The sequence below is a fragment of the Streptococcus lactarius genome (assembly GCF_016642265.1).
Taxonomy (GTDB): Bacteria; Bacillota; Bacilli; order Lactobacillales; family Streptococcaceae; genus Streptococcus; species Streptococcus lactarius.
Genome location: NZ_MRXX01000003.1, coordinates 96099 through 149313, shown reverse-complemented (window position 1 = coordinate 149313; position 53215 = coordinate 96099). Strand labels below are relative to the sequence as shown.

Genomic DNA, 53215 nt, shown 5'->3' with positions numbered 1-53215 from the left:
GAATGACCGATTTCTGTCCTACTATCCAATGATTAATCAAAATGATAGAGTTGTGGGTACTGATCGCACTCTGGATTTTTGGGGTGGCAGATGGCCCGACCAAAATAGATCATGGCTTGATGGGCCGCTAGCCATTCGTTTTTGGGCAGAATATCCATAACCCGCTTTTCCACTTCCAAGGGAGTCGCTGATTTCTTGACAATGTCATGGTGCTTGCAGATCCGTTCCACATGGGTGTCAACAGCAAAGGCTGGAATTCCAAAGCCTACACTCAATACGACATTAGCCGTCTTGCGTCCCACTCCTGCCAGGCTTTCTAACTCTTCACGTGTCTGAGGGACTTGCCCATCAAAGTTGTCTAGCAGTTGTTGGGCACATTTTTTAAGAAACTTAGCCTTATTGCGATAGAGGCCTAATTTAGAAATATGCTTGGCAATGTCTGCTTCACTAGCTGCTGCCATGGCTTGTGGGGTTGGAAATGCCGCAAACAGACCAGGTGTCGCTTTGTTAACAGCCGCATCAGTCGTCTGGGCAGAGAGCATGACGGCCACTAGTAATTCAAAATGATTGCGAAAATCCAGACTCGGTTTTGCATCCGGAAAAAGGGCGATAATTTCTTCAATCACATGGCGCGCCCGTTTCTTTGATAACACCATAACTTCTCCTTTACGTTACTAGTCCTTATTATAGCATGAAAGCCCCCTAATTCTGAAAGAATCAGCTTCAAAAAAGCGGGACAAAATGAATTGTAAAAGAATTCATCTAATCCCACTTCTATCTATTGTTTGTTTTATACCAATCTCTTCAAAAAGGTAATTAATGTTTGCGCTGAGCGTTCGCCAGCCTCTACGATAAATTCATCAAACGAGATATTGGCTGCGTGATCTGCCGTATCGCTCATGGCGCGAATGACCATGAAGGGACGGCCAGCTGAATGAGCGGCCTGAGCAATGGCTGCTCCTTCCATCTCAACTGCCAATACTTCTGGGAACTGCTCCCGAATCGCTGCGACCTTTTCTTCGCTCGCGATAAAGCTATCCCCAGTTGCAATCAGGCCGACATGTGTGGTTGTAGCTTCTTCTTCCAAAACTTTTTTCATTTCTGATACGAAATAACGGCTAGATTCAAAGTAAAGTGGTTGACCTGCCATCTGACCATACTTGTAGCCAAAAGCCGTCACATCCACATCGTGATAGGCCAATTTGTCCGCAAGGACGATATCCCCAACGGCCATTCCCGGTGCTACAGCACCTGCAGAACCCGTATTGATAATGGCTTCCACTTTGAAATCATTGGCTAGGACCGCTACACTCATAGCAGACATCACTTTCCCGATGCCACTTTCCACCAGAACCACTTCATGGCGACCAATCGATCCCGTATAGTAGACCTTCCCAAGACGCAGATGCTTTTCCCCATTTTCAAGGGCTTCAACCAAGATCTTCAACTCCTGTGGCATGGCTGCGATAATTCCAATTTTCATATTCGTTTTCTCCTTGTGACGACCTTACAATAGCCAAATAGCCAAAATCAAGACAATGAGGAGCGCAATAATCCAAAATAAAATGGTATTGAGTTTGGATTGAAGCACACTTTCTTTTTGCTCTTCAATGCGACGGCTCTTTGTAACCGTTGGTTCCACTTGGATCTGCAAGGTATCTTGCGAATAACTGGCCCTTGGGCGTTCCACACGTTTTTCTCTCACGGGACGTTCATAGCCAAATCCTCTATGGTCTGTCCGAATGATTTTTGTCTCTTCCTCATCGACCATTCTTGGCCCTCTGACATCCTCACCACGTCGTGCCCGCTCGATCATTTCATCAGTTAATAAAGGTTTTCCCATCGGATCCTCCTCTATTTATTGGTTAATTCCCAGTATTGGATCGCCATAATCGTCTTGGCATCACAGATTTCGCCAGACTGGATCAAATCTTTGGCTTCCGTCAAAGTCACTTCTAAGAGTTCCAAGGTTTCATCTGCATCTTGCGGACGAGGATTTTCCACCTTTTTCAAGTTGGTCGCAACATAGAGTTTGATCCGCTCGTTGCAAAATCCAATGGCAGAATAAAAATCATACAATAACTCTAGATCCGCTGTGTAGCCAATTTCTTCTTCCAATTCGCGTAGAGCAGCCGCTTGAGGATCCGCATTTTCACCCTTTTCCAACTTCCCTGCAGGAATCTCTACTGAAGTCCTCTCGATCGCCTTGCGGTACTGCTTGACCAAGATCGTCTTGCCCTCATCTGTGATCGGTAAAACCGCTACTGCTCCATTATGAAAAATTAAATCACGCTGAGCTTGACCTTTTCCAGCGGGTAGTTCTACTTGATCAGTCACCACTTGGAAAATAGGTCCCTGATAAATTTCCTTGCGCTCAATGGTTTTTTCTTCAAATTGCATGAGATTCTCCTATTTATTTTTAGGATGGTGTGGCAAGCGAAGAGCATACTCTTCTTTATTCACTTGACGGCCACGACCGATCGCAATCGCATCTGCTGGCACATCTTTGGTAATGGTGGATCCAGCCCCGACTAGGGAATTATCTCCGAGCTCGACGGGTGCAATGATGGTCGAATTTGAACCAACAAAGACATTGTTGCCAATTGTTGTTTTAAACTTGTGTTGGCCATCATAATTCACCGTGATAGTTCCAGCACCAAAGTTGACGTTGCTGCCAACTTGGCAGTTGCCAATGTAAGTCAAATGACCAGCTTTGGTATTTTCGCCAATAGACGAACCTTTGACTTCGACAAAGTTTCCAATATGGACATCTTTGGCCAAGCTAGATCCTGGACGAACATGAGCATATGGTCCTACCGTTACGCCATCGGCTACCGTACTCTCTTCAATCATAGAGTTAGTAATAACGGCACCTGCACCAATTTCACTGTCCACAATATAGGTTCCATTAGTTAAGACGGTCTCAGCCCCAATTTTTGTGTGCCCTTTTAGGGTAACATTGGCTTCGATTTGCACTTCTGGTGCGATTTCGACATCGATATCGATATAGGTCGCATCAGGATTGACGAAGCTCACTCCATTGACCATATGAGCTTGGTTAATGCGACGACGCATGATGCCTTCTGCTGTCGCAAGGGCCACGCGGTCGTTAACCCCGAGACTTTCATCAAAGTCTTTGAGCGTATAGGCTCCAACTTTCTCTCCTGCTTCTCGGAAAATCCCGATCACATCTGTGATATAGTATTCACCTTGGGCATTGTTGGTATTGATATTCTTCAAAGCTTCAAAGAGGCGCGCATTGTCAAAGACATAAGTCCCTGTATTGATTTCTTTGATTTGTTTTTCAAAATCTGTCGCATCTTTTTGCTCGACGATGCGAAGCACTTCCGCATTGTCATTACGGACAATCCGACCATAGCCAAATGGATTAGCTGCTTCGGCTGTCAAAATCGTTGCCACATTCTTGTGGTTGATATGGAAGTCGATCAAGTGTTTGAGACTGTCACCCGTAATCAAAGGAGTATCTCCTGCAATGACGAGGGTATGCCCTTCAAGGCCTTTCAAGACTGGCTCTGCCATCATTACCGCATGACCAGTTCCCAATTGTTCGGTTTGTTTGACAAACTCTGTTTGTCCCGCTAAGACTTGCTCTACCAATTCCGCCTTGTGGCCCACAACCGTTACCGTCTTCTCAGGTGAGATGGCTCCAACACTACGGAAGACATGCTCCAACATAGAGATCCCTGCAACCTTGTGAAGAACCTTGGGCAGATCTGATTTCATACGGGTACCTTTCCCCGCTGCTAAAATAATGGCATAATTTGGCATAACATTTCTCTTTTCTGTACAATATCGTACTTATTATACCATTTTTCACCCCTTTTGGAAAATAAGACCCGAACCAAAAAAACCTCCTATAAGGAAAGCTCGAATGTAGACAAACTATTTTTTAGTAAAATAAGTAACGTTACTCTACAAATAAGTAATAATAGTTTTAATTTTAAAAATAGCATAAAAATCTAGTTATCCGCATAAAAACTGGACTTATCACACTTTATCAAGGTCAAAACCACTCAATTTACTACTAATTTACTACTTATGAATGAGCTTTGATACGACGATTTATCCTTGAAAAGTGAAGATATAAAGATACTTCCAATAAAATTTGAATATTTAATAGGTAGACACTTCAAAAAATGAGGTGTCTATTTTTTTACCCGATTTTGAAAGGAAGTGAACTTATGAAAATAAAAAATCAAGAATCAAAAGGTCGTTCCCCACTCTTTAAGACCATCAAACATTCATTCAGCCAATAAAAAAGAAAGGATAGGTAAAAATATGGAACTTAAATTTGTGATTCCCAACATGGAAAAAACATTCGGCAATTTAGAATTTGCTGGCGAGGATAAAGTCGTTCAGCGAAGAATCAACGGACGGCTAACTGTCTTATCAAGAAGCTATAATCTCTATTCTGATGTTCAAAGAGCAGATGATATTGTGGTGGTGCTTCCTGCTGAAGCTGGCGAAAAACATTTCGGCTTTGAGGAACGTGTGAAGTTAGTCAATCCACGTATTACCGCAGAGGGCTACAAAATCGGCACTCGTGGTTTTACAAATTACCTTTTACATGCTGACGACATGATAAAAGAATAAAGAAAGAGAGGAAAAATGATGAGATTAGCAAATGGCATTGTATTAGATAAAGACACGACTTTTGGAGAATTGAAATTCTCTGCTCTACGTCGTGAAGTGAGAATCCAAAATGAAGACGGGTCGGTTTCAGATGAAATCAAGGAACGTACCTATGACTTAAAATCCAAAGGACAAGGACGCATGATTCAAGTAAGTATTCCTGCCAGCGTGCCTTTGAAAGAGTTTGATTATAACGCACGGGTGGAACTTATCAATCCCATTGCGGACACCGTTGCTACTGCCACCTATCAAGGAGCAGATGTTGACTGGTATATCAAGGCAGACGATATTGTGCTGACAAAGGATTCTAGTTCATTCAAAGCTCAACCACAAGCAAAGAAAGAACCGACACAAGACAAATAGTCGCTAGGTAGAAAGGAGACTTTTTCGCATGAAACAGCGTGGTAAAAGGATTCGCCCATCTGGTAAAGATTTAGTCTTTCATTTTACGATAGCGTCACTCCTGCCTGTTTTCCTGCTGGTTGTCGGACTGTTTCATGTGAAGACAATCCAGCAGATCAACTGGCAGGATTTTAACCTATCACAAGCAGATAAGATTGACATTCCCTATTTAATTATCAGTTTCAGTGTCGCAATTCTTATCTGCTTGCTGGTAGCGTTTGTATTCAAACGGGTTCGCTATGATACGGTTAAACAACTTTACCACCGTCAAAAACTGGCAAAGATGATACTTGAAAACAAGTGGTATGAATCTGAACAGGTCAAAACAGAGGGTTTCTTTAAAGATAGTGCTGGTCGTACAAAGGAAAAGATAACCTACTTCCCTAAAATGTATTATCGACTTAAAAATGGCTTGATACAGATACGGGTGGAAATCACGCTGGGAAAATATCAAGACCAACTCTTACACTTGGAAAAGAAATTAGAGAGTGGCTTGTACTGTGAGCTGACGGATAAAGAGTTAAAGGATTCCTATGTGGAATATACTTTGCTCTATGACACCATAGCCAGTCGTATTTCTATTGATGAAGTAGAAGCTAAAGATGGTAAACTTCGCTTAATGAAAAACGTATGGTGGGAATATGATAAGCTCCCTCATATGTTGATTGCTGGTGGTACAGGTGGCGGTAAAACTTACTTTATACTGACACTGATTGAAGCCTTGCTTCATACAGATTCAAAACTGTATATTCTTGACCCGAAAAATGCTGATCTTGCGGACTTAGGTTCTGTGATGGCAAATGTCTACTATAGAAAAGAAGACTTGCTTTCTTGCATTGAAACATTCTATGAAGAAATGATGAAACGTAGTGAGGAAATGAAGCAGATGAAGAACTATAAGACTGGCAAAAATTATGCTTACTTAGGTCTCCCGGCACACTTCTTAATCTTTGATGAATACGTCGCTTTCATGGAAATGCTGGGAACAAAAGAAAACACCGCAGTTATGAATAAGCTGAAACAGATTGTCATGTTAGGTCGTCAAGCTGGCTTCTTTCTAATACTGGCTTGTCAACGTCCAGACGCAAAATATTTAGGCGACGGAATCCGTGATCAGTTTAATTTCAGAGTGGCTTTAGGTCGTATGTCTGAAATGGGCTATGGCATGATGTTTGGCAGTGACGTACAAAAGGATTTCTTCTTAAAGCGAATCAAAGGTCGTGGCTATGTTGATGTAGGAACAAGTGTCATATCAGAGTTTTATACTCCCCTTGTACCAAAAGGATATGATTTCTTGGAGGAAATTAAAAAGTTATCCAACAGCAGACAGTCCACGCAGGCGACGTGCGAAGCGGAAGTCGCAGGTGTGGACTGATCTTGCTGGCTGGTGTGGCAATAGCCACGCCAGCACTTAACCCCCCGTATCTAACAGGGGGGTACAAATCGACAGGAAACAGTCAAAAAAACATTAGAAAATCCTTTGGTTACAAGGGATTTACAAAATTTCAGCGTATGTCAAATGGGCTTTAAAAGTTGACATACGCCTTTTTGATTGGAGGGATTTTTACTGAATGAACAAACTTGGTTACAGCATTTAAAAGAAAAACGCTTGGCTTATGGACTATCTCAAAACCGTTTAGCTGTTGCGACTGGTATTACAAGGCAGTATCTAAGCGATATTGAAACAGGAAAAGTCAAGCCATCAGAGGATTTACAGCAGTCCCTTTGGGAAGCTCTGGAACGCTTCAATCCCGACGCTCCCCTTGAAATGCTGTTTGATTATGTAAGAATTCGCTTTCCGACAACAGACGTACAGCAGGTGGTCGAAAACATCTTACAACTGAAACTGTCCTATTTTCTTCATGAGGACTATGGTTTCTATTCTTATTCAGAGCATTATGCTTTAGGCGACATATTCGTCCTTTGCTCCCATGAACTGGACAAAGGAGTTCTGGTGGAATTGAAAGGTCGTGGGTGCAGACAATTTGAAAGCTATCTTCTGGCACAACAAAGAAGCTGGTATGAGTTCTTTATGGACGTTTTGGTGGCTGGCGGTGTGATGAAACGCCTTGACCTTGCCATTAACGATAAGACAGGGATTTTAAATATCCCTGTACTCACTGAAAAGTGCCAACAGGAAGAATGTATCTCCGTCTTCCGCAGTTTTAAAAGCTATCGCAGTGGCGAACTGGTACGCAAAGAGGAAAAGGAATGTATGGGAAACACCCTCTATATCGGTTCATTACAAAGTGAAGTTTATTTCTGTATCTATGAAAAGGACTACGAGCAGTACAAGAAAAATGATATTCCCATTGAAGACGCAGAAGTAAAAAACCGTTTTGAGATTCGATTGAAAAATGAGCGTGCCTATTATGCAGTCCGTGATTTACTTGTCTATGACAATCCAGAGCATACCGCCTTTAAAATTATCAATCGGTATATCCGTTTTGTAGATAAAGACGATTCCAAACCTCGTTCTGATTGGAAACTGAATGAAGAATGGGCTTGGTTTATTGGGAACAATCGTGAACGATTAAAACTAACCACAAAACCAGAGCCTTACTCCTTCCAAAGGACGCTGAACTGGCTATCTCATCAAGTTGCCCCGACCTTAAAGGTTGCGATTAAACTTGATGAAATCAACCAGACGCAGGTTGTAAAAGACATTCTCGACCATGCGAAACTGACAGACCGACACAAGCAGATTTTGAAGCAACAGTCAGTAAAAGAACAGGACGTGATAACAACAAAAAAATAACTCAAATACAAATTCATTGAATATAGAGAGGAGAACATTTTTATGAATTTTGGACAAAACCTTTATAACTGGTTTCTATCAAACGCTCAATCACTGGTGCTTTTAGCAATCGTTGTGTTTGGCTTGTATCTTGGCTTCAAGCGTGAGTTTAGCAAACTGATTGGCTTTTTAATTATTGCGATTATTGCGGTTGGCTTAGTCTTCAACGCTGCTGGAGTAAAAGACATTTTACTAGAGCTATTCAATCGCATTATTGGTGCTTAAATAAAACCGTTCTTTTGTGGAATATAAGTGGTTTTCTTATGTTCCGCAAAGGAATGGTACACCAAACGAAGTGCGGTAGGGATTTTTGAATCTCTACAAAGAAAGGACGTGAATATATGGACGATATGCAAGTCTATATTGCGAATTTAGGCAAATACAATGAGGGCGAATTGGTCGGTGCGTGGTTTACCTTTCCCATTGACTTTGAGGAAGTCAAAGAGAAAATCGGCTTGAATGATGAATATGAGGAATACGCCATTCATGACTACGAGTTACCCTTTACGGTTGACGAATACACTTCCATTGGCGAACTCAATCGACTATGGGAAATGGTATCGGAATTACCCGAAGAATTACAATCGGAGCTATCTGCTCTGCTCACTCATTTTTCAAGCATTGAAGAACTAAGCGAACATCAAGAGGATATTATCATTCATTCCGATTGTGATGATATGTATGACGTGGCACGCTACTACATTGAAGAAACGGGTGCTTTAGGCGAAGTACCAGCTAGTCTTCAAAACTATATTGATTATCAAGCCTATGGTCGGGATTTAGACCTTTCAGGAACGTTTATCTCAACCAATCATGGGATTTTTGAAATCGTCTATTAAATCTGTCGGTACATTACTACTGGCAGATTTTCTATTTTACGGGGTGGCTCAATCAGCTACCCCTATTTTTTATGAAAGGATTGATTACATGAAGAAAATACGAAGCTATACCAGTATCTGGTCTGTGGAAAAGGTACTGTATTCTATCAATGATTTTAGACTTCCGTTTCCCATAACCTTTACGCAAATGACATGGTTTGTCGTGTCACTCTTTGCAGTGATGATACTTGGCAACTTGCCCCCTCTTTCCATGATAGAGGGAGCATTTCTCAAATACTTTGGGATTCCTGTGGCTTTCACATGGTTTATGTCTACAAAAACTTTTGATGGTAAAAAGCCTTATGGATTTTTGAAGTCTGTCATTGCTTATGCACTGCGACCAAAGCTGACCTATGCAGGAAAAAAAGTAACGCTTGGCAGAAACCAGCCACAAGAAGCCATTACAGCAGTTAGGAGTGAATTTTATGGCATATCCAATTAAATACATTGAAAACAATCTCGTCTGGAATAAAGACGGGGAATGTTATGCTTACTATGAGCTTGTTCCTTACAATTACTCATTTCTAAGTCCAGAACAGAAAATACAAGTGCATGATTCTTTCAGACAGCTTATCGCACAAAATCGTGATGGCAAAATTCATGCTTTACAAATCAGTACAGAATCCAGCATACGTTCTGCACAAGAGCGTTCCAAAAATGAAGTCACTGGCAAGCTCAAAGCGGTTGCCTATGACAAAATCGACCAACAGACAGACGCTTTAATATCCATGATTGGCGAAAATCAAGTGAACTACCGTTTCTTTATCGGCTTTAAGTTGCTTCTCAACGATCAGGAGTTTTCTATGAAAAGTCTTACCGTTGAAGCAAAAAATGCTTTGTCTGATTTTGTCTATGATGTGAACCATAAGCTGATGGGCGATTTTGTTAGTATGAGTAATGATGAAATCCTGCGTTTTCAGAAGATGGAAAAGCTCTTAGAAAATAAAATCTCTCGTCGTTTCAAAATCCGCAGGTTAGATAAGGACGACTTCGGCTATCTGATTGAACACCTTTACGGACAGACAGGCACTGCCTATGAAGAGTATGAGTACCATCTATCAAAGAAAAAGCTGGATAATGAAACGCTGATTAAATACTATGACTTGATTAAGCCTACTCGCTGTTTGGTGGAAGAAAAACAGCGATATTTGAAAATCCAGCAGGAAGATGAAACCGTCTATGTAGCTTACTTTACCATTAACAGCATTGTCGGAGAACTGGACTTCCCGTCCTCTGAAATCTTCTACTACCAGCAACAGCAATTTACATTCCCGATTGATACGTCAATGAATGTGGAAATTGTAGCGAATCGTAAAGCCCTATCTACTGTCCGCAATAAAAAGAAAGAACTGAAAGACTTGGATAACCACGCTTGGCAAAGTGATAATGAAACCAGCTCCAATGTGGCGGAAGCTCTGGAAAGTGTGAATGAGCTGGAAACCAATTTAGACCAAAGCAAGGAATCTATGTACAAGCTGTCTTATGTGGTAAGGGTATCAGCAAATGATCTTGACGAACTCAAACGTCGTTGTAATGAAGTGAAAGATTTTTATGACGATTTAAGCGTAAAACTGGTACGACCATTTGGGGATATGCTCGGCTTACATGAAGAATTTTTACCTGCCAGCAAGCGTTATATGAATGATTATATTCAATACGTGACCTCTGATTTCCTCGCTGGTTTAGGTTTTGGTGCTACTCAAATGCTGGGGGAAAATGAGGGGATTTATGTTGGCTACAGCTTAGATACTGGACGCAATGTCTATCTGAAACCTGCTCTTGCCAGTCAAGGGGTTAAGGGTTCAGTAACCAATGCGTTAGCGTCGGCTTTTGTTGGTTCGCTGGGTGGTGGTAAATCCTTTGCGAATAACCTTATCGTCTATTATGCGGTGCTTTATGGGGCACAAGCAGTGATTGTAGACCCAAAAGCAGAACGTGGCAGATGGAAAGAAACCTTGCCAGAGATTTCCCATGAAATCAATATCGTCACTCTGACTTCTGATGAGAAAAACAAAGGCTTACTTGACCCTTATGTGATTATGAAAAATCCCAAAGATTCTGAATCACTGGCTATTGATATTCTGACATTCCTTACGGGGATTTCCTCTCGTGATGGGGAACGCTTCCCAATCCTTAGAAAAGCCATTCGTGCAGTAACCAATAGTGAAGTACGAGGGTTGATGAAAGTGATTGAGGAATTACGGGTTGAGAATACGCCACTAAGTACCAGTATAGCCGACCATATCGAAAGTTTTACAGACTATGACTTTGCACATTTATTATTCAGTAATGGTTATGTGGAGCAGTCTATCAGCTTAGAAAAACAACTGAACATTATACAGGTTGCGGACTTGGTACTTCCCGACAAGGAAACTTCCTTTGAGGAATATACCACTATGGAGCTTTTATCCGTTGCTATGCTGATTGTCATTAGTACCTTTGCTTTAGACTTTATCCATACAGACCGAAGCATTTTCAAGATTGTAGATTTAGACGAAGCATGGAGCTTTTTACAGGTAGCACAAGGAAAAACACTATCTATGAAGCTGGTTCGGGCTGGTCGTGCTATGAACGCTGGGGTATATTTCGTGACCCAAAATACAGACGACCTCTTAGATGAAAAACTGAAAAATAACCTCGGCTTAAAATTTGCATTTCGTTCCACTGACCTTAACGAGATTAAAAAGACCTTAGCCTTTTTTGGTGTAGACCCAGAGGACGAAAACAATCAGAAGCGATTGCGTGATTTGGAAAACGGGCAATGCCTTATCAGTGATTTATATGGTCGTGTCGGTGTGATACAGTTCCACCCTGTATTTGAAGAACTGCTCCATGCCTTTGATACCAGACCACCTGTGCGAAAAGAGGTGTAAATGTGAAACCATCAATAGTAAACAGAATAAAATCAAACTGGACGCTGAAACGTCTAGGTAAAGTGGCAATGACAGTGGCTTTCACACTTGTGATTGCCATTTTTCTTTTAGCCATGCTGGGAACGGTGGTTCAAGCTGCGGGCTTGGTAGATGATACGGTCAATGTGGCAAATGAATACAGCCGATACCCACTTGAAAACTATCAACTGGATTTTTATGTGGATAATAGCTGGGGCTGGCTTCCGTGGAACTGGTCGGACGGGATTGGAAAACAGGTCATGTATGGACTATATGCCATTACCAATTTTATTTGGACAATCAGTTTGTATGTTTCCAATGCGACAGGTTACTTAGTACAGGAAGCCTATTCCTTAGACTTCATTTCCGCTACAGCAGATTCCATTGGTAAGAATATGCAGACCTTAGCTGGTGTGAGTGCAAACGGATTTTCAACAGAGGGTTTCTATGTTGGATTCCTCTTACTCTTGATTTTGGTTCTTGGGGTTTATGTTGCCTATACGGGACTGATAAAGAGAGAAACCACAAAGGCAATTCATGCCATTATGAATTTTGTGCTGGTGTTTATCCTATCGGCTTCCTTTATTGCCTACGCTCCCGACTACATTAAAAAAATCAATGACTTTTCATCAGACATCAGTAATGCCAGTTTATCACTTGGCACGAAGATTGTCATGCCCCATTCCGATAGTCAAGGCAAGGACAGCGTGGACTTAATCAGAGATAGCCTGTTTTCCATACAGGTTCAGCAACCGTGGCTACTGCTTCAATACAACAGTTCAGACATTGAAAGTATCGGTATTGACCGTGTGGAAAGCCTGCTCTCCACCAGCCCAGATTCCAACAATGGCGAAGACAGAGAAAAAATTGTTGCGGAAGAAATTGAAGACAGAAGCAATACCAATCTAACCATTACAAAGACCATTAACCGTTTAGGTACAGTCTTCTTCCTATTTGTCTTCAATATTGGGATTTCCATATTTGTATTCCTATTAACAGGAATCATGATTTTCTCGCAGGTACTTTTTATCATCTATGCTATGTTTCTGCCTGTGAGCTTTATTTTAAGCATGATTCCATCATTTGATGGTATGTCAAAACGAGCCATAACAAAGCTCTTTAATACCATTTTGACACGAGCTGGAATCACATTGATTATTACGACAGCATTTAGTATTTCAACCATGCTCTATACCTTATCGGCTGGTTATCCGTTCTTTTTGATTGCTTTTCTACAGATTGTGACCTTTGCAGGAATCTACTTCAAGCTGGGCGATTTAATGAGTATGTTTTCTCTACAGAGTAACGATTCTCAAAGTGTGGGAAGTCGTGTGATGAGAAAACCTCGTATGCTTATGCACGCTCACATGCACCGTCTACAGCGGAAACTTGGACGTTCCATGACTACTCTAGGGGCTGGGTCTGCCATTGTTACAGGTAAAAAAGGACAGTCGGGTTCGGGGAGTTCTGCAAGGACACAAGCAGATCACTCCCGACCAGACGGAAAGGAAAAATCAACACTTGGAAAACGTATCGGTCAAACCATCGGTACAGTAGCTGATACCAAAGACAGAATGGTAGACACTGCTAGTGGTTTGAAAGAACAGGTTAAAGATTTGCCGACCAATGCAAGATATGCAGTATATCAAGGAAAATCCAAAGTAAAAGAGAATGTCCGTGATTTAACCAGTAGTATTTCTCAAACCAAAGCGGACAGAGCCAGTGGACGCAAGGAACAGCAGGAACAAAGGCGAAAAACCATTGCGAAGCGTCGCTCTGAAATGGAACAGGTCAAACAGAAAAAACAGCCTGCTTCTTCTGTTCATGAAAGACCGACTACAAGACAAGAACAATATCATGATGAACAGACCTCAAAACAGTCTAATATTCAGACTTCATATAAGGAATCTCAACAAGCCAAACAAGAGCGTCCAGCAGTTAAGTCCGATTTTTCAAGTCCAAAAGTGGAACGCCAAGGCAATACCGTTCAAGAAAAAACCGTTCAAAAGCCAGCAACTTCAACCACTACAGCAGATAGAACTTCACAACGTCCAATCACAAAAGAACGTCCGTCTACTGTTCAAAGAGTACCACTACAAAATACAAGAAGTAGACCACCAATCAAAACCGCCACCATTAAGAAAGTCGGTAAGAAACCATGAAGTTGAAAACTTTAGTGATTGGTGGTTCTGGATTATTCTTGATGGTCTTCTCACTGCTTCTGTTTGTTGCCATTTTATTTTCAGATGAACAGGACAGCGGAATTTCCAATATTCATTATGGAGGTGTGAATGTTTCCGCAGAAGTGCTGGCTCATAAGCCTATGGTAGAAAAATATGCCAAAGAATATGGCGTTGAAGAATATGTCAACATACTTCTTGCGATTATACAGGTGGAATCGGGCGGTACTGCGGAAGATGTTATGCAGTCCTCGGAATCCCTCGGTCTTCCACCTAATTCATTGAGTACAGAAGAATCCATTAAGCAAGGTGTGAAGTATTTCAGTGAATTATTAGCCAGTAGCGAAAGGCTCAGTGTAGATTTAGAATCGGTTATCCAGTCCTACAATTATGGTGGTGGTTTCTTAGGGTATGTGGCTAATCGTGGAAATAAATATACCTTTGAACTGGCTCAAAGTTTCTCAAAAGAGTATTCAGGTGGCGAAAAAGTGTCTTACCCCAATCCCATAGCCATACCTATCAATGGGGGCTGGCGATACAACTATGGCAATATGTTTTATGTGCAACTGGTAACGCAGTATCTTGTCACAACAGAGTTTGATGATGATACGGTACAAGCCATCATGGACGAAGCACTGAAATATGAGGGCTGGCGATACGTTTACGGTGGAGCTTCCCCGACTACTTCTTTTGATTGTAGCGGACTGACACAATGGACGTATGGAAAAGCTGGAATTAACTTACCACGAACCGCACAACAGCAATATGATGTGACCCAGCATATCCCACTATCGGAAGCACAAGCTGGCGATTTGGTTTTCTTTCATTCTACCTATAACGCTGGCTCTTATATTACTCATGTTGGGATATACCTTGGCAATAACCGTATGTTTCATGCAGGCGACCCAATCGGTTATGCCGACTTAACAAGCCCCTACTGGCAACAGCATTTAGTGGGAGCAGGACGAATCAAACAATGAGAAAGGAAGATTTAATGATGAAATTTAGAAAAAATCAGAATAAAGAAAAACAGATACCAAAGGAAAAGAAACCTCGTGTCTACTATAAGGTCAATCCTCATAAAAAGGTTGTGATTGCCTTGTGGGTACTTTTAGGGCTTAGTTTCAGCTTTGCGATATTCAAGCACTTTACAGCTATAGATACTCATACTATTCACGAAACAACTATCATAGAAAAGGAATACGTTGATACTCATCATGTAGAAAATTTTGTAGAGAACTTTGCGAAAGTCTACTATTCATGGGAGCAATCCGATAAGTCCATTGATAATCGAATGGAAAGTCTAAAAGGCTATCTGACAGATGAACTTCAAGCTCTCAATGTTGATACAGTACGCAAAGATATTCCTGTATCGTCTTCTGTAAGAGGATTTCAGATATGGACGGTAGAGCCAACTGGCGACAATGAGTTTAATGTAACCTACAGTGTAGACCAGCTCATTACAGAGGGAGAAAATACAAAGACCGTCCACTCTGCTTATATAGTGAGTGTCTATGTAGATGGTTCTGGAAATATGGTACTGGTTAAGAATCCGACCATTACCAACATACCTAAGAAATCAAGTTATAAACCAAAAGCCATTGAAAGTGAGGGGACGGTTGATTCCATTACAACCAATGAAATCAATGAGTTTTTAACGACGTTCTTCAAGCTCTATCCTACAGCGACAGCCAGTGAACTTTCCTACTATGTGAATGACGGGATATTAAAACCAATCGGAAAAGAGTACATCTTTCAAGAACTGGTAAATCCTATTCACAATCGTAAGGATAATCAAGTCACGGTATCGCTGACAGTGGAGTATATCGACCAGCAGACCAAAGCAACGCAGGTATCTCAATTTGATTTGGTACTTGAAAAGAACGGGAGTAATTGGAAGATTGTAAAATAACAAATATTGGTACATGATTACAGATACTTTGTAATCATGTACTCTTTTTGATAAAAAATTGGAGATTCCTTGACAAATATGCTCTTACGTGCTATTATTTAAGTGACTATTTAAAAGGAGTTAATAAATATGCGGCAAGGTATTCTTAAATAAACTGTCAATTTGATAGCGGGAACAAATAATTAGATGTCCTTTTTTAGGAGGGCTTAGTTTTTTGTACCCAGTTTAAGAATACCTTTATCATGTGATTCTAAAGTATCCAGAGAATATCTGTATGCTTTGTATACCTATGGTTATGCATAAAAATCCCAGTGATAAAAGTATTTATCACTGGGATTTTTATGCCCTTTTGGGTTTTTGAATGGAGGAAAATCACATGAAAATTATTAATATTGGAGTTTTAGCTCATGTTGATGCAGGAAAAACTACCTTAACAGAAAGCTTATTATATAACAGTGGAGCGATTACAGAATTAGGAAGCGTGGACAAAGGTACAACGAGGACGGATAATACGCTTTTAGAACGTCAGAGAGGAATTACAATTCAGACAGGAATAACCTCTTTTCAGTGGGAAAATACGAAGGTGAACATCATAGACACGCCAGGACATATGGATTTCTTAGCAGAAGTATATCGTTCATTATCAGTTTTAGATGGGGCAATTCTACTGATTTCTGCAAAAGATGGCGTACAAGCACAAACTCGTATATTATTTCATGCACTTAGGAAAATGGGGATTCCCACAATCTTTTTTATCAATAAGATTGACCAAAATGGAATTGATTTATCAACGGTTTATCAGGATATTAAAGAGAAACTTTCTGCCGAAATTGTAATCAAACAGAAGGTAGAACTGTATCCTAATATGTGTGTGACGAACTTTACCGAATCTGAACAATGGGATACGGTAATAGAGGGAAACGATGACCTTTTAGAGAAATATATGTCCGGTAAATCATTAGAAGCATTGGAACTCGAACAAGAGGAAAGCATAAGATTTCAGAATTGTTCTCTGTTCCCTGTTTATCACGGAAGTGCAAAAAACAATATAGGGATTGATAACCTTATAGAAGTGATTACGAATAAATTTTATTCATCAACACATCGAGGTCAGTCTGAACTTTGCGGAAAAGTTTTCAAAATTGAGTATTCGGAAAAAAGACAGCGTCTTGCATATATACGTCTTTATAGTGGCGTACTGCATTTGCGAGATTCGGTTAGAGTATCAGAAAAAGAAAAAATAAAAGTTACAGAAATGTATACTTCAATAAATGGAGAATTATGTAAAATCGATAAGGCTTATTCCGGGGAAATTGTTATTTTGCAAAATGAGTTTTTGAAGTTAAATAGTGTTCTTGGAGATACAAAACTATTGCCACAGAGAAAAAAGATTGAAAATCCGCACCCTCTACTACAAACAACTGTTGAACCGAGTAAACCTGAACAGAGAGAAATGTTGCTTGATGCCCTTTTGGAAATCTCAGATAGTGATCCGCTTCTACGATATTACGTGGATTCTACGACACATGAAATTATACTTTCTTTCTTAGGGAAAGTACAAATGGAAGTGATTAGTGCACTGTTGCAAGAAAAGTATCATGTGGAGATAGAACTAAAAGAGCCTACAGTCATTTATATGGAGAGACCGTTAAAAAATGCAGAATATACCATTCACATCGAAGTGCCGCCAAATCCTTTCTGGGCTTCCATTGGTTTATCTGTATCACCGCTTCCGTTGGGAAGTGGAATGCAGTATGAGAGCTCGGTTTCTCTTGGATACTTAAATCAATCATTTCAAAATGCAGTTATGGAAGGGATACGCTATGGTTGCGAACAAGGATTATATGGTTGGAATGTGACGGATTGTAAAATCTGTTTTAAGTACGGTTTATACTATAGCCCTGTTAGTACCCCAGCAGATTTTCGGATGCTTGCTCCTATTGTATTGGAACAAGTCTTAAAAAAAGCTGGAACAGAATTGTTAGAGCCATATCTTAGTTTTAAAATTTATGCGCCACAGGAATATCTTTCACGAGCATACAACGATGCTCCTAAATATTGTGCGAACATCGTAGACACTCAATTGAAAAATAATGAGGTCATTCTTAGTGGAGAAATCCCTGCTCGGTGTATTCAAGAATATCGTAGTGATTTAACTTTCTTTACAAATGGACGTAGTGTTTGTTTAACAGAGTTAAAAGGGTACCATGTTACTACCGGTGAACCTGTTTGCCAGCCCCGTCGTCCAAATAGTCGGATAGATAAAGTACGATATATGTTCAATAAAATAACTTAGTGTATTTTATGTTGTTATATAAATATGGTTTCTTGTTAAATAAGATGAAATATTTTTTAATAAAGATTTGAATTAAAGTGTAAAGGAGGAGATAGTTATTATAAACTACAAGTGGATATTGTGTCCTGTATGTGGAAATAAAACACGATTAAAGATAAGGGAAGATACTGAATTAAAAAAATTCCCCCTCTATTGTCCGAAATGCAGACAAGAAAATTTAATTGAAATAAAGCAGTTCAAAGTAACTGTGATTACAGAGCCAGACGCAAAGACGCAGAGCCGATAAAATGAGATTAATACAATCTCATTTTATCGGCTCTTTCCGTTATGTATGGATTCTTTTAATTAGTCTTCGATGTTTCTTGCTTCGTTGATACCGCTGGCTAAAGATTCCATTAAGGATAGTTCTTTGTCTGTAAAGCTATCCATGTATTTCTCTATCTGTAATCGTCGGGTGCTTTTTACCAAGTTATTAGCAGGTAAGAAAAATTCATCAACGGAAACATGAAGTAACGATACAAGGTCATAAAGAACTTGTATGCTGGGGTGTTGCCCTTTATTTTCAATATTAGTTAAGTACCGTGGGTCAATTTCAATCAATGCTCCCACTTGTTCACGAGTTAAACCTCGTTTCAATCGAGCTTCTTTAATGGCTAAACCAAAGGCTCTAAAATCATATTTATCTTCTTTTTTACGCATAGTAGACCACCTCTATACATTTTATTGTTCCTACTGAATTAAAAACAGGTATAGAAAAACGTGTTATATGGTTTATAGGTTTATATTTAATAAAAAGCACTACTAAACGCCAATAAAAAAAACCGTTATATGGTAGTGCTATTTACGCTGTTAAAATATTGTATATTACTTCCAAATGGCGGTTTGTTGGAGGTCAACGTCGCCATGAAGTACATCATATACAATAAATTTCCTTTCATTGGGTTCTTGTCAAAAAAAGTCGTCTATCTGCAATAGATAAGTACGTCCACCAATGTGGTTTTATAAATCATATAGATAGAATAACAGAAGCATGTAAACAGAGAAATAAATCTGTTTATATGCTTTTTTGGCTATTCAGAACTTTTTTACAAAGTTTATTTATCAGTAATGCAACAAATCCCCCTTTCACATTGGGACTAAGAGTGAAAGGAGATAAACGAGCAAGGCTCACTTCCTTTCCTAGACAGAAAGGGGGTGAGAAACATGAAACCATCTTCTTTTCAGACCACAATAGAAAATCAGTTTGACTATATCTGTAAACGTGCTATGGAAGACGAGCGAAAGAATTATATGCTTTATCTTTCAAGGATTGCAAAGCGTGAGGTGTCCTTTTCGGATGTTGGCGATTATCTTGTTAGCCAGTTTGCGACAACAGATAACTATTCAACTGACTTTCAGATTTTTACACTCAATGGGTTATCAGTAGGCGTTGAAAATGATTTGTTGAGTGAAGCATTACGTGAGTTGCCAGACAAGAAACGTGAAATTCTACTGCTGTTTTACTTTATGGACATGAGCGATTCAGAAATTGCAGACCTGTTGAAATTGAACCGTTCTACTGTCTATCGGCATAGAACCAGTGGACTAGCCTTAATTAAAAAGTTTATGGAGGAATTTGAAGAATGAAAACACAATATCCTATGATTCCCTTTCCTCTCATTGTAAAGGCAACAGATGGCGATACCGAAGCGATTAACCAGATTCTACATCATTACAGAGGGTACATAACGAAGCGTTCCCTACGACTTATGAAAGATGAATATGGCAATCAAAGTATGGTCGTTGATGAAGTCTTACGTGGAAGAATGGAAACCAGACTGATTACAAAGATTTTGTCATTTGAAATTAAGTAATATCCTCTCTCCTTTCGTGGAAGCGTGCTAAACCATTCCACGCTTCCCGAACAGGGAGGTTTGTTATTCCACCAAAGCATATTGAGCTTTCAATGTGTTTTGATAGGCTAACGAGCCATTGTTCTTTGAAAACTGAATAAAAGTAATCGAATACGTTTCGATAAGAAAAGAGCCAACGGAACTAACCGCCATGACCTATCTTATAAAGATAGCGAGCGATTCATGTTAGTGATCCGAGAAGCAATCTTTAGCAGGATTGCCTGCAACGACATTCTTATCGTGATAATGATACTCCCATACAGTCAATAGTCCGAGCGTGATAAAACCGTCGCAGGCAATGAGTATGGCTACATGAGAACCATGCAGGGGTGGAACTCCCGTGAGCTTTGCTAAAGCTGTTCGATTGCTGGTAAAACAACTTTTATGAAATCCAAATAAGTGATTTGGAAAGGAGGATTTTATGAAGCAGACTGACATTCCTATTTGGGAACGTTATACCCTAACCATTGAAGAAGCGTCAAAATATTTTCGTATTGGCGAAAACAAGCTACGACGCTTGGCAGAGGAAAATAAAAATGCAAATTGGCTGATTATGAATGGCAATCGTATTCAGATTAAACGAAAACAATTTGAAAAAATTATAGATACATTGGACGCAATCTAGCGTCGCCAAAGGGTCTTGTATATGATAAAATAGTATTAAGTCGTATCAAGGCTCTTTCCATAAAGGAAAGGAGCAAATGCCATGTCAGAAAAAAGACGTGACAATAAAGGTCGAATCTTAAAGACTGGAGAGAGCCAACGAAAAGACGGAAGATACTTATACAAATATATAGATTCATTTGGAGAACCGCAATTTGTTTACTCGTGGAAACTTGTGGCTACAGACCGAGTACCAGCAGGAAAGCGTGATTGTATCTCACTTAGAGAGAAAATCGCAGAGTTACAGAAAGACATTCATGATGGTATTGATGTTGTAGGAAAGAAAATGACACTCTGCCAGCTTTACGCAAAACAGAACGCTCAAAGACCAAAGGTTAGAAAAAACACTGAAACTGGACGCAAATATCTTATGGATATTTTGAAGAAAGACAAGTTAGGTGTAAGAAGTATTGACAGTATTAAGCCATCAGACGCTAAAGAATGGGCTATTAGAATGAGTGAAAATGGTTATGCTTATCAAACCATCAATAACTACAAACGTTCTTTAAAGGCTTCATTCTATATTGCTATACAAGATGATTGTGTTCGGAAGAATCCATTTGACTTTCAACTGAAAGCAGTTCTTGATGATGATACTGTCCCTAAGACCGTACTAACAGAAGAACAGGAAGAAAAACTGTTAGCCTTTGCAAAAGCTGATAAAACCTACAGCAAAAATTATGATGAAATTCTGATACTCTTAAAAACAGGTCTTCGTATTTCAGAGTTTGGTGGTTTGACACTTCCAGATTTAGATTTTGAGAATCGTCTTGTCAATATAGACCATCAGCTATTGAGAGATACTGAAATTGGGTACTACATTGAAACACCAAAGACCAAAAGTGGCGAACGTCAAGTTCCTATGGTTGAAGAAGCCTATCAAGCATTTAAGCGAGTGTTAGCGAATCGAAAGAATGATAAGCGTGTTGAGATTGATGGATATAGTGATTTCCTCTTTCTTAATAGAAAGAACTATCCAAAAGTGGCAAGTGATTACAACGGCATGATGAAAGGTCTTGTTAAGAAATACAATAAGTATAACGAGGATAAATTGCCACACATCACTCCACATAGTTTGCGACATACATTCTGTACCAACTATGCAAATGCAGGAATGAATCCAAAGGCATTACAGTACATTATGGGACATGCTAATATAGCCATGACGCTGAACTATTACGCACATGCAACATTCGATTCTGCAATGGCAGAAATGAAACGCTTGAATAAAGAGAAGCAACAGGAGCGTCTTGTTGCTTAGTAGTACAAATGAATTTACTACTTATTTACCACTTCTGACAGCTAAGACATGAGGAAATATGCAAAGAAACGTGAAGTATCTTCCTACAGTAAAAATACTCGAAAGCACATAGAATAAGGCTTTACGAGCATTTAAGAAAATATAAAAAGATAATTAGAAATTTATACTTTGTTTTATATAAAAATTAATCAAAAATATACTAAAACTTTCCGCTGTGAGAAAAGTGCTTGAAATACGATTATTTCAAGCACTCGGGAGTTTTGAGACCTTAGGCTCAAAACTAAGTCATGGAACTTCGAGGAAGTTCGCTGACATCCGTACTCACCTAAGGAAAGTTTTCAAATTGATTTTGTCTTCAATATGACTCTCCTAAATGGAGAGCGTATTCTACAATGGATAAACCTTGCGAAATTCTTCTAAAACTACCTTGCTGTCAGGTGTAAAAACTAGACCTGCTTCTCCAAAGCAGTCTTTGAAAAAGTCTTCATGAACCTGACGCCAATAAGCTAGAGATTTGTCTCCCTCACCTTCCTTGTAGGCATGGTCAGCTGACACTTGATGAAAAGGTTGAACGGAAACCTTTGTGACTTCGACAATGCAGACAGCTTGATTTTGACTGTCCAAAATGACATCAAAGGTCCCTTCTTGGGGAAGGGGTTCGTCCTCTAGTGCGTAGAGGTCGTAGGCTGAGGCTGTTGCTGTTTTTTCGCCTTTAAAGACCAGTTCCGCTAAAAGGTCTGGATCCACTCCAAAGGCCCAGGCATCGATTTCATCTCCGATAGAGGGGTTGATTTGCTTGTAGGCATTCCACATTTCTTGAGGTGTCATGAGTTCTCCTTTGTAATTTTTTACTTTCTTCTTTTATATGTTTAAGATGGTCTGGATGGTCAATTTCTAAATCAAAAATCTCTGGAATAGAGCTGTAATGGAGAATACATTCGATACCCATCTGATTCATTTTTTGTATGAAAGAAGTATTCAGATAGCCTGCTACAGCAAAATCAATCTTGTTCTTTCTTGCTTTATCCTGCATCTGTCTCAACATTTCTAACATAATGGGGCTTTCCAAATCATGCCATTGACTGTTTCTCACAGTCGCAAATATAAAAGAAGTTAAATCATTCATTCCAACTACAATCTTTGAAATGCCCGTTTCCAGTATCCTGTCCAAGTCGAAATAAGCTGATGGTAATTCAATCATCGTGCCGACTTTCCCGGTAAAACCATACTGACGCAATACTGTAATAGCTTGTTTTAATTGTTCGGCATCATTGACAAAAGGAAAAATAACAGACAGATTGGGATTGGTTTGAAAAACTTCCGTAACAACATTTGTCTCAGCCTGAAATTCATCTGGACACGCCAACAAACGCCTGATACCTCTGTATCCAAATAAGGGGTGGCGTTCGTCAAAATACTCTTTAGTCCCGTCTAGAATATTTGCTTCTGCATTTGTTAACTCTGAAAAGCGATACCAGACTTCTTCATCTGAGTACAAATGACAAATAGTGTCTAGATAATCTTTCACAAATTGCTGACAATTTGGTAATAGTATGTTTTGGTTTAGTTCTCTCAACAAGTATTCCCCACGAATCAAGCCGACGTGGTGCAATAGTTGTGGGTAAACTTTTTCAACAATTTTTTCACCACTAAGAGCTAGTTGATTTTGCATGTTCATTCACCTCGTCTTAAAAGATACAATATCAGATATCATTATACGACACTTTCCTCTAGTTCAAAAGCTTCATAAGGTTCAACTAACTCATATCCTAAAAATTCTGCTACTTTTTTGGAAGCCTCGTTATGAGCATCCCAAAGTGGAAACATATCTCTATTTAAACTCTCTAGAATCATTGCAGCACCAAGCTTTTTAGCAAATCCATTTCCTTGTTCGTTTGGTCTAGTTGCAACTTCCACTTCAACTGCTCCTTGGTAAATTAACCCTGAGGAAATCCCAGCAATCACTTCATTATCTTTAAGAATAACAAAGCCAAATCCACCTTTTAAAGCAAAATCCTGGTAGGACTCAAAATCCCCCTGTAAATCTTGTGACCATTCTTCCTCAGAAAGGCAGTTATAAATACGATTATCAATAGGCACAATATTGCAACCTTTCTCTAACTGACTAACTAGATCATTTAGAAATTCAACTTGAAAATTTGCCTTATCTTTAAAAGAATAGCGAGTAAAAGAAATTAGCTCCACTTTCTGACGCAGAAAATCTTGCCACTTAGTGTCTTCTGAAATAATAATCTTATAATCTAAACCATATTGCCTAACAAAATCTTCCCAAAATCTGGAATCCAACTCCCCTGCTAGGTATAGAAAATTCCCAATATCATAAAAACTCGTTGTCCTATCACTGTTTCGATAAACAGTCCCGTTTTGAGATTTAAGGCCATAGAGAACCATATATTTCTTCCATGTTTTAAATAGTTCCATTATCCCTCTATTTTACCTTCCAATTCGTGTAAGAGGTCTTGTCCAATTCTGGAAATCCTAGTAACTCTGTCTTAACCTTCAATAATAGGGGTGAGGCATTTTCTTCGGTAATTTCTTCCAAATTCAGCCAAATGGCATTTGCTGAATCATTGCTTCCATCATGAACTTCATGAGGAAGGGATTTTTGAGAGTGTTCGAAATCGAGTACGATATCATAAAAGGCCATGATATGATGCACAGCGAAGTCTTTTCCCTCTTCTTGAACCATCACATCATAAATTCTAGAATTTGAATAACTGCTAAGAGAATATCCTGTCTCTTCAAGAATTTCTCTCTTGAGGGTTTCTGTCAACCCCTCACCGAGTTCCTGACTACCACCCGGTAGATCAAAACGATTTTGATAGGGGCCTCTTGTTTTTTCAATACAGAGCAGTTTCCCCTCTTGAAGACAGACTCCGTATACCCCAAAGTGATGTTTGATTTCCATCAAATCCTCCTACTTCAAACTCCAGCCACCGTCAATCGTCAGGATTTGTCCTTGCATGGCGGATGCCTTCCCGCTAGCCAAAAAGACACTGACTTCTGCTACTTCCTCTGGCTCAATCCAGCGCTTGATGGGGGTTTCACTGGCTACCCAATCTGCTAGACCACCTGGCTCAAAATCCGCTGCGGTCATACCAGTTTTGACTGCACCTGGCGCGATGCCAAAGACCTGAATGCCAGTTTCTGCATAATCCAGGGCCAACTGCTTGGTAAATCCCGCAAGGGCATGCTTGGAGGAAGTATAAGCGTGACCGCCACCTCCTGCTAGTCTAGAAGCAATGGAGCACATATTGATGATGATTCCTTTTTTATGTTCCAACATTTTTATTAAATAATAGCGAGTCAGCTCAACCGGAGTTACGTAATTGATTTCGAAAATCTCTTGGATTTCTTGAGCAGATTGTTCCAGTAAGGGTTTGTAATCGTCCAAAACTCCAGCAGTATTGCACAAAACATCCACCTGAGGGCACCAATCAAAAATAGGTTCCAAGTCAAGCGTTAAATCACGTTGTATAAAGTGAAAGTCTCCTAGTAAGTCAGGCTTTTCAGCCTGATCCACTCCGTAAACTTGATAACCTTTTTCTAAAAACAGGCGAGCTTGAGCCAGACCAATCCCGGAGCTTACGCCCGTAATCAAGACCCGTTTAGTCATGGACTTCCACCCAATCTGTCGCTAAGACATCACAAGGGGTTGGACTCCACATGGAAAATCCTTCGCCTTCACCAGAGACGTTGATGAGGAAATAAGGCGTCACTTCTAGAGCCACTCCATTTTGCTCGATGGTATCAAACAATTGGACATAGTTCTCTGCTCCGCCCCAACCAGTTCGCACATATTTCTTTTTTGCCTTTAGTCCCGGTAAGATTTCTTCAAATGTCATCATCTTCTCCTTTGATTTATACTCACTTTCATTATAACAAAAATCAAGCTTGCTCGTTGGTTTTCAACAGAAAAAGAGAGTGGGACAGAAATCGGTCATTCGTTAGAATTCGATTTCGTCGTCCCACCTCCGCACAGTTGAGTAGGGCTGTAAAAGCTGATGAAATCAGCGTAGTAGAGCCCACTCAACCACTGCGTCTTGCTCGACAATCCAAAGACAATTGAGAGGCTAGGACTTTTGTCCCAACCCCCTTTTCACGCTATTCACCATTTTCTGTCTTGTTCTTTTTCAAAGCGCGAATCGTGAACCAATAGTAAATCATCAATCCCATAACAATGATTACCGTAGGCAGGATCACGGTCATGGTAGAATTCTGAATCCCTTGTGCCAAAGTCCAGCGATGCAAAAATCCCACTACTAAGAAGGACAGAATAGGAAAGATGAAGGCACGAGCAAACTCTTCTTTCCACTGCCACAGGATAAGTCCTGCAGAAGCACCTGTTATGAGAAAGGTATCCCATGGACTAGGTACCGTCAACCAGGCAAAAGCCGGCAAGAAACGGTCCCCTACTATTTCACTGATAAAATAGATCCCCAGAACGAGGACGACTGCCACATAGATTGCTTTTTTTGACTTCTCTTCTGCAAAAATGAGGCGACGAAGGAGATAGAAGAGTAGACCAACGGCTAAAATACCTAAAATACTATCCGTTAGATAGACGAGTGGCTTGAGAACTAGAACTGCTTGCGAAGCAAAATCACTTAAGAGGCGATAAAAAATGACTATTCCTGAGACGATTGCACCATATTTTAGAACAGATCGCGTGGATTCTTTGGGCATATTCTCTAGGATTTGGTCTGCCATTCCCTTGGGATCCTGTCCAAAATAGTCCGTCGCTGTCAATCCATCCCCACTTGCTTGCGAAAAATCTAGCGCCAGATTATAGACCTGCTCTCTTAAAGCTTTCTCCTCATATAAGAAACCGGCGAAATTGAAATAATCCCAGAGATCTTGGAAATAAGCTTGGTCCTCCTGGCTAAAGGTTTCAACCAAAGCCTGCGTTTCTCCATAATAAATAGCTGATGTCATATTGCTTTCCCCTTTCTTTGGAGACGAAATACAAGGAGGAACAGGGCTAGTCCTATAAGAGGGAGTAGCCAGCCTAATAAGTGAGCAGTTCCCTGATTCACAAGACGAATCCAGCATCCTGTAATTAGGAAAGTCAGACCCATGACTAGTAGACTCGTCATCAGTCGATTCCTGCTTCTATAAGCCATAACTGCAAATCCAAGGAGGACTAGGACAGCAAGAGCAATCCCCCAACCATCTGATAAGAAGAGACTCCCAATGTGGCCAAAATTGATCGAAAATAGTCGGACGATGTTCAGAAACACCATCAGGCTGATCACACTGATAAAAGCAGCCCAAGGCCACTTCATTTCTCCATAGCTCTGTTTGGACCAAAGCCACATGATGAACTGACTGAATACCAAGAAATTGAGTAGAATGACAACATATGTTAAAGGTTGAATTTTCAGTGGCATCATCCAGGTAAAATCCATTAAATAACGCATGCCAACCAAGATCACTCCAAGTAAGAAGACGAGTCCCACATAAGATCCTAAAGAGCGTTTAGGTAACTCAGCAAGCACTTGATCTACCATCGCCCGTGGATCCTTTCCGAAATAATCCACTGCTCGAATGCCTTCTTTCTCAGCAACTTTTAGGTCGCAAACCATATTGTAGAGCTGTTCACCGAGTGCTTCATCATCATAAAAATAAGCCTTTGCCCCAATATAGGCCACCATTTTCTTCATATAGGCTTGATCGTCCTTATTTAGATGCATCAATTCGTTTGACATTTTTTCTGTATAACTTTCTACCATCTTTCTCACTCCTTCCTGATACGGTCTACTTTTGTGACTAACTCCTGCCACTGGTCCCAAAATTCCCCTAAGCGCTCTTTCCCAGCATTACTCAGTGAAAAATATTTGCGATCGGGACCATCTGGAGACGGCCTCATTTCCCCATGAATAATCCCTTGTTTTTCTAATTTTTGAAGCAAGGGATAAATAGTCCCCGCGACAATCTTATCAAATCCCATCTCTTTGAGACTTTGGATCAATTCATAACCATAAATGGGCTTTTTGGAAATAATCTCAAGCACACAGCCCTCCAAGACTCCCTTTAATAATTGGGACTCTTTCATCCTTCTCACCTCTTTTTTACTACCTTACTAGTTTGTTTTACATACTAGTCTTTTCACTATTAGTATACTCTTTCTTAACTAGTATGTAAAGCATAATAGTAAAAAATTTTTTAAAATTTTTTGAATCCTTAAAAATGCCTTAAAATAAAGGCTTTCCAGCCCTCAAGTGTGTAAATATACAAAAAAAGTACAAAAAACACTTTATTTTGGCAATTGATTGGAGTATAATAAACGTAATTATTCAAAAGGAGTTGTGAATATGAAAAAATCTAAGCTTGCTCTCTTAGCAGGTGTAGCCGCAGCATCAACACTTTTCCTTGCTGCTTGTGGTTCATCTTCTAATTCATCAAATGGGACAACCTATAAATATGTTTATAGTACTGACCCTGATACCTTGAATTATTTGACTTCAAACCGTTCAACAACTAGTGATATCACTACTAACTTGGTTGATGGTTTGTTCGAAAATGACCAATATGGTAACTTGATTCCTGCCCTTGCGGAAGACTGGTCTGTTTCTAAAGACGGTTTGACTTATACCTACAAGCTTCGTAAAGATGCGAAGTGGTATGACTCAGAAGGAAACGAATACGCAGATGTAACTGCAAAAGACTTCGTTACTTCTCTTAAATACGTTGCAGATAAAAAATCTGACGCCCTTTACTTGGTTCAAAATTCTGTCAAAGGATTGGATGACTACGTAAATGGTAAGACTAAAGACTTCTCAACAGTTGGTGTCAAAGCCGTTGACGATCATACTCTTCAATACACTTTGAACCAACCAGAATCATTCTGGAATTCTAAATTGACGACTTCTACTATGATGCCAGTTAATGCGAAATTCCTTGAATCAGCTGGTAAAGACTTTGGTAGCGTGAAACCAACAGGAATCCTCTACAACGGTCCATACATTATGAAGTCCTTCACTTCAAAATCACAAATTGAGTTGGACAAAAACCCTAACTACTACGACAAGAAAAATGTTCACATCGACACTGTCAAATTGACTTACTTCGATGGATCAGACCAAGACTATCTTGCTCGTAACTTCTCAGACGGTAACTTAACTTCTGCTCGTCTCTTCCCTACAAGCTCTACATACAGTACAATCCAAAAGAAATTCAAAGATAACATTATCTATACTCAACAAGATGCTACTGTATACTATGCTTACTTCAACGTAAACCGTCAAAACTACGGTCACACTTCAAAGAAATCTGACGAACAAAAGAATAGCACTAAGACAGCTCTTCAAAACAAAGACTTCCGTCAAGCATTGAACTTTGCTTTGGACAGAACTTCATACAGTGCCCAATCAAACGGTAAAGAAGCAGCAACGAAAACTCTTCGTTCCCTTCTTGTTCCTCCAACATTTGTGCAAGCAAACGGTAAAGACTTCGGTACTCTCGTCGAAGAAAAACTTGCTACAGCTGGAGACGAATGGAAAGGTGTAAGCTTTGCCGATGCTCAAGACAGCTTGCATAACACTGATAAAGCGAAAGCTGAACTTGAAAAAGCAAAAGCTGCATTGCAATCACAAGGTGTTCAATTCCCAATCCATATCGACTACGTTGTTGACCAATCTTCAAACCCTATTGTTCAACAAGCAGACTCAATGAAGAACTCTATTGAAACTGCCCTTGGTAAAGACAATGTTGTGATCGATGTTCAAAAATTGTCTACTGATGATGCGGACAACGCTACATACTTTGCACAATCACCAGAACAAAAAGACTTTGACTTAGACATCGGTGGTTGGGGACCTGACTTCCAAGACCCTTCTACTTACCTTGACATTTTGAGCCCAGTAGATGGTCCAACATTGACTGGTATGGGTCTTGATCCTAAGAAAGACCAAGCTCTTATCGAAAAACTTGGTTTGAACGAATACAAACAATTGCTTGATGATGCAAATGCTGAAAAATTGGATACCAATAAACGTTATGAAAAATACGCTGCTGCACAAGCTTGGTTGACAGAAAACGCAATTGTTCTTCCTATCTACTCTAAAGGTGGTGTTCCATCTATCACTAAAGTAACTCCATTCTCATCACCAAATTCATTGGTTGGTATTAAAGGAGATACAAACTACTTCAAGTACAAGAAAGTACAAGATAAGACCGTTACAACTGCTGACTACGAAAAAGCTTACAAACAATGGCTCAAAGATAAAGCAGAGTCAAACAAGAAAGCTCAAGCAGATCTTGCAAAACACGTGAAATAATCACGTTTTAAAACACCGGGGATTACATCCTCGGTGTTTTAAAATGTAGACAAATTGTTTCTTTATATAGAACAAGTTAGGAATATATAAAGAATTAAGATAATACATCCAATTAGGCTCATTCAATCATACACTGAAACTTTCCGCCGTGAGAAAAGTGCTAGAAACACTATTGTTTCTAGCACTCGGGAGTTTTGAAACTTTAGGTTCAAAACTAAGTCATGGAACTTACTGGATTGCTGAAATCATCCACTGGATAATTTCACCTAACGTCCGTACTCACCTAAGGGAAGTTTCTAAGATGACTTCGTCTTCAATCAAAAACACCGGGGATCTCCTCGGTGTTTTTGATTGAAACAGTATTTCAGGTGATCTCTTTTTCACCTATTTTCCTAAGCTTCGATCGTATCAAATGCTATCTCACGACAATCTTGCGATAACTTCTAGAAGTCAGAAGAAAGACGAGAATATAGGAGATGAAAAAGACAGCGCAGATAGACAGAGTCGTTTGAAGGACCAAGCCCGCATTGTTCGCTCCTAAGAGAGCAACGATCTTTGCGATCATCTTGTAGGCTACTCCTAGGTAGAGGAAGGAAAAGAATAATGGAAGGAAAAAGACGGTGAGAATCTGTTTGCGAATCGTGGTGGACGTTTGCTTTTGGTCCAATCCTACTTGTTGCAAGATCACAAAATTTTCCCGGTCCTCATAGCCTTCTGAAATCTGCTTGTAGTAAATGACGAGAACCGTAGCCAAAAGAAAGATCACAGATAGGAAAACTCCAATAAAGAGGATGGTCCCTGCTGATTCACGCCACTCCTTCTCCATGCTGTATCGATCAACCCCACCAAACAAAGTCGCACCATATTGACTCATTTTGTCTGTCGAATTAAGCTCTCTGGCCATTCCAGCTATAAAATCTTGGTTTTCTTTATTTTTAGCACTAATAGAGAATTCCAAATTTTTATCAATTTTTAGTCCCAGTTGGTTCAAGTCAGGGAGGACAAGGTACAAGCCCATTTGGTGTTGAAACAGGTCGGCTTGAGGGAGTTTTCCTTGGATAAAATTGGAGTTTAGTTTTTCTTTAATCGTGAAGGTCTTCCCATTGATTTTTAACTGCGAGTCTAATCTTCCAGGATAGTGATAACCATAGGCTAGGATTTCATTTTCGCCAAGCTCAACTTTTTTACCCGTCAGTTGCTCATAAGTCGCCTGATCAAAAAAGTTGACCACTCCTTCTGTCTTTAACTCCTGACCAGTTGCTGGAGTGGACTGGTCATTCACCTCTAAGACCTTTCCATCAATCTTTCGAATTTCAGCCGACCAGTATGTTGTCTGAGTCACTTGATAATCTGATAGATGTGTCGCATCAGCTATTTTCTTAATTTGGGCTTGAACCTCCTCAATAACTGGTTCTGTTTCAGCTTCTGAAGTCATATGCCCCACACTAATATTGTAGTCCGAAGGGTACATAGTATCTAGGTAATTCTGCCCTCCAATAAAGAGATTGAGCGACCCGGTTAAGGTGACCAAGACCATGGTGGATAGAATACTAATGGTCGCAAGACCTGTTGCATTTTTTCTCATCCGAGCTATTAAGTTAGAGACGGATATAAAATTCTCCGGCTTGTAATAGTAGGATTTCCGACCTTTGAGCATTCTTAAGAAGGTAATGGATCCTGCGTTAAATAAGAGATAGGTCGCTAGAATGACCAAGATGACGGCAATAAAGAATCCTTGAACCGCCGCAACCGGACGCTCTGCTGTTAGCGCTAAATAGAAAGCAATTCCTAAGAGTCCTAGTCCTAAAAGAGTTTGGACCAGCAAGAAGCGTCCTTTCTTCTCGCCTGCTTTCTTTTGTTGCATGAGGTGGAGGGAACTGTAGCGCATGAGGCGGAAAGAATTCAACAAGAGAATGAGGCCAAAAGCAATAGCTAATCCTAACAAAGTCTTAAACACAGCCCCTATCTGGAAGGTTGATTGAATGACGACTGGAAGCCCCATACATTTTAAGAGGAGGGCAAAAATCAAGCGATCAAACAAGAGTCCCAAGCCCAGTCCTGCGCCAACCGTAAGGATATAGAAGAAAAGCAATTCCCATAAGGTCATGACGAGGAGGTGCTTCTTCTCCATCCCCAAAACACTGTAGAGTCCCAGTTCTTTGGAACGATTTTTCATGACATAGCCATTGGCATAAGCCACCAAAATGATGACGACCAGCTGGACAACGAAACTGCCAAAACCAAGAACAGATCTTGCCGTTCGTCCTCCGTAAGAAACCTCTAAATGAGGGGTCGTTGCCAGGGCGATAAAGCTATAGAGGATCATGGTTGTTAAAATGACGGACAAAGCAAAGGGGTAATAGAGCTTGCGGTTTTGTTTGAGATTAGAAAGTGCCAATTTACTTGTTAATTTAAACATTACGATCCTCCTTACCCGCCATGACCGTCAAGGTATCCGAGATTTCTTGGAACATCTGACGTTCTGTTTTTTCCCCGCGGAAGATTTGGTTGTAAAGGATCCCGTCCTTGATAAAGAGCACGCGCTTAGCCCGAGCTGCCGCTGCGGTTGAGTGGGTCACCATGAGGATGGTTTGGCCCATGGTATTGATATCTTCAAAGACATCGAGCAATGCAGCCGATGACTTGGAATCCAGCGCCCCTGTTGGCTCATCAGCAAGGAGGATTTCAGGTGAGGTGATGATGGCCCGTGCAACAGCCACCCGTTGTTTTTGCCCACCAGAGATTTCGTAAGGGTATTTTTCTAAAAGTTGGTGAATGCCCAATTCCCGACTCACGCTATCCACTTTGCTCATCATTTCCTTGACGGGTCTGCGGGAGAGGACGAGAGGGAGAAGGATATTGTCCTTGACGGACAAGGTATCCAGCAGGTTGAAGTCTTGAAAGACAAAGCCTAGTTTTTCTCGACGGAAGCTGGATGCATCCTTGTTCTTGATAGTTGAAGTATCGGTACCATTGAGGTAGACCCGTCCTTCCGTCGGCTGGTCCAGCATGGCTAGGATATTAAGAAGGGTGGATTTCCCGGACCCTGATTCCCCCATGATGGCGACGTATTCCCCTTTTTCCACGGTAAAATGAATGTCTTTTAGGGCTTCAACCTGCGTCCCTTGAAAGCGCGTTTTGTAGATCTTTTTGATGTGTTGAACGTCTAGTAGGGTCATGGTTCTTTCCTTTCTAGCTCGATAAAAGCTTCCATCGTTTTTTACAAGTCTATTGTACTAAAACTGAAACGCTTTCACCATAACATAACCTTACATTTTGCTCTTTATTTCTTACATTTTTGTAAGAAAGCAAAAAAACAGGCTAGGACTTGAGGTCCTAACCTATCTTTATTTATGAATTATTCAGCTGATGAAGAGGTAGCTTTCCCAAGAGATTGGTAGACACCTTTAAGAATATTTGTCATTGAGTCACGAGCTGTTCTAATTTGTTGCAAGAAAGGTGTACGACCTTGCTCAGGAACAACTGTGTCATCTGAACCTGCACTTGATAGCATGGTATTGAATTGAGCTTTTGAGTCATCCATAGCCTTGATAGCTGGTTCTACTTGTTGAGTGTAAGCAGATCTCTGTGCTTCTGGAATTTGTTGACCGATATCTTGTGCGTATTTTTTATAGCTATCTACTAATTTACCATAAAGATTTTTAAAATCACCAATTGTTTTAGCGTTATCGATTTCTTCATCTGTCAACAAGACGATTTCTGGAATATCAACTGAAGTTTTTGATGATTTAGATGAGCTTTTTGATTTGCTAGTTGAAGTAGATGATTTTTCTACTTTGCTAGAAGAAGCTTTTGCATCTTTGCTTGATGAGTTTGAAGCAGTTTTACCAGAACATGCTGCTAGGGTTGCAACTGATAAAAGTGCTACACCGGCTGTAAGAATTTTTTTCATTTGTATTCTCCTATAATGTATGGTTGAATTTATTTTAAAATATTTTTTCATTTCTGTCAACCATTTTACAGAAGGCCAGTAACTATCTAGGCTTTTTATTACTAGCTTTTAACATTTTTTATTTACTAAACAACAATATCAAACATTGCATATTTATTCTATAATTGAATAAAAAGCCAGAAAACAGATCGTTCTCTGGCTTTGTTCTCTTTCCCTATTCATGGAGCAATTGAGTGAATTCTTCTTGAAGTTCCTTGTTGTCCGTTGGTTTTAGATACATCTTCCCGCCATTGGTTGTTGGGGAATGAAAGACGATCCCCTCTCCGGTATCTGTAATGGCAAAGAAATAACTATGCACATCTGGATACTTATCCCAATTGCTATAGCGTTCTACGATACGGTACTTGGCATTTCCTTGACCCGTGTCTGTGTAAATGGCATCCATCTTGCTATTGTCCCCAAGAGTATAAAGATTGTCGGCTCCCACATCACCACCTGCGATGCCTTTTTGATAATTGGGTTGCCCCATCTTTTGACCCCAGGTTTTCATAAAGTCCGCTAATTTGGCTGATTTTTCAGCATTCCAAGGCCTTTTCTCCTGACTTTGGGTATCGCTTCCTGAAGGTGTGCTGTCAAAACTTTGCCAATCAAAACTCTCAAGATCAAGTTTCTCTTCATCTGATTTGCCAAAAATAGCATTGAGATCCGATCCAGGGACCTGGACTTCCTCTTCCTTGACTTTACTTGCCATCTGTGGGGCTTTTTCTAGACGGGATAGTACCGCCACACCTTTGCCCGTCCCTGACAACCAGCTAACTTCTAGGACTTCTCCTCCCTTATAGAGCGTTGTCGCATTGCGCGCTCCTCCGTGTCCAGCGACGAAGCCTTCTGCTAGTAAGGTCGGCTTTTTGTCCTTTAGGTAATAGACGCCCGTTACAAAGTAGCTCCCATCGCCCTGCTGATTGGCAATGATCATCTCGTCTACTCCATCGCTATTTAAGTCCTTAAAGGCATAGCGAACAGCTGCTGGCTGATTGATGACAGTCTCGATCACCCAGCTATTGATCATCCGATCTTCTTTGGCTAATTCATCATTCAATTTGGAAATGGCATCCAAATCCTTTGAAGTGGCAAAAATCTTTTGGTAGTCTGAAAAAACAGACTGGTATAATTGTTTGTTGTCTGCTTTTTTCGCTTGTTTTTTAGCTGCTGTCTGGCTGGTTGCAACCTCTTTTTTAGGACTGGACTGGCGCTGGTATCTTTGGTAACATCCTGTTAACAAGACCATACTCGAAGCCGCTAATCCCAACTGCATCCACTGTTTTCTTTTCATCTGATCTCCTCTAGTCTCCCGTGTTTTCATACTGATCTTTATTATACTAAAAAAAGTGTGAGGAAGGAATCCCTTCTTCACACTTAGTTTCCTTTATTTGGTTTGGTTCTACGATCCGTTTGACTTTCAATATGCTCTTTCACCAAGGCAACCACCTCATCATTGGTCGGAAGGTCCGAGTGCTGGGCATCCTCACCTGTCACAGTGATTTCTGTATAGCTAGCAGCTTGGTTTTGATAGATGTATTTTCCAGCAGAGACACTGGCATCTGGGACCAACTCATCTGAATCATAGGTAATGGTCCCAACTACTGAATACATATGGAGAGTACTAGGAATAGCTTCTTTTCCCTTGATAAAATCGGCCAACATCTCAGACTTGTTTTGAATATTGGTCTCTGTAAAGTTGTAGGGCGTGCCGATGGTCATCAAGGTTTTCAGATCGATATCATAATCCCCAAGATAATTTTCAATAAAGGCTGTATAGATCAAGCCACCGTTGGAATGACCCAAGCCCTTGAAATTATTAAAATTGTATTTTTCTTGGAGGGCTTCAAAGGCTTGGTTGAATAGCTTGGCTTGCTTTTTAATATTGCTATAGCCATCTTTGTTGTTTTCAAAACCAACCACAATCACTGGTTCATTGTCCTTGGTATCAATACTACCGCTATAGGTGATATGCCCATCATTCCATACCTTGACCTTGAGAAGACTGTGCTTGGTGCCACGCCGGTCTTGGTTGAGTTTGGTGACCAAACCATCAAAGCGATTTTCTGTCGCGGAACTTCCCGGAATCATAATGATAGGAGATAGTTTTGAATTATAGAATTTCTCGATTTTTGATACATTCGTCCGAGTCCAGCTATAAGATGGAATGGCTAAACCGATCAAGAAAAGACTGACCAAAGTGAGGACGATCACGGTTTTTTTAGAGAGTTTCATCGCTTTCTCCTTTCACTTTTAGATCTTTTCGGATACGATTTCCCATACGGACAAATGGAAAATAGATCAGCACACCCACTGCAAAACACAGCAGGCTGACAAAAAGGGCCCGAAGACTGCCACCTGTCCCGATAAAGGCATAGAGAAGGCTCGGAGTCCCATCTGGCACTGGATAGACGGCTGCTGGCATCAGCTTAAAGCACAAAGCAACCGCAGCGATGGCCATATTGACCAAGGGGATCAATAAGAAAGGTATCACATATAGCAGGTTGAGAAGGACCGGAATCCCTACCATGAAGGGGGCACCGTTATTAAAGAGGCCTGGAAAAATACTGAGAAGACTAACTTTTTTGTCCTTTTGACTATGGGATACTAGTAAGATCGCTACCAAAAGGGCCAGGACGGCGCCGACTCCTGCTACCATCCCAAAGCTACGGTACAAGTTGGTCAAGGTATAGAGATGGGGAATCCCTGTCGTTGTATGATGGGTCACAGCATAAGTCAGATTTTCTAAAGCAAAACTATCATCCGCAATTGAGTTTAGGGCAAAAGCTTGACTGTTGCCCACCCAGGCTGATAAGCCACTGAAGAGTCCCATGACAAAGGTGGACAAGAGATGATGACTACTGGCAGTTAGAGAACTGAAAAGCTGACCAATAGTCTGAAAAACATTGAACCGATAGCCCAACATAAGAAGAAGATTGATGCTGACACCGAGAATCAGAGAGAAGAAAATAGGACGTACCGTCTTGGGCTGATAGATAAAATCCTTGTCCACGATCTGGTCATCACTAGCCTTAGAAAGGCGGAAGATCTGTCCGATTAGGTAACCTAAAAAGATGGCCAAAACAATATTGGTCGTTGCAGGGAGATTGATCCTGGTCAGTTGTCCATCATTAAGAGGTCCTACTAATAATTCCTGTGAACCGACAATGAGGCTAACTAAAAGAGCTGTGACACCAGCTGTCCCTGTACTTCTCCCGTAGTGGCCAGCTGTATATTTCCCAGCAAAGTAGGTTGCTAAGGGGCCTGCCAAACCTCCAAGAAAGTTCGAAAAATTAACCAGAACTTGGCTAATAGCCTGATCCCATGGGAACCAGCTATCCATCGAAAAGAGCTGGTGGATATAGCCCCGATCGGAGAAAACAGATAAGGCAATCACCCGCACAATTCCTGAAAATAGGAAAAAGGGAAATAGGGAAACCAGAGTTTTCTGGGTAATTTGGATCAAACTTTTTTCTCGTAACCAGTAAAACTTCTGGACTAAGTACTGGGTCATGGGGCCTCCTCCTTGTGTTTTTTACTTCATCAGCTTCTAGTATCTTTTTCTATTATAGCATACCCGCAGACTAACATTTTCTTTGAAAGATTGTTGTCGGTTTATGAGAATTGTCGAACTTTTATCATTTAAGCCAAACGGCTTGCTTTCTGTTTGGATTTTATTTATAATCATTCTAAATAAGAAAGAAGGAGAATGATGATGACTGAAACAAAACACGGAGTAGATGAGTCTTTTAGCGACCGGTTGAATATTTTACGGGCAGCCGTTCTTGGGGCAAATGATGGGATTATTTCGATTGCTGGAGTAGTTATCGGGGTAGCCAGTGCGACACATAATATCTGGATTATTTTCCTTTCTGGCTTATCAGCTGTTCTCGCAGGTGCCTTTTCGATGGCCGGAGGTGAATATGTCTCTGTATCGACTCAAAAAGATACCGAAGAAGCTGCTGTGAACCGTGAACAATCCCTCTTGGATCACGATCCAAAATTAGCCAGAGAATCCTTGTATCAGGCCTATATTCAAAACGGAGAATGTGAAACCTCTGCTCAAATTATGACCGAACGGGCCTTTCGGAAACACCCCCTCAAAGCCCTCGTTGAAGAAAAATATGGGATTGAATACGAGGAATTTACCAATCCTTGGCATGCTGCAGCTTCTAGCTTTCTTGCTTTTTCAGTTGGTTCTCTTCCTCCGATGCTGTCCATCATTCTCTTTCCGACCAGCACTCGTATTCCCATCACGGTCATCGTTGTGGGACTATCTTTGATCTTCACAGGCTACACCAGCGCAAAACTTGGGAAAGCACCAACCAAGCCAGCCATGCTACGCAACCTGATCATTGGCCTCCTCACCATGGCTGTGACTTACTTCTTTGGACAACTCTTTAATCTCTAATACAGACAAGTTCCTGTAACTGAGATTGCATGTTTGAATCAATTTTAAAAACCACAAAACGCATGATAGCAGGTGCTTCAAAACCTTGCTATCATGCGTTTTTTTCATGCAATCATTTTCTAAGGAATGGGGTTTCGAGATCTCTTATTGGCCGCCAAAGACTTTGAAACGTCCTTCTGTCTGGATCTCTTTGTCCCCAGCCGGTGCTAGGATTTGTCCAAAAGGCGCTTGAGCACGAAGTTTCCAGTTAGCAGGAATAGCATATTTTTCCGCCAATTGGGCATCCACAAGTGGATTGTAGTGTTGCACATTCATACCGATATTTTTTTCAGCCAAAGCCAACCAACTTGCATAAAGGGCAATGCCGTGACCTTGCTCTGACCAAATTGGGAAATTATCTGCATACAAAGGGAACTGCTCTTGAAGCCCTTTTACCACCTCTTGATCTTCATAGAAAAGAATGGTTCCCTTAGCTTTGGCAAAACCAGCCAAACGTTGTTTTGTGCCTTCAAAAGCTTCTGCAGGTGTCACTTTTTCCAATTCTGAGTAGGCAATTTCGTTCCAAAAGGCATCTGATTCATCGTCCAACAAAATCACTACACGGGCGGTTTGGGAGTTGAAAGCAGTTGGTGTATTGAGAACTGCTCCTTGAATGGTTTCGATCAACTCTTGGTTTGAAAGTTCCACATCTTTTCCTAATACATAGATTGAACGGCGTTTGGTTTGTAAGTCCGTAAAGTTTGTCATTGTGAGTTCCTCTTTTCAGTTATAACTTTTTTTATTACACTAACCATTATACGAATTTTAATTGTAATGTCAACTATTACAACTCGGATTTTCCTAACTTTTTTGACAGTCACTAAGCAAGATCTACGATGAGAGCCCTAAAAAGAGAGTGGGACAGAAATCGGTCATTCGTTAGAATTCGATTTCGTTGTCCCACCTCCGCACAGTTGAGTAGGGCTGTAAAAGCTGATGAAATCAGCNNTTGCTCGACAATCCAAAGACAATTGAAGAGGCTAGGACTTTTGTCCCAGCCTCTTCGATGGTTGATAGAACGAACTGAATGACCTAGCGGTTGATTGCTCTAACACAACTTTCCGGTTGCGGATCAGCCTTTCTCAAATCTTTCTTCACGTTTTAGCTCTATGATGACCTATAAGAATCAAAACACTGTTTCCTTTATCTGCAACCTTTAATAGCCTCTTAGACCGTTGGGGCTAAGCGTGCTCTAAACCTTTACGTGTATTTTCTTTAATGGTTTCAGCTGAATGGAGCAATTTTTCTTTTTCTTCTTCTGTTAACTGCAAGTCGATTCTTTCGACAATTCCTTTGCGTCCAACAATCGCTGGGTAACCCAGGTAAGTTCCATATTCTGGACGATAATTGGATACAGGCATTTCTTCGTGGCTATCATTGATGACAGCTTCTGCTAGACGTTGCGCTGCTGCCGCAATCCCAAAATTGGTATAGAATTTGCCAAAGAAGACCGTGTGGCCACCTCGCAAGGATTCATAGTTGATAGCATCCAGCTCTTCTTGTGAAAAGAGATCCGTGATCGCATGTCCCTTGACACGAACTTGGCTCCAAGCGACAAATTGAGAATTTCCGTGTTCACCAAGGTTATAGCCAGAGACACTAGCAGGGTTCACTTGCAATCGATCGGCTACCGCGCGCTTCATCCGAGCGGTATCCAGCAATGTCCCTGTCCCAATGACTTGTTCTTTAGGAAGACCCGTGTATTGTTGGTAGAGTTGCGTCACCGCATCAACCGGGTTGGTCACCACAACCAAGACACCGTGGAATCCAGAAGCTTTCAAATCACGTCCCACTTGTACCACTTGCTTACTAGTGAATGGCAGTTCCGCAAAACGATCATTCGTGTTATTCGCCTGAAGCTCGATATTTCCCAGAGTAGAGACTACCACATCCGCATCTTGAAGAGCAGCATAATCATTGACCGTGATATGCACTGGATAACCTGTATTAGCAACCATATCACAAAAGTCCAAAGCATCCGACTTGACCTTTTTTTCATTCGTGTCAATCAAGACCAAATGATCGCAAGTATGTTTCAAAACCATACTGTGAGCCAAGGTTGCACCCACATGACCCAAACCAATAATACCAATTTTTCTTGTCATCAGAATCCTCTTTTCTAGTATCGATCACACTTTTGGTGAGGATAGCTCTTTGTTGACTCTATTCTACCACAATTCCAGCAAGCCGGATGAAAAAAATAGAAAAATTTCCAAGTTTTTTCAAAAGGAAAAGAGGTCCCACCTCTTTTCACGTTTTAAGAAAGAAGGGACTCAATCTCTTCCAGCGATAAGCCCGTCATATCCGAGATAAGCTCAGGAGTCATCCCTCGTGAAATCATCTCACATACCAACTGTTTACGACCCTGTTCCAGACCTTCTTCGCGCGCTTCGTCTATGGCTGTCTCCATGGTCATATCATAATTTTCTTGAATCCGAATTCGCTCGTCTATCATGGTCTTCTCCTCCTTGGTCCAGCTAGATGAATCTAGTAATGAATCTGCATGGGCCACAACCTGACTGGGAGCTTTTGTGAAGGGAAGGTTCCCAAAAAACTCCAACCACTGTCTGCCTGCATCTGTCAGGTTCTCATCTTTATTATACTTGTCTAGCTCTAAAAAGGCAACCTGCAGAAGATTTTGGTGCTTGCCATTTTTATAATAGGCCTTGAGTTGCTTGCCAGACCGGCTATTGGTCAGCCAGTATTTGTTGATGGCTGCCTCTTCGTCCAGTAAGAGCGACTTCTCCAAAATCGCAATCCCATAGACGGGCTCCATCTGCTCGTACATCTTATGTGTCTGACCTTGCTTGCGTAGTTTTTGTACATTCTCCACCAGCTGATTGGCCAGATAATAATGGAATCGATTCAAGAAATACTGCTGCTTGCGAATCTGGATCTCGATGATCACCTCGGTCCCATCATGGAGCTTGGCTCTCACATCCACCGCAGTGGAGAACAAGTCATCCTCCTCATAGGCCATGCTGTGTGGCTGGCTTCCCTCCACAATCTGAGCGTCCGCTACATCCAGCTCCAAAATGTCTCGAATAAATGCTGCCGTCACCTCCGGCAAACTAAAAATCTTCTTGGCCATAATGTCCAAGGTCGGCGATACATGCGCGTGTCTTTTCTGCATCCCTGCTCCTTTTCGATAAAAAATAGAGGGAAGGTCCCTCTATCTATATTATTCGAAAAAAATTTGGAAAGTGACTACAAGAACATTATGAAACCAAGTAATAGCTCTCTATAATAATCAATCTCAGGGTACTGCACCTTCTGCCACTTTCCTATCAAAGGAAGCTTGTAAATTAAGCCAAGTTTTCATCGAAATATTAGTAAGCTTCTCTAACTTCTGAGCAATATCATTACTAATCGGCTCCTCACCATTCACTAATTTACTGATAGTCCTTGGGGATACTCCTAATTTCTCCGCAAATTCTTTCTGGGTCATCTGATAATCTTCAATTAGCTCTCCAATATATTGACCTGGATGGAAAGCAATTACATCTTTGTATTCAACAATTTTCATACTCATAGTGATTACTGACCTCCTCTATTTTTAGGAATTTAAATTTTATCAGACTAGAAAGAAGGATCATCACTATAACTCTTGAAAAAATAATTAATTTAAAAAGATATGACTTTCAAATTCAAAACGCAAAGCATTTAGAGAGGATCACTTTTTCGGTTTAAAAGTACATTTTTTATAATCAATTACAATATTAGGATCGATATTCGGAAGAAAGACGTTAAATAAAGATCTTTCTTTCGTCACTGCTTGCAAGTGAACGCCAATCGGAATTACATCAGCCTTATTTCGATAAATGGGACGAGAAGCCATGCAAATTGAATCCGTTACTAATGTATCTTTAATTATTTTTTTAAAATGCCACTGGCTGAATTTGTTTTCATCCTCTTTCTTCTTATTAGCTTTCCCCATATTGCTCCATGCTGTTTGTGTAAATAATGATTTCAAGGCTTTATAATCGTGTCCTTTAATCTCCTTATCACCACCTAAAGAGTATGCGATTATATGACCTCGATGAAAATATACTTCATAATCTTTTTTATTTATTTTATCCCATCCAGCAGGTTTTCCAAGACTCGGACGTTTTTCCTTTTTATCCATTGACTCTTTTTGATTTTTAATATCTTTATAATCATTTTTATTGAAATAAAAAGTTGCGCCTTTAGGTCTCTTACCTAACTCCAATGAATGTGGAACAATATAACCTGTTTCACATTCATCCGGAAGATCAATCACTGAGATATTATTATTCACAACAAAATAATTCGATTCATTCTGACATTCAGCTATATTTGTACAATACAGAACTCTTACTTCGACTAATTTAGAAAGTTGATCAATAGAGATATGAATCAAATCTAAAATTTCTTGCTCTGACATCGAAAATTTCTTTTTCATTTTCCTCCCCTACTCCACCTTTACTCATCCACTCTCTACAGAAGTAAAAGTAGTTTCCTAATTTTAGTAAGATATGAATCTAATCTAACTTTCTGATTTGAAAAACAAAGCATCTTAAACCAATTGTAACCTAAATTGTTATTCACATCTGTGGATTTCAAAATTAGAATCCATTAATATTTTCTTGCTGTAATAGAATGTTACATTGTTACAATTTTAAAATCGTGAATAGTTTTATTCCTTATAACGGATTTATTTTATCCATTATAGTACCTACCAATTATTTTTAGTCGTTTTTCCGATTCCTGTAAAATTTCTTTATCAAATTCAATGCCAGTAGAATCTATACTTTGAACATATGGTTCTATCCATTCGACATCATCAAAATCAAAACCATATCTCAGAAGCCATATCTGTTTATCCGAATCAGTACCATATTTTATTAATTTAACTAATTTTTCGGCTCTTAGATCTTCCGTTTTTTCAAAGTATTTAGAAAAAAGAGCTACAAATATATCTTCTAATCTAAAATTTAGAATCTTATCTAAATAGTCATAAGTATCAAAAACAATTAAATCATAGTTAACATCAATCGCTTTAGTTCCTCGAGGAAAAAGAGGAAATGCTGCTAAACTCTTATTTGGAATCTCACTACACTGCATCACAAATTGAGAAATTAATTCGCTGTGATCTACTGAAGGATCTTCTCTTTCTTCTTTTCGACTCACATATGCATATCTGTAAAAACAAATATCTTTGAAGGATTTTCCAAAAATCTTCCAGATCATAATTTGAACACTAGTATCAATTACAGCTTTTTCGCCATTGGATAATATTCTACCGATATGTAACTCATAAACCTTCTCAAATTCATTAGATAATTTTCGATTATCGATTTGCTTTAATTTTTTAAAATCATTACCCATAAATAAACATTCAATAATATTATGAGCTAGACTTAAACTATCAGCTTTAGACAATACCTCAATCTGCTTTGGCGTTAAATTATACTCATCTGAAAAACTACCATCATTAATTGATTTTCGAAAATCTTCTAAATCACTCAAGTTGCCTGGAAGAGTATCATCCAATAATGATTTACTTCTTAATTTACTCGGACTATGCATTATTCTTCGAAAAGCTGATATATTAGAATGTCTGATAATTACAGTTCCATAATCAAACTTCTTATCTAATGTACTTCGACCTGCTCGCCCAATAATATTTTTTATAGCTAACGGCTTTGATTCCGTAAAATGCTTCAAATAAACTAAATCAAAAGGCATATTTATCCCTTGTTCTAAAGTAGATGTAGCAAAACAAATTTTACAAAAACCTGATTTAGTAAACTTTTCAATTAAGCTTCTTACTCTTAATGGCATAGAACCGTGATGAGTCACAACTCCTATTTTAAGAAATTTAATTACTTCAGAATATCTATCTTCATTTATATCATCGCTACCACCAATGATATCAGCTATTTCAGCTATAATTTTCAACGCCTCTGGATCAGATAATACTTCACAAAAACGAAGATACTTTTCAAATTCTTTAAAAATTTTACGACTAAGTATACTAGTTTTCGTACAAAATACTAGTACACTTCCATTCTCACTTAGAACCATTTCAATTGGGTCATAAGCACATTTCACTCTACTTTTACCCATAATGTTCTTATCGATACCAAAGTGATAAAAGCTATTATCTTTATCTAGAGAATAGAATATTTGTCCAACATTTTTTATGTTAAAGTTTCTTGCATTTGATTGTTCTTGTTCAAAATTATTCTTTTCAAACTGTGCATTAGGATTTTCAATAAATGGATGAGCAAATATAAACTTTGTTCCTGGAAAACTACGTTTTGCTCGTCTAATAATACTATCAAAATATAAACCACGAGCACTTTTTTCATCACCTAATTGAGCTTCATCAAATAAAAAAAAGTCTATGTCAAAATCTTTTTTGAATTTAAATAAATCTTTACATCTTTCAGGAGTCAAAATAAAAATATTTCTTGTTGCGTAATTAGTGTTTATTTTATCAACGAAGGTTAAAAGATTAATATCAGAGTAATTAAAATGCTCGTTTAATAAATCAAAGTATTCATTAATCAATGCTCTTGATGGCACTACTATTACCACATCTTTATCACTTTCCTCAATTAATTTTCTAAAAACAAATGATTTTCCAGTACTTGTTGGTGCAGAAAAACTGAAATATTTATTACTATGAGTTTCATCAACAATTTTTGATTGAACAGGGGTATATTTTATATTGTATTCATCTTCAATATGCTTTTGATACATGCCAAAAACAACTTCTAAGAGTGATTCCGTACCTAAATCTTTAAAGTACAGCCCCATAAATTTTAAAATTTGATGTTCATATAGTTCGAATAGTTCTGTATAAAATATTTTTATATAACATAGAATTTCTAAATCTGTAGTAGAGGTGGGACCGTTTTTATATATCGATTCAATCGTTAACTTCAAAATCTCTTCGACATTTTCATTTGATACAATTTTTTTTATTATATTTTCCATTAAACGTTCACCGCAATTAGAATTATTTCTTTATGATATTTTATTTTATTAAAATTTTTATTTTTTAAAATATGATTAATTATAGTTTCTGTCTCAATACTTGTAGCAGAAAAAGCACATGCAAAAGCTTTATGATTTTGAGTATGATTGTTTAAAGATGTTATAGAAACAAATTTATCTATATCATTTAAATCAGAAACATCTCTCTTTTCCCTGATAAAACGTTCTATTTGTGCCAGTGATTTACCATATCCATTACTATTCGAAACATATTTAGCTTCTCCAAATACTATAAATTGAGATAGTGTCTCAGAAAAAAAGTCAAAACCAGGATTACCAGCAATCTGCTGTTTGAACAATTCAGCTAAAGGAATGTCGAGATAATCTAATTCATTAACTATAGCCAGTCTCGATAATTCTGATACTACTGTTTCTCCTATTTCAGTAGTGACTTTATCCTGTTGAAAATGTTTTAACTGACTTGATAAACGCTCAGCTGTCGCATTAGCTCGAATCTCAAAAGAATTCTTTATATATTCTTCATCAAAAGTCTCAATCCAAGAAAGATTGTTTAAAGAGGAAATAATATCATTAATTGTAACCTTTAAATCACTGGGCTCTATCCTAATAAAAATCACGTTTGAAAGGGAATGCCCTTTATCTGATATATTAAAACATTCAATCACATCACCCATCAGAAACAAACTCCTTTCTCTAAATAATCTACCCCACCTTCACCTGTCCATTCATCAGCATTGGCAAGAGCCAATCTCGAAGTTGGGTGAGTTGTTCATTTTCTTGTTGTTTTTTAGTTATTTCTTTAATGATATTATTAGAAAAATCATAATATCTATCTAAAATATCATTTGAAGGGATAACTACTTTTATATTTTTAATCATATCCTGTGAGAGATTATCTCTTGCAGAACCTGTACTCAACTTAACAAGATACTGATATAAGTCCTCAATTACATTTTTGAGATAATAACGCATCCTAATATCATTTAACATAATCGCACATATTGCCTGGTTTGTTGATGCTTCAAAAGTTAAAAAGCTAACTTTTCCTGCCGTTGCTCCATACATAGCAACTAGAATTGTCCCACTAGGGAATAACTTCGCACTAGAATTATTTAACCCTTCTTCTGTAATAAAATTAGAAGTACTTGTAATAACGGTTTGCTCTAACTCTCCACTATTTATCCATGGTATTTCACCATTTGAATAGTATGAAACATTTGTAGATTTTGGTGTCCCACCAGAACCAGTTTGAGCTATGTCTTCTATTTTTGCCACTCCCCACCCCTCTGGGATTTCGCGTTTGAGTTCTGGGTTATAGACCATCTTTCCGCCTGATGATTTGTAGGGTTTGCCATTCTGGTCTGGGAAATCAAACTGCACAAACCAGTAGTCATAGAGGATCTTAGCCATGGCTTCCAACTCTTGGTTGATTTGATTGTTGATTTTCAGTTTTTTATCAATTGATTTTAAAACAGAAATCAATTTTCTTTGATTATCTAATGATGGTAATGTTATTTTTACAGTTTTTAAAAAATCGATAGTTAAAGCTTTCTGTACCGCCCCTATGTTGTTATATTTGATTGTTTTCTGAAATAAATCAGATTTTAAAAAGTAGTATAGGTAATCTATATCAATTATGTCAAAATTTATATTTCTTAACCAAATTAAATTTCCATCTTTAAAATAAAAATTCGGATCTTTTACAACCAAAATCTCACCTATCGTCCCTACAGCTGTAATAAGTACATCATTCTCTTGAGGAACCGGAAATTTTGATTTTATTTCAGAGTACTTTTCTGGAGAAATAAATAATTGTTCGGAAATGTTCTTCCCACTTGAAAGTTCAATCACTTCTTTACTTCTATAAAATGGCACTCCTTGCTGAACGTAATCAGATAAATGTACTCTTTTACTTGAACCAACGATACACAGTTGTTCTATAGTATAGGTTTTAAACTCACTCATACTTCAACCCCTTCATTTGCTCTTCAATCTCCTGCTCCAATGCATGCGATTGCTGGAAGAGGTCTGTTAGTTTATCTTGAAAGACGGTCATCTTTGCTTCAAACTCTTCTGCTGTGATATCTACATAGTCGATTTTGATGTCAAAGTATTGACCTGCGCTGAGAGAGTAGTTTTTCTCCTTGATATCCTCATAGGAGACGGTGACAGAAAAGTCCTCGACGGCTTCTTTCTTGATAAATGTCTCTACGATCTTCTGCTCTTCCTCAAGAGAGAGCACGGTCTTTTGGTTCTTGCCTTCCTTGACCTTGGTTCCTAGGTTTGAGGCATCGATGAGGACGACATCGCCCTTGTTTTTCTTATCGATAAAGAGAATAGAGACGTTGGTACCTGTCGTCGCAAAGATATTGGACGGCATAGATACAACACCAGCCAGCATTTGATTGTCCACCAAGTATTGACGGATGGTCTTGTCAATCCCTGACTGGGCCGTGATAAAGCCTGTCGGCAAGACAACAGCTGCTTGGCCGTCTGGCTTCAAGGAGTAGATGATATGCTGGACAAAGAGCTCATAGATTGCCATCTTGTCCTTAGACTTAGCTGGAACCTTTGGCACACCTGCAAAGAAACGCTCACTGGCTTCTGGCAAGGTCTCCACTTGGTCACGCCACTCTGAAAAGTCCAGCTTGAAAGGAGGGTTAGACACGATATAGTCCATTTTTTCAGGATGACGATTCCGCAAAATGGTATTTCCTTCAACGATATTATGGATGGAGTGTTGCAGTCCATTCAAGATCAGATTAAGACGGAGGAGATTAGAGGACTTCTGCGAGATATCCTGGCTATAGACTGTAGTTTTTTCCACTCCAATACGACTAGCCAGATTCATAAGCAAGGTACCTGAACCTGCTGACGGGTCATAGATCCGCACGTTTTGAGGTTTATCATCTCCCACTAAGATATCTGCGATAATTTTAGCCACTGAGTGAGGTGTATAGTACTCAGCATAGGTCCCCCCACCATCTTTGTTGTAGTCCTTGATCATATACTCAAAGAGGGTAGAGAAAAAGTCAAAACCTTGTGAAAAAATAGCTTCATCAAACTTAACTCGTGCAAGAAGATTGATGATGGATTTTGCCACCTCGTTGCGCTTACTACTATCTGAGATGTTATCGGTAATCAGACGCTCAGTAAAGAGACGAACCGTTGTGTCTCCTTCTGTATGAACAGAGAAGATATCGTTATTGTCAATGGCGATTTGGTTGAGGGTATTTTCAAAAGTTTCGTAAAAAGTCGCTTCGTTTTGCTGACGGTGGAGACTTTCGATCAGCTGGTCCGGCTTGAGCCAAGCCGTGCTAGTACCGATATCCTCCAAAAGCCAGTCATAGTCTTCCTCACTCATAGCCAACAAGTTTTCATAGGTGTTGGATTCATCTAGGATCTTGGCTTGATACAAAAACTTGTCGTTTAAAAACTTGTAGAGAAAAGACTGGGTGAGGAGTTTGTACTCACCCGCTTCTCCTCCTAGTCCCGCATGGGTAAAGACGGCTTTCAAATCGTCTACCAAGTCTTGGACTTGGACTTTGTATGTTTCATTCATTAGTGTTGGTATTCCTGTTCATATTCTTCAAATAGCGACTCGACAAGACGGTTAAAGTCCTCTCGTGTCAAGCTACTAGCAGTTTGGTTCGTTTTCATTTCGATCCGAGCTTCTTCTCGAATCATTTTTTTGAGGAAGTCATCGTTATCTAATACCCCTTGGTTTTGACCGATTTTATGATCGAGTCTGACTTTAGAACCTTTAATAACATGGTAGACAGCAGGAAACTCACTGACCATGGTCGAGTTGGTCACATGTTTGTAAGAGCGAGCTGCCATTTGATCCCCATTAAAATTCATGCTCAGACGTCGCATACGAGACTTGTAATCTTCCACTGACTCAAATAAAGCTTCATAGGCCTTTTGTGTCTCTTTTATATTCTCCATGGTATAGCCTTCTTGTCCATGGATCAGGTGTTTTTTCATGATACGTTGGAATTCCTCGTAGAGTGAAACCCACTCAGGGTCTTTCTCATCGCGCTGTCCTTTGATCCCTCCAGCAACACGACGACTCCAGTCATCCAAATCATTGGCCGCTAAACGGAGTTCTTCCTCAGCGATCTTGATAAAACTAAAGCTGGTCTGAGACATAGCTAGATTTAAGAGCGTCCGACTAGAAAAATTGTCCGGCTGATCAATCAAGGACAGAGTCAGCATGCGTCTGGAGAGGATATTGAGCAAGGTTGCGATTTGTGCAATGTCAATCTGATCGAGCAAGTGATGGTAGCCAAGGAGACGAGCGATATTGTAGTACTGCTTGATGGACTCCAAAGCTTTCCGAAGATCAATTAACTGCTTCTTATCCTTTATGTCATTGATGGCTTGGGAGAAGTATTCCAGATTGTCCGTTGGATAGTCAATCAAGATTTGCTCAGTCTTCTTTAACTCATGAGAAATCTCATCTGCAGGTACAAAGAGTGAGCCAAAAACATCCTCACCATTTTCACCTGTCAGGGTCGTATCATACTCTTGGTTGAGCTCTTCTAGATAGGCACGATTGGTCTTGTCAAACTCTTTCGAGATGTCTGCAAAGTCAATAACATAGCCAAAGAGATAGTCCTTGTAGGGACGATTGACACGAGTTAGAGTCTGCAAAAGGTTGTGAGCCTTGATCTTGCGCCCTAGGTAGAGGCGTTTGAGACGAGGGGCATCAAAACCTGTCAGAAGCATGGAGTAGACGATGACAAGGTCAATCTTGCCTTCCTTATAAGCGTCAACCTTGTCCTTCTTCTCTTCCTTGTCTCCCTCATCGTGAAGTATGAGAGCTGAAGTCAAGTTGGTCGAGCCAGCTTGACGACGTTCTTCTAATTGCTTTTCAAGCTCACGTGCCTGCTTAGACGAATCACAAACAATCATGCCACCGATGGTCTGATCATCAAAGACCAGATCACGCGCACGATTGAAGTCCTCAATGATAAAGTCTAGCATGGGTTCCACATAGTGAGGATGGGCAAAGATATCTTCCTTGGAAAGGTCACCACGTTGGATCTCTTCGTTGATGGATCTGAGATTGTCCTTATAGGAGGTCTCGATATCCTCTCGCATCAGGCGTAGGGTAAAGCCGTCATCGATAGACTGGTTGTAGTAGTATTTGTGGATGTAATCCCCAAAGATATCACGCGTGGTCGCATGACTTTCCTTGGTCTTGCCATCTTTCTTATAGGTGATCAATGGAGTTCCAGTCAAGGCGATTTTAATGGCCTTGGTGTCAGCCTGATAGAGATTTGGCAGGTAGGATCCTCGTTCATTGTATGATCGATGGGCTTCATCGATAAAGTAGATATTTTGACGATTGAGGTCATAGCCAGAGCGGTCGGTCAAATCTGAATCATCCTTAAATTTCTGGATATTGACCACAGCCACATCATAGCCGTCTTGTTTATGATTGAGCTCTTGTGGGTTATTGATGCGTTTAACCTTGAGTCCTCGTTTGGTGAATTCTTTAAACGCTTGGTCAGCCAAGTCCAGACGATCGACAACAAAGTAAAACTGAGGAATGATTCCCTCTTTTGAGAAATAGTTGGTTAGATAGCGGATATTGAAGAAAGCCAAGGCAGTCTTACCTGAACCTTGGGTATGCCAGATAACCCCCTTCTTAACACCTTTTGCGATCGTTTCTTCGATAGCACGTGTTGCAAAATACTGAGGATAACGCATGACGTGCTTCTGCAGTTGCATCTGTCCATCCTTGCTCTCTTCTTCGACATAGACCAGACCAAAACGAAGCATAAAGAGCAGACGTTCCTTCTGGTACAAAGAAGACAGGAAGGCATTGCAAGGTGTATCTGGGTTTAGGTTTGTTGTAAACTCTGGCTGAGATTTGAGAGCAAAGCGCTTCATGTCTTCTAAGACAAAGTCGATTTGGTACTCGGTTAGCGTGGCAAGGGAATGAAGGAAATCTTCTCCTCTTTCCTCCTTGAATGCATTAAACTTGGTTTTTGAATAGGCATTTGAACCGTAATAAGAACCCTGTTTTTGCTGGCCTTGTCCACTGATGTAAGGCAGGTTATCAGATAGGGCAATCAACTGGGTAATATTATTAAAGCGACGGAACTTACGATTTTCAAAACGGTATCTGGTTCTGTCTTGTTCTGACTGAATCCCTGTCTTTCCATCACGGATAGCATTGGGCTGTTTCACTTCGATATAAGAAAGAGGCAGACCATTGACAAAAATAACGATATCTGGGCGGAATTCATCTTGCCCATTTTGGCAAGTAACCTCAAGCGCGAGATGAAAGGTATTGGCTTCAGGATGTTCCCAATCAATATAGGTCGCACTTGTTTCTCCGATGATTCGTTTGTAAAAAGCCCGTCCCAGATCATTTTGGTCTAGTTCCAACTTGATATTACTTAGCTCTCGTTCAACATCCACATCTGTCGCATAATTATTGAACTTCAAAAATTGCTCTCTAAAAATAGATACCAGAATATTCGTCTCTGGGTCTCTTTCTTTTAACTCTTTCCCATTGTGCGGCAGATATGTATATCCTAGTCGCATCAAGTGCAATGTTGCTGGGATTTGAACCCTCGTCAGTTCTGAAAACTCTTTTTCTCTTTTCATATCATCATCCTATTAAAGCTATGCTACTCCTATTGTACTTGATCTTTCAATCTCAAGTTCTGGAGTTGCTACTGCCTTCATCCTTCTATCCTTTTCCTGTGCATAATCTCCTATTATTATAGCATGTTTGGGAAAGAAATTAACGATTTCAAAGCATTTTGTTGGTTTTTCGCGCAAAAAAACGAACCTGGTCTGGTTCGTTTTTTCTTAGTCTAAATGAATCCCTTTTTCTGCTAGATTGTCTAGACATTCTTGGAGGTAAGTAGCCTGGTGCTCGGGATAGATAGGGGTGCTCAAGGCTTCCTCTTCCAGTTCTGGATAGGCTGGGCAGGTCTTTCCTCGGTAGGTTGGCTCCCACCACTCTGGGCTGACCTTGTAGCCACGAGTGGTCATCTCCTCCATGATCAGGCGGTGATAGGCATAGAGGCGATAGGGCGAGTAGTCAAAGACATAGTTGACCGTCGCGTGCTTCTTGCCCCAGCCATTGCCCCTTAGGGCGCAGCATTCCCGGTGTTGGCCCAGGAGCTGGGGACGTGGGAGTTTGGGAATCAAGTCTTGGTGCCAGAGTCTCATCTATTGACCTCCTAGTAGCGTCGAGTCTTGTAAGTAGCGATTAGGGTAGTGCTCAAGGAGCGTCTGGATCCCCTTGATCAGATCCTCTTGGCTAGCTTGGCCATGCTGGTATTTCTCAAGTAGCAACATAAAGTCCGCCTTTTCCTCAGGAGTCGCCTGCTTTTTGAAATAGCCCCAGATATGCTGGAAGGCATTGGAGACCTGGCCACGATTTTCTGGCAAGGCCAGCGCTTGCTGGATCAGGTCCTCGACGTGGCTGACCTCCACCTGGTCTTGCTTGAGGTATTCCCGGATTTCCTTGTAAATGTTGCTGGAACGACTCAGTACCAGGTACTTATTTTTCGCCCATAGGACTTGGCAGTGATGTTTTTGATCCACTCGTTTCTCCTTTTGATCTTCTCTATCCATAGTCCTCTCATTATACCATGGAAATGAGTCAAGTTATAAAAAAGAGGCTGGGACAAAAGTCCTGGCCTCTCAATTTTCTTTGGATTGTCGAGCAAG

The 53215-nt window shown here is 40.0% G+C and carries 51 protein-coding genes and 2 pseudogenes; 20 read left to right on the top strand and 33 right to left on the bottom strand.

Features of this window, described 5'->3' with window-relative positions; all coding sequences use genetic code 11:
- Window positions 1-32: 32 nt before the first annotated feature.
- The 5 genes from nth to glmU all read right to left on the bottom strand — a co-directional run bounded on the left by nth (window position 33) and on the right by glmU (window position 3789).
- On the bottom strand, window positions 33-656 hold the full coding sequence (nth, locus tag BTU61_RS02905; protein ID WP_200772256.1) for an endonuclease III: 624 nt from the start codon (window positions 654-656) through the stop codon (window positions 33-35).
- A gap of 134 nt (window positions 657-790) precedes the next feature.
- Window positions 791-1483: a 5'-methylthioadenosine/adenosylhomocysteine nucleosidase gene (locus BTU61_RS02900; RefSeq protein WP_200772255.1), complete on the bottom strand. Its 693-nt coding sequence runs from the start codon at window positions 1481-1483 to the stop codon at window positions 791-793.
- Window positions 1484-1507: 24 nt separating this feature from the next.
- Window positions 1508-1843 carry a cell wall synthase accessory phosphoprotein MacP gene (macP, locus tag BTU61_RS02895; RefSeq protein ID WP_200772254.1) on the bottom strand — a complete coding sequence of 112 codons (336 nt, stop codon included), beginning with the start codon at window positions 1841-1843 and terminating at the stop codon, window positions 1508-1510.
- 11 nt (window positions 1844-1854) lie between these two features.
- Window positions 1855-2400, bottom strand: a complete 546-nt coding sequence (locus tag BTU61_RS02890) for an NUDIX hydrolase (protein WP_200772253.1) — start codon at window positions 2398-2400, stop codon at window positions 1855-1857.
- A 9-nt stretch (window positions 2401-2409) separates the two neighbouring features.
- Complete coding sequence (glmU, locus tag BTU61_RS02885) at window positions 2410-3789, bottom strand: bifunctional UDP-N-acetylglucosamine diphosphorylase/glucosamine-1-phosphate N-acetyltransferase GlmU (protein ID WP_200772252.1); 1380 nt, start codon at window positions 3787-3789, stop codon at window positions 2410-2412.
- A gap of 510 nt (window positions 3790-4299) precedes the next feature.
- Here glmU and BTU61_RS02880 point away from each other — a divergent pair.
- The 14 genes and pseudogenes from BTU61_RS02880 to BTU61_RS02810 all read left to right on the top strand — a co-directional run bounded on the left by BTU61_RS02880 (window position 4300) and on the right by BTU61_RS02810 (window position 18295).
- Complete coding sequence (locus BTU61_RS02880; protein WP_000420682.1) at window positions 4300-4614, top strand: YdcP family protein; 315 nt, start codon at window positions 4300-4302, stop codon at window positions 4612-4614.
- A 15-nt stretch (window positions 4615-4629) separates the two neighbouring features.
- Entirely contained in the window at window positions 4630-5016 is a 387-nt protein-coding gene (locus tag BTU61_RS02875; RefSeq protein WP_000985015.1) for a YdcP family protein, read from the top strand.
- A 28-nt stretch (window positions 5017-5044) separates the two neighbouring features.
- Window positions 5045-6430, top strand: coding sequence for an FtsK/SpoIIIE domain-containing protein (locus BTU61_RS02870; protein WP_000813488.1), 1386 nt, complete (start codon window positions 5045-5047; stop codon window positions 6428-6430).
- Between the two features lie 177 nt (window positions 6431-6607).
- The gene (mobT, locus tag BTU61_RS02860) at window positions 6608-7813 is read left to right on the top strand and encodes a MobT family relaxase (RefSeq protein ID WP_000398284.1); all 1206 of its coding nucleotides are present in this window, start codon (window positions 6608-6610) and stop codon (window positions 7811-7813) included.
- A 42-nt stretch (window positions 7814-7855) separates the two neighbouring features.
- The gene (locus BTU61_RS02855; protein ID WP_200772251.1) at window positions 7856-8077 is read left to right on the top strand and encodes a hypothetical protein; all 222 of its coding nucleotides are present in this window, start codon (window positions 7856-7858) and stop codon (window positions 8075-8077) included.
- 116 nt (window positions 8078-8193) lie between these two features.
- Window positions 8194-8691 carry an antirestriction protein ArdA gene (locus tag BTU61_RS02850; protein WP_000342539.1) on the top strand — a complete coding sequence of 166 codons (498 nt, stop codon included), beginning with the start codon at window positions 8194-8196 and terminating at the stop codon, window positions 8689-8691.
- Between the two features lie 88 nt (window positions 8692-8779).
- On the top strand, window positions 8780-9172 hold the full coding sequence (locus tag BTU61_RS02845; RefSeq protein ID WP_000723888.1) for a conjugal transfer protein: 393 nt from the start codon (window positions 8780-8782) through the stop codon (window positions 9170-9172).
- Window positions 9156-11603, top strand: a complete 2448-nt coding sequence (tcpF, locus tag BTU61_RS02840; RefSeq protein WP_000331160.1) for a conjugal transfer ATPase TcpF — start codon at window positions 9156-9158, stop codon at window positions 11601-11603. The genes BTU61_RS02845 and tcpF overlap by 17 nt, the downstream gene beginning before the upstream one ends.
- A gap of 2 nt (window positions 11604-11605) precedes the next feature.
- The gene (locus tag BTU61_RS02835; RefSeq protein ID WP_000804748.1) at window positions 11606-13783 is read left to right on the top strand and encodes a CD3337/EF1877 family mobilome membrane protein; all 2178 of its coding nucleotides are present in this window, start codon (window positions 11606-11608) and stop codon (window positions 13781-13783) included.
- Window positions 13780-14781, top strand: coding sequence for a bifunctional lytic transglycosylase/C40 family peptidase (locus tag BTU61_RS02830; RefSeq protein ID WP_000769868.1), 1002 nt, complete (start codon window positions 13780-13782; stop codon window positions 14779-14781). The genes BTU61_RS02835 and BTU61_RS02830 overlap by 4 nt, the downstream gene beginning before the upstream one ends.
- Window positions 14778-15713, top strand: coding sequence for a conjugal transfer protein (locus tag BTU61_RS02825; protein WP_001863540.1), 936 nt, complete (start codon window positions 14778-14780; stop codon window positions 15711-15713). The genes BTU61_RS02830 and BTU61_RS02825 overlap by 4 nt, the downstream gene beginning before the upstream one ends.
- A gap of 313 nt (window positions 15714-16026) precedes the next feature.
- Window positions 16027-16074 (top strand): annotated as a pseudogene (locus tag BTU61_RS10365) (hypothetical protein); the annotation flags it as partial.
- 15 nt (window positions 16075-16089) lie between these two features.
- The gene (gene tet(M) / locus BTU61_RS02815) at window positions 16090-18009 is read left to right on the top strand and encodes a tetracycline resistance ribosomal protection protein Tet(M) (protein ID WP_200772250.1); all 1920 of its coding nucleotides are present in this window, start codon (window positions 16090-16092) and stop codon (window positions 18007-18009) included.
- Between the two features lie 118 nt (window positions 18010-18127).
- Window positions 18128-18295: a cysteine-rich KTR domain-containing protein gene (locus tag BTU61_RS02810; RefSeq protein WP_000336323.1), complete on the top strand. Its 168-nt coding sequence runs from the start codon at window positions 18128-18130 to the stop codon at window positions 18293-18295.
- Between the two features lie 59 nt (window positions 18296-18354).
- On the opposite strand, the gene BTU61_RS02805 is transcribed toward BTU61_RS02810, so the two are convergent.
- Window positions 18355-18708: a helix-turn-helix transcriptional regulator gene (locus BTU61_RS02805; protein WP_001227347.1), complete on the bottom strand. Its 354-nt coding sequence runs from the start codon at window positions 18706-18708 to the stop codon at window positions 18355-18357.
- Between the two features lie 504 nt (window positions 18709-19212).
- Between BTU61_RS02805 and BTU61_RS02800 the strand changes: the two genes are divergently transcribed.
- From BTU61_RS02800 to BTU61_RS02785, 4 genes are all read left to right on the top strand, one after another.
- Complete coding sequence (locus BTU61_RS02800) at window positions 19213-19635, top strand: sigma-70 family RNA polymerase sigma factor (RefSeq protein ID WP_000804885.1); 423 nt, start codon at window positions 19213-19215, stop codon at window positions 19633-19635.
- On the top strand, window positions 19632-19862 hold the full coding sequence (locus BTU61_RS02795) for a helix-turn-helix domain-containing protein (RefSeq protein ID WP_000857133.1): 231 nt from the start codon (window positions 19632-19634) through the stop codon (window positions 19860-19862). Before BTU61_RS02800 ends, BTU61_RS02795 begins: the two co-directional genes overlap by 4 nt.
- A gap of 460 nt (window positions 19863-20322) precedes the next feature.
- On the top strand, window positions 20323-20526 hold the full coding sequence (locus tag BTU61_RS02790) for an excisionase (RefSeq protein ID WP_000814511.1): 204 nt from the start codon (window positions 20323-20325) through the stop codon (window positions 20524-20526).
- Between the two features lie 81 nt (window positions 20527-20607).
- The gene (locus tag BTU61_RS02785; protein WP_001291561.1) at window positions 20608-21825 is read left to right on the top strand and encodes a tyrosine-type recombinase/integrase; all 1218 of its coding nucleotides are present in this window, start codon (window positions 20608-20610) and stop codon (window positions 21823-21825) included.
- Window positions 21826-22212: 387 nt separating this feature from the next.
- Here the strand turns inward: BTU61_RS02785 and BTU61_RS02780 are convergent, their stop codons facing one another.
- The 9 genes from BTU61_RS02780 to BTU61_RS02740 form a co-directional block, all read right to left on the bottom strand.
- Window positions 22213-22653 carry an ASCH domain-containing protein gene (locus BTU61_RS02780; protein ID WP_200772249.1) on the bottom strand — a complete coding sequence of 147 codons (441 nt, stop codon included), beginning with the start codon at window positions 22651-22653 and terminating at the stop codon, window positions 22213-22215.
- Window positions 22595-23497, bottom strand: coding sequence for a putative PEP-binding protein (locus BTU61_RS02775; protein WP_200772248.1), 903 nt, complete (start codon window positions 23495-23497; stop codon window positions 22595-22597). The genes BTU61_RS02780 and BTU61_RS02775 overlap by 59 nt, the downstream gene beginning before the upstream one ends.
- Window positions 23498-23538: 41 nt before the next feature.
- Window positions 23539-24267 carry a GNAT family N-acetyltransferase gene (locus tag BTU61_RS02770; RefSeq protein WP_200772247.1) on the bottom strand — a complete coding sequence of 243 codons (729 nt, stop codon included), beginning with the start codon at window positions 24265-24267 and terminating at the stop codon, window positions 23539-23541.
- A gap of 7 nt (window positions 24268-24274) precedes the next feature.
- Window positions 24275-24754 (bottom strand): NUDIX hydrolase, encoded by a 480-nt coding sequence (locus BTU61_RS02765; protein WP_200772246.1) that lies wholly within the window; start codon window positions 24752-24754, stop codon window positions 24275-24277.
- Between the two features lie 9 nt (window positions 24755-24763).
- Window positions 24764-25462, bottom strand: a complete 699-nt coding sequence (locus tag BTU61_RS02760) for a 3-oxoacyl-ACP reductase (protein ID WP_200772245.1) — start codon at window positions 25460-25462, stop codon at window positions 24764-24766.
- The gene (locus BTU61_RS02755) at window positions 25455-25691 is read right to left on the bottom strand and encodes a DUF2829 domain-containing protein (protein ID WP_000141913.1); all 237 of its coding nucleotides are present in this window, start codon (window positions 25689-25691) and stop codon (window positions 25455-25457) included. Before BTU61_RS02755 ends, BTU61_RS02760 begins: the two co-directional genes overlap by 8 nt.
- A gap of 259 nt (window positions 25692-25950) precedes the next feature.
- Window positions 25951-26781 carry a hypothetical protein gene (locus BTU61_RS02750; protein WP_200772244.1) on the bottom strand — a complete coding sequence of 277 codons (831 nt, stop codon included), beginning with the start codon at window positions 26779-26781 and terminating at the stop codon, window positions 25951-25953.
- On the bottom strand, window positions 26778-27578 hold the full coding sequence (locus BTU61_RS02745; protein WP_200772243.1) for a hypothetical protein: 801 nt from the start codon (window positions 27576-27578) through the stop codon (window positions 26778-26780). The genes BTU61_RS02750 and BTU61_RS02745 overlap by 4 nt, the downstream gene beginning before the upstream one ends.
- Before the next feature lie 5 nt (window positions 27579-27583).
- Complete coding sequence (locus BTU61_RS02740) at window positions 27584-27901, bottom strand: PadR family transcriptional regulator (RefSeq protein WP_200772242.1); 318 nt, start codon at window positions 27899-27901, stop codon at window positions 27584-27586.
- 259 nt (window positions 27902-28160) lie between these two features.
- Between BTU61_RS02740 and BTU61_RS02735 the strand changes: the two genes are divergently transcribed.
- On the top strand, window positions 28161-30125 hold the full coding sequence (locus BTU61_RS02735; RefSeq protein ID WP_200772241.1) for a peptide ABC transporter substrate-binding protein: 1965 nt from the start codon (window positions 28161-28163) through the stop codon (window positions 30123-30125).
- 415 nt (window positions 30126-30540) lie between these two features.
- Here BTU61_RS02735 and BTU61_RS02730 read toward each other — a convergent pair whose 3' ends face one another.
- From BTU61_RS02730 to BTU61_RS02705, 6 genes are all read right to left on the bottom strand, one after another.
- Window positions 30541-32544 carry an FtsX-like permease family protein gene (locus tag BTU61_RS02730; RefSeq protein ID WP_200772240.1) on the bottom strand — a complete coding sequence of 668 codons (2004 nt, stop codon included), beginning with the start codon at window positions 32542-32544 and terminating at the stop codon, window positions 30541-30543.
- Window positions 32537-33304, bottom strand: a complete 768-nt coding sequence (locus tag BTU61_RS02725; protein ID WP_200772239.1) for an ABC transporter ATP-binding protein — start codon at window positions 33302-33304, stop codon at window positions 32537-32539. The genes BTU61_RS02730 and BTU61_RS02725 overlap by 8 nt, the downstream gene beginning before the upstream one ends.
- A 179-nt stretch (window positions 33305-33483) precedes the next feature.
- A complete protein-coding gene (locus tag BTU61_RS02720; protein ID WP_200772238.1) occupies window positions 33484-34038 on the bottom strand; it encodes a hypothetical protein in 555 nt (184 codons plus the stop codon).
- Between the two features lie 214 nt (window positions 34039-34252).
- A complete protein-coding gene (locus BTU61_RS02715) occupies window positions 34253-35371 on the bottom strand; it encodes a DUF4767 domain-containing protein (protein WP_200772237.1) in 1119 nt (372 codons plus the stop codon).
- An 83-nt stretch (window positions 35372-35454) separates the two neighbouring features.
- Window positions 35455-36312: an alpha/beta hydrolase gene (locus BTU61_RS02710; RefSeq protein WP_200772236.1), complete on the bottom strand. Its 858-nt coding sequence runs from the start codon at window positions 36310-36312 to the stop codon at window positions 35455-35457.
- Complete coding sequence (locus BTU61_RS02705) at window positions 36299-37591, bottom strand: PTS transporter subunit EIIC (protein ID WP_200772235.1); 1293 nt, start codon at window positions 37589-37591, stop codon at window positions 36299-36301. The genes BTU61_RS02710 and BTU61_RS02705 overlap by 14 nt, the downstream gene beginning before the upstream one ends.
- A 201-nt stretch (window positions 37592-37792) precedes the next feature.
- On the opposite strand from BTU61_RS02705, the gene BTU61_RS02700 reads away from it, so the two are divergent.
- Complete coding sequence (locus tag BTU61_RS02700) at window positions 37793-38488, top strand: VIT1/CCC1 transporter family protein (RefSeq protein ID WP_200772234.1); 696 nt, start codon at window positions 37793-37795, stop codon at window positions 38486-38488.
- A gap of 144 nt (window positions 38489-38632) precedes the next feature.
- On the opposite strand, the gene BTU61_RS02695 is transcribed toward BTU61_RS02700, so the two are convergent.
- From BTU61_RS02695 to BTU61_RS02640, 12 genes and pseudogenes are all read right to left on the bottom strand, one after another.
- The gene (locus tag BTU61_RS02695; protein WP_200772233.1) at window positions 38633-39235 is read right to left on the bottom strand and encodes a nitroreductase family protein; all 603 of its coding nucleotides are present in this window, start codon (window positions 39233-39235) and stop codon (window positions 38633-38635) included.
- A 473-nt stretch (window positions 39236-39708) separates the two neighbouring features.
- Window positions 39709-40632: an L-lactate dehydrogenase gene (locus tag BTU61_RS02690; protein ID WP_200772232.1), complete on the bottom strand. Its 924-nt coding sequence runs from the start codon at window positions 40630-40632 to the stop codon at window positions 39709-39711.
- 152 nt (window positions 40633-40784) lie between these two features.
- Window positions 40785-41660, bottom strand: a complete 876-nt coding sequence (locus BTU61_RS02685) for an Rpn family recombination-promoting nuclease/putative transposase (protein ID WP_200772231.1) — start codon at window positions 41658-41660, stop codon at window positions 40785-40787.
- Window positions 41661-41798: 138 nt separating this feature from the next.
- A pseudogene (locus tag BTU61_RS02680) lies at window positions 41799-42059 on the bottom strand (HigA family addiction module antitoxin); the annotation flags it as partial.
- A gap of 141 nt (window positions 42060-42200) precedes the next feature.
- Entirely contained in the window at window positions 42201-42950 is a 750-nt protein-coding gene (locus BTU61_RS02675) for a DNA-entry nuclease (protein ID WP_200772229.1), read from the bottom strand.
- 257 nt (window positions 42951-43207) lie between these two features.
- Window positions 43208-45493 carry a DEAD/DEAH box helicase gene (locus tag BTU61_RS02670; protein WP_200772228.1) on the bottom strand — a complete coding sequence of 762 codons (2286 nt, stop codon included), beginning with the start codon at window positions 45491-45493 and terminating at the stop codon, window positions 43208-43210.
- A complete protein-coding gene (locus BTU61_RS02665; protein ID WP_200772227.1) occupies window positions 45493-46188 on the bottom strand; it encodes a hypothetical protein in 696 nt (231 codons plus the stop codon). The genes BTU61_RS02670 and BTU61_RS02665 overlap by 1 nt, the downstream gene beginning before the upstream one ends.
- A gap of 28 nt (window positions 46189-46216) precedes the next feature.
- Window positions 46217-47479: a restriction endonuclease subunit S gene (locus BTU61_RS02660; protein WP_200772226.1), complete on the bottom strand. Its 1263-nt coding sequence runs from the start codon at window positions 47477-47479 to the stop codon at window positions 46217-46219.
- Entirely contained in the window at window positions 47472-49076 is a 1605-nt protein-coding gene (locus tag BTU61_RS02655; protein WP_200772225.1) for an HsdM family class I SAM-dependent methyltransferase, read from the bottom strand. Before BTU61_RS02655 ends, BTU61_RS02660 begins: the two co-directional genes overlap by 8 nt.
- Window positions 49076-52138 carry a type I restriction endonuclease gene (locus tag BTU61_RS02650; RefSeq protein WP_200772224.1) on the bottom strand — a complete coding sequence of 1021 codons (3063 nt, stop codon included), beginning with the start codon at window positions 52136-52138 and terminating at the stop codon, window positions 49076-49078. The genes BTU61_RS02655 and BTU61_RS02650 overlap by 1 nt, the downstream gene beginning before the upstream one ends.
- A gap of 207 nt (window positions 52139-52345) precedes the next feature.
- Window positions 52346-52711 (bottom strand): TIGR02328 family protein, encoded by a 366-nt coding sequence (locus BTU61_RS02645; RefSeq protein WP_200772223.1) that lies wholly within the window; start codon window positions 52709-52711, stop codon window positions 52346-52348.
- Window positions 52712-53119 carry a YbgA family protein gene (locus BTU61_RS02640; RefSeq protein WP_200772222.1) on the bottom strand — a complete coding sequence of 136 codons (408 nt, stop codon included), beginning with the start codon at window positions 53117-53119 and terminating at the stop codon, window positions 52712-52714.
- Between the last annotated feature and the right edge of the window lie 96 nt (window positions 53120-53215).

Bases quoted from the DNA above. Each gene is read 5' to 3' on its own strand.
- nth (WP_200772256.1), bottom strand. From the start codon at position 656: ATGGTGTTATCAAAGAAACGGGCGCGCCATGTGATTGAAGAAATTATC.
- BTU61_RS02900 (WP_200772255.1), bottom strand. From the start codon at position 1,483: ATGAAAATTGGAATTATCGCAGCCATGCCACAGGAGTTGAAGATCTTG.
- macP (WP_200772254.1), bottom strand. From the start codon at position 1,843: ATGGGAAAACCTTTATTAACTGATGAAATGATCGAGCGGGCACGACGT.
- BTU61_RS02890 (WP_200772253.1), bottom strand. From the start codon at position 2,400: ATGCAATTTGAAGAAAAAACCATTGAGCGCAAGGAAATTTATCAGGGA.
- glmU (WP_200772252.1), bottom strand. From the start codon at position 3,789: ATGCCAAATTATGCCATTATTTTAGCAGCGGGGAAAGGTACCCGTATG.
- BTU61_RS02880 (WP_000420682.1), top strand. From the start codon at position 4,300: ATGGAACTTAAATTTGTGATTCCCAACATGGAAAAAACATTCGGCAAT.
- BTU61_RS02875 (WP_000985015.1), top strand. From the start codon at position 4,630: ATGATGAGATTAGCAAATGGCATTGTATTAGATAAAGACACGACTTTT.
- BTU61_RS02870 (WP_000813488.1), top strand. From the start codon at position 5,045: ATGAAACAGCGTGGTAAAAGGATTCGCCCATCTGGTAAAGATTTAGTC.
- BTU61_RS02855 (WP_200772251.1), top strand. From the start codon at position 7,856: ATGAATTTTGGACAAAACCTTTATAACTGGTTTCTATCAAACGCTCAA.
- BTU61_RS02850 (WP_000342539.1), top strand. From the start codon at position 8,194: ATGGACGATATGCAAGTCTATATTGCGAATTTAGGCAAATACAATGAG.
- BTU61_RS02845 (WP_000723888.1), top strand. From the start codon at position 8,780: ATGAAGAAAATACGAAGCTATACCAGTATCTGGTCTGTGGAAAAGGTA.
- tcpF (WP_000331160.1), top strand. From the start codon at position 9,156: ATGGCATATCCAATTAAATACATTGAAAACAATCTCGTCTGGAATAAA.
- BTU61_RS02830 (WP_000769868.1), top strand. From the start codon at position 13,780: ATGAAGTTGAAAACTTTAGTGATTGGTGGTTCTGGATTATTCTTGATG.
- BTU61_RS02825 (WP_001863540.1), top strand. From the start codon at position 14,778: ATGAGAAAGGAAGATTTAATGATGAAATTTAGAAAAAATCAGAATAAA.
- BTU61_RS02805 (WP_001227347.1), bottom strand. From the start codon at position 18,708: ATGCGTAAAAAAGAAGATAAATATGATTTTAGAGCCTTTGGTTTAGCC.
- BTU61_RS02800 (WP_000804885.1), top strand. From the start codon at position 19,213: ATGAAACCATCTTCTTTTCAGACCACAATAGAAAATCAGTTTGACTAT.
- BTU61_RS02795 (WP_000857133.1), top strand. From the start codon at position 19,632: ATGAAAACACAATATCCTATGATTCCCTTTCCTCTCATTGTAAAGGCA.
- BTU61_RS02790 (WP_000814511.1), top strand. From the start codon at position 20,323: ATGAAGCAGACTGACATTCCTATTTGGGAACGTTATACCCTAACCATT.
- BTU61_RS02785 (WP_001291561.1), top strand. From the start codon at position 20,608: ATGTCAGAAAAAAGACGTGACAATAAAGGTCGAATCTTAAAGACTGGA.
- BTU61_RS02780 (WP_200772249.1), bottom strand. From the start codon at position 22,653: ATGACACCTCAAGAAATGTGGAATGCCTACAAGCAAATCAACCCCTCT.
- BTU61_RS02775 (WP_200772248.1), bottom strand. From the start codon at position 23,497: ATGCAAAATCAACTAGCTCTTAGTGGTGAAAAAATTGTTGAAAAAGTT.
- BTU61_RS02770 (WP_200772247.1), bottom strand. From the start codon at position 24,267: ATGGAACTATTTAAAACATGGAAGAAATATATGGTTCTCTATGGCCTT.
- BTU61_RS02765 (WP_200772246.1), bottom strand. From the start codon at position 24,754: ATGGAAATCAAACATCACTTTGGGGTATACGGAGTCTGTCTTCAAGAG.
- BTU61_RS02760 (WP_200772245.1), bottom strand. From the start codon at position 25,462: ATGACTAAACGGGTCTTGATTACGGGCGTAAGCTCCGGGATTGGTCTG.
- BTU61_RS02755 (WP_000141913.1), bottom strand. From the start codon at position 25,691: ATGACATTTGAAGAAATCTTACCGGGACTAAAGGCAAAAAAGAAATAT.
- BTU61_RS02750 (WP_200772244.1), bottom strand. From the start codon at position 26,781: ATGACATCAGCTATTTATTATGGAGAAACGCAGGCTTTGGTTGAAACC.
- BTU61_RS02745 (WP_200772243.1), bottom strand. From the start codon at position 27,578: ATGGTAGAAAGTTATACAGAAAAAATGTCAAACGAATTGATGCATCTA.
- BTU61_RS02740 (WP_200772242.1), bottom strand. From the start codon at position 27,901: ATGAAAGAGTCCCAATTATTAAAGGGAGTCTTGGAGGGCTGTGTGCTT.
- BTU61_RS02735 (WP_200772241.1), top strand. From the start codon at position 28,161: ATGAAAAAATCTAAGCTTGCTCTCTTAGCAGGTGTAGCCGCAGCATCA.
- BTU61_RS02730 (WP_200772240.1), bottom strand. From the start codon at position 32,544: ATGTTTAAATTAACAAGTAAATTGGCACTTTCTAATCTCAAACAAAAC.
- BTU61_RS02725 (WP_200772239.1), bottom strand. From the start codon at position 33,304: ATGACCCTACTAGACGTTCAACACATCAAAAAGATCTACAAAACGCGC.
- BTU61_RS02720 (WP_200772238.1), bottom strand. From the start codon at position 34,038: ATGAAAAAAATTCTTACAGCCGGTGTAGCACTTTTATCAGTTGCAACC.
- BTU61_RS02715 (WP_200772237.1), bottom strand. From the start codon at position 35,371: ATGAAAAGAAAACAGTGGATGCAGTTGGGATTAGCGGCTTCGAGTATG.
- BTU61_RS02710 (WP_200772236.1), bottom strand. From the start codon at position 36,312: ATGAAACTCTCTAAAAAAACCGTGATCGTCCTCACTTTGGTCAGTCTT.
- BTU61_RS02705 (WP_200772235.1), bottom strand. From the start codon at position 37,591: ATGACCCAGTACTTAGTCCAGAAGTTTTACTGGTTACGAGAAAAAAGT.
- BTU61_RS02700 (WP_200772234.1), top strand. From the start codon at position 37,793: ATGACTGAAACAAAACACGGAGTAGATGAGTCTTTTAGCGACCGGTTG.
- BTU61_RS02695 (WP_200772233.1), bottom strand. From the start codon at position 39,235: ATGACAAACTTTACGGACTTACAAACCAAACGCCGTTCAATCTATGTA.
- BTU61_RS02690 (WP_200772232.1), bottom strand. From the start codon at position 40,632: ATGACAAGAAAAATTGGTATTATTGGTTTGGGTCATGTGGGTGCAACC.
- BTU61_RS02685 (WP_200772231.1), bottom strand. From the start codon at position 41,660: ATGCAGAAAAGACACGCGCATGTATCGCCGACCTTGGACATTATGGCC.
- BTU61_RS02675 (WP_200772229.1), bottom strand. From the start codon at position 42,950: ATGAAAAAGAAATTTTCGATGTCAGAGCAAGAAATTTTAGATTTGATT.
- BTU61_RS02670 (WP_200772228.1), bottom strand. From the start codon at position 45,493: ATGGAAAATATAATAAAAAAAATTGTATCAAATGAAAATGTCGAAGAG.
- BTU61_RS02665 (WP_200772227.1), bottom strand. From the start codon at position 46,188: ATGGGTGATGTGATTGAATGTTTTAATATATCAGATAAAGGGCATTCC.
- BTU61_RS02660 (WP_200772226.1), bottom strand. From the start codon at position 47,479: ATGAGTGAGTTTAAAACCTATACTATAGAACAACTGTGTATCGTTGGT.
- BTU61_RS02655 (WP_200772225.1), bottom strand. From the start codon at position 49,076: ATGAATGAAACATACAAAGTCCAAGTCCAAGACTTGGTAGACGATTTG.
- BTU61_RS02650 (WP_200772224.1), bottom strand. From the start codon at position 52,138: ATGAAAAGAGAAAAAGAGTTTTCAGAACTGACGAGGGTTCAAATCCCA.
- BTU61_RS02645 (WP_200772223.1), bottom strand. From the start codon at position 52,711: ATGAGACTCTGGCACCAAGACTTGATTCCCAAACTCCCACGTCCCCAG.
- BTU61_RS02640 (WP_200772222.1), bottom strand. From the start codon at position 53,119: ATGGATAGAGAAGATCAAAAGGAGAAACGAGTGGATCAAAAACATCAC.